At 61.4% G+C, this 56725-nt stretch carries 51 protein-coding genes, 1 other RNA gene and 1 pseudogene (1 of these 53 cut by a window edge); 13 read left to right on the top strand and 40 right to left on the bottom strand.

What is annotated here, in order from left to right; translation table 11 throughout:
• Window positions 1-879, top strand: partial view of an Ig-like domain-containing protein gene (locus AAAU26_RS06435; RefSeq protein ID WP_227619139.1) — the 3' portion only. It extends 597 nt beyond the left edge of the window; only the last 879 of its 1476 coding nucleotides appear in the window; the start codon falls outside the window, past its left edge; it ends in the stop codon at window positions 877-879.
• Between the two features lie 65 nt (window positions 880-944).
• Here the strand turns inward: AAAU26_RS06435 and glmS are convergent, their stop codons facing one another.
• From glmS to AAAU26_RS06310, 25 genes are all read right to left on the bottom strand, one after another.
• Window positions 945-2777 (bottom strand): glutamine--fructose-6-phosphate transaminase (isomerizing), encoded by a 1833-nt coding sequence (gene glmS / locus AAAU26_RS06430; RefSeq protein ID WP_207676439.1) that lies wholly within the window; start codon window positions 2775-2777, stop codon window positions 945-947.
• Window positions 2778-3171: 394 nt separating this feature from the next.
• Window positions 3172-3729 carry a hypothetical protein gene (locus tag AAAU26_RS06425; RefSeq protein ID WP_227619138.1) on the bottom strand — a complete coding sequence of 186 codons (558 nt, stop codon included), beginning with the start codon at window positions 3727-3729 and terminating at the stop codon, window positions 3172-3174.
• Entirely contained in the window at window positions 3726-4595 is an 870-nt protein-coding gene (locus AAAU26_RS06420; RefSeq protein ID WP_217211191.1) for a DUF5685 family protein, read from the bottom strand. The genes AAAU26_RS06425 and AAAU26_RS06420 overlap by 4 nt, the downstream gene beginning before the upstream one ends.
• Window positions 4596-4772: 177 nt before the next feature.
• Entirely contained in the window at window positions 4773-5990 is a 1218-nt protein-coding gene (locus AAAU26_RS06415) for a THUMP domain-containing class I SAM-dependent RNA methyltransferase (RefSeq protein ID WP_217211192.1), read from the bottom strand.
• 98 nt (window positions 5991-6088) lie between these two features.
• Window positions 6089-6625, bottom strand: coding sequence for a S1 RNA-binding domain-containing protein (locus AAAU26_RS06410; RefSeq protein ID WP_158388180.1), 537 nt, complete (start codon window positions 6623-6625; stop codon window positions 6089-6091).
• A 63-nt stretch (window positions 6626-6688) separates the two neighbouring features.
• On the bottom strand, window positions 6689-6997 hold the full coding sequence (locus tag AAAU26_RS06405; protein WP_227619137.1) for a septum formation initiator family protein: 309 nt from the start codon (window positions 6995-6997) through the stop codon (window positions 6689-6691).
• A 49-nt stretch (window positions 6998-7046) separates the two neighbouring features.
• Window positions 7047-7466: a hypothetical protein gene (locus AAAU26_RS06400; protein WP_227619136.1), complete on the bottom strand. Its 420-nt coding sequence runs from the start codon at window positions 7464-7466 to the stop codon at window positions 7047-7049.
• A gap of 38 nt (window positions 7467-7504) precedes the next feature.
• Window positions 7505-7789, bottom strand: a complete 285-nt coding sequence (locus AAAU26_RS06395; RefSeq protein WP_015564274.1) for a YabP/YqfC family sporulation protein — start codon at window positions 7787-7789, stop codon at window positions 7505-7507.
• 58 nt (window positions 7790-7847) lie between these two features.
• The gene (locus AAAU26_RS06390) at window positions 7848-8135 is read right to left on the bottom strand and encodes an RNA-binding S4 domain-containing protein (RefSeq protein WP_015564273.1); all 288 of its coding nucleotides are present in this window, start codon (window positions 8133-8135) and stop codon (window positions 7848-7850) included.
• Window positions 8136-8342: 207 nt separating this feature from the next.
• Window positions 8343-8615, bottom strand: coding sequence for an HU family DNA-binding protein (locus AAAU26_RS06385; RefSeq protein WP_472847556.1), 273 nt, complete (start codon window positions 8613-8615; stop codon window positions 8343-8345).
• Window positions 8616-8680: 65 nt separating this feature from the next.
• Window positions 8681-9370 (bottom strand): MazG family protein, encoded by a 690-nt coding sequence (locus tag AAAU26_RS06380; protein WP_158396569.1) that lies wholly within the window; start codon window positions 9368-9370, stop codon window positions 8681-8683.
• Between the two features lie 179 nt (window positions 9371-9549).
• Window positions 9550-9999 carry a zinc ribbon domain-containing protein gene (locus tag AAAU26_RS06375; protein ID WP_158402274.1) on the bottom strand — a complete coding sequence of 150 codons (450 nt, stop codon included), beginning with the start codon at window positions 9997-9999 and terminating at the stop codon, window positions 9550-9552.
• Window positions 10000-10204: 205 nt separating this feature from the next.
• Window positions 10205-11140 carry a uridine kinase family protein gene (locus AAAU26_RS06370; RefSeq protein ID WP_227619135.1) on the bottom strand — a complete coding sequence of 312 codons (936 nt, stop codon included), beginning with the start codon at window positions 11138-11140 and terminating at the stop codon, window positions 10205-10207.
• Window positions 11106-12575: a coproporphyrinogen dehydrogenase HemZ gene (hemZ, locus tag AAAU26_RS06365; RefSeq protein WP_227619134.1), complete on the bottom strand. Its 1470-nt coding sequence runs from the start codon at window positions 12573-12575 to the stop codon at window positions 11106-11108. Before hemZ ends, AAAU26_RS06370 begins: the two co-directional genes overlap by 35 nt.
• 16 nt (window positions 12576-12591) lie before the next feature.
• Complete coding sequence (locus AAAU26_RS06360) at window positions 12592-13197, bottom strand: MBL fold metallo-hydrolase (protein ID WP_158402271.1); 606 nt, start codon at window positions 13195-13197, stop codon at window positions 12592-12594.
• 3 nt (window positions 13198-13200) lie between these two features.
• A complete protein-coding gene (gene dtd / locus AAAU26_RS06355) occupies window positions 13201-13665 on the bottom strand; it encodes a D-aminoacyl-tRNA deacylase (protein ID WP_015564266.1) in 465 nt (154 codons plus the stop codon).
• Between the two features lies 1 nt (window position 13666).
• Window positions 13667-16021, bottom strand: a complete 2355-nt coding sequence (locus AAAU26_RS06350; protein ID WP_149794135.1) for a RelA/SpoT family protein — start codon at window positions 16019-16021, stop codon at window positions 13667-13669.
• 2 nt (window positions 16022-16023) lie between these two features.
• On the bottom strand, window positions 16024-18153 hold the full coding sequence (gene recJ / locus AAAU26_RS06345; protein ID WP_227619133.1) for a single-stranded-DNA-specific exonuclease RecJ: 2130 nt from the start codon (window positions 18151-18153) through the stop codon (window positions 16024-16026).
• On the bottom strand, window positions 18150-19463 hold the full coding sequence (locus tag AAAU26_RS06340) for a 5-bromo-4-chloroindolyl phosphate hydrolysis family protein (protein WP_227619132.1): 1314 nt from the start codon (window positions 19461-19463) through the stop codon (window positions 18150-18152). Before AAAU26_RS06340 ends, recJ begins: the two co-directional genes overlap by 4 nt.
• Window positions 19464-19471: 8 nt before the next feature.
• Window positions 19472-21067 (bottom strand): NAD(P)/FAD-dependent oxidoreductase, encoded by a 1596-nt coding sequence (locus tag AAAU26_RS06335; protein WP_207676430.1) that lies wholly within the window; start codon window positions 21065-21067, stop codon window positions 19472-19474.
• 4 nt (window positions 21068-21071) lie between these two features.
• Window positions 21072-22364 (bottom strand): CdaR family protein, encoded by a 1293-nt coding sequence (locus tag AAAU26_RS06330; protein WP_158396551.1) that lies wholly within the window; start codon window positions 22362-22364, stop codon window positions 21072-21074.
• Entirely contained in the window at window positions 22361-23260 is a 900-nt protein-coding gene (cdaA, locus tag AAAU26_RS06325; protein ID WP_149794140.1) for a diadenylate cyclase CdaA, read from the bottom strand. The genes AAAU26_RS06330 and cdaA overlap by 4 nt, the downstream gene beginning before the upstream one ends.
• A 17-nt stretch (window positions 23261-23277) precedes the next feature.
• Complete coding sequence (ispF, locus tag AAAU26_RS06320; RefSeq protein ID WP_227619131.1) at window positions 23278-24441, bottom strand: 2-C-methyl-D-erythritol 2,4-cyclodiphosphate synthase; 1164 nt, start codon at window positions 24439-24441, stop codon at window positions 23278-23280.
• Window positions 24442-24623: 182 nt separating this feature from the next.
• Window positions 24624-26306, bottom strand: a complete 1683-nt coding sequence (locus AAAU26_RS06315; RefSeq protein ID WP_227619143.1) for a phospho-sugar mutase — start codon at window positions 26304-26306, stop codon at window positions 24624-24626.
• A 73-nt stretch (window positions 26307-26379) separates the two neighbouring features.
• Window positions 26380-26772: a hypothetical protein gene (locus tag AAAU26_RS06310; protein ID WP_227619130.1), complete on the bottom strand. Its 393-nt coding sequence runs from the start codon at window positions 26770-26772 to the stop codon at window positions 26380-26382.
• Window positions 26773-27030: 258 nt separating this feature from the next.
• Here AAAU26_RS06310 and AAAU26_RS06305 point away from each other — a divergent pair, with 258 nt between their 5' ends.
• Window positions 27031-28575: a YifB family Mg chelatase-like AAA ATPase gene (locus tag AAAU26_RS06305; protein WP_227619129.1), complete on the top strand. Its 1545-nt coding sequence runs from the start codon at window positions 27031-27033 to the stop codon at window positions 28573-28575.
• 53 nt (window positions 28576-28628) lie between these two features.
• Here AAAU26_RS06305 and AAAU26_RS06300 read toward each other — a convergent pair whose 3' ends face one another.
• The 9 genes and pseudogenes from AAAU26_RS06300 to AAAU26_RS06260 form a co-directional block, all read right to left on the bottom strand.
• A complete protein-coding gene (locus tag AAAU26_RS06300) occupies window positions 28629-30071 on the bottom strand; it encodes a TrkH family potassium uptake protein (protein WP_227619128.1) in 1443 nt (480 codons plus the stop codon).
• Window positions 30072-30086: 15 nt separating this feature from the next.
• On the bottom strand, window positions 30087-31445 hold the full coding sequence (gene trkA, locus AAAU26_RS06295) for a Trk system potassium transporter TrkA (RefSeq protein ID WP_227619127.1): 1359 nt from the start codon (window positions 31443-31445) through the stop codon (window positions 30087-30089).
• A gap of 184 nt (window positions 31446-31629) precedes the next feature.
• A complete protein-coding gene (locus AAAU26_RS06290; RefSeq protein ID WP_227619126.1) occupies window positions 31630-32949 on the bottom strand; it encodes a thymidine phosphorylase in 1320 nt (439 codons plus the stop codon).
• A 199-nt stretch (window positions 32950-33148) separates the two neighbouring features.
• Window positions 33149-34066 (bottom strand): ABC transporter permease, encoded by a 918-nt coding sequence (locus AAAU26_RS06285; RefSeq protein WP_227619125.1) that lies wholly within the window; start codon window positions 34064-34066, stop codon window positions 33149-33151.
• A 1-nt stretch (window position 34067) separates the two neighbouring features.
• Window positions 34068-35234, bottom strand: a complete 1167-nt coding sequence (locus tag AAAU26_RS06280) for an ABC transporter permease (protein ID WP_227619124.1) — start codon at window positions 35232-35234, stop codon at window positions 34068-34070.
• Window positions 35235-36749 (bottom strand): ABC transporter ATP-binding protein, encoded by a 1515-nt coding sequence (locus tag AAAU26_RS06275; RefSeq protein ID WP_149794197.1) that lies wholly within the window; start codon window positions 36747-36749, stop codon window positions 35235-35237.
• A gap of 247 nt (window positions 36750-36996) precedes the next feature.
• Window positions 36997-38169 (bottom strand): BMP family lipoprotein, encoded by a 1173-nt coding sequence (locus AAAU26_RS06270; protein WP_217211222.1) that lies wholly within the window; start codon window positions 38167-38169, stop codon window positions 36997-36999.
• A 212-nt stretch (window positions 38170-38381) separates the two neighbouring features.
• Window positions 38382-38906 carry a cytidine deaminase gene (locus tag AAAU26_RS06265; protein WP_489705582.1) on the bottom strand — a complete coding sequence of 175 codons (525 nt, stop codon included), beginning with the start codon at window positions 38904-38906 and terminating at the stop codon, window positions 38382-38384.
• Window positions 38880-39293, bottom strand: a pseudogene (locus AAAU26_RS06260) (GNAT family N-acetyltransferase); the annotation flags it as partial. The pseudogene AAAU26_RS06260 and the gene AAAU26_RS06265, both read right to left, overlap by 27 nt.
• A gap of 189 nt (window positions 39294-39482) precedes the next feature.
• On the opposite strand from AAAU26_RS06260, the gene AAAU26_RS06255 reads away from it, so the two are divergent.
• Complete coding sequence (locus AAAU26_RS06255) at window positions 39483-39749, top strand: type II toxin-antitoxin system RelB/DinJ family antitoxin (RefSeq protein ID WP_022257594.1); 267 nt, start codon at window positions 39483-39485, stop codon at window positions 39747-39749.
• Window positions 39749-40012, top strand: a complete 264-nt coding sequence (locus AAAU26_RS06250) for a Txe/YoeB family addiction module toxin (protein ID WP_112148125.1) — start codon at window positions 39749-39751, stop codon at window positions 40010-40012. Before AAAU26_RS06255 ends, AAAU26_RS06250 begins: the two co-directional genes overlap by 1 nt.
• 53 nt (window positions 40013-40065) lie before the next feature.
• On the opposite strand, the gene deoD is transcribed toward AAAU26_RS06250, so the two are convergent.
• From deoD to AAAU26_RS06235, 3 genes are all read right to left on the bottom strand, one after another.
• A complete protein-coding gene (gene deoD, locus AAAU26_RS06245) occupies window positions 40066-40785 on the bottom strand; it encodes a purine-nucleoside phosphorylase (protein WP_158396531.1) in 720 nt (239 codons plus the stop codon).
• Between the two features lie 24 nt (window positions 40786-40809).
• Entirely contained in the window at window positions 40810-42702 is a 1893-nt protein-coding gene (locus AAAU26_RS06240) for a M23 family metallopeptidase (protein WP_227619123.1), read from the bottom strand.
• Between the two features lie 192 nt (window positions 42703-42894).
• Window positions 42895-43806: an RluA family pseudouridine synthase gene (locus tag AAAU26_RS06235; RefSeq protein ID WP_207676421.1), complete on the bottom strand. Its 912-nt coding sequence runs from the start codon at window positions 43804-43806 to the stop codon at window positions 42895-42897.
• Window positions 43807-43905: 99 nt separating this feature from the next.
• On the opposite strand from AAAU26_RS06235, the gene rnpB reads away from it, so the two are divergent.
• The 4 genes from rnpB to AAAU26_RS06215 all read left to right on the top strand — a co-directional run bounded on the left by rnpB (window position 43906) and on the right by AAAU26_RS06215 (window position 48481).
• An RNA gene (gene rnpB / locus AAAU26_RS06230) (RNase P RNA component class A) lies at window positions 43906-44243 on the top strand.
• Between the two features lie 167 nt (window positions 44244-44410).
• The gene (locus AAAU26_RS06225; RefSeq protein WP_227619122.1) at window positions 44411-46336 is read left to right on the top strand and encodes an NAD(+) synthase; all 1926 of its coding nucleotides are present in this window, start codon (window positions 44411-44413) and stop codon (window positions 46334-46336) included.
• Between the two features lie 6 nt (window positions 46337-46342).
• Window positions 46343-46699 carry a NusG domain II-containing protein gene (locus tag AAAU26_RS06220; protein ID WP_158402251.1) on the top strand — a complete coding sequence of 119 codons (357 nt, stop codon included), beginning with the start codon at window positions 46343-46345 and terminating at the stop codon, window positions 46697-46699.
• A 30-nt stretch (window positions 46700-46729) separates the two neighbouring features.
• Window positions 46730-48481 carry an LCP family glycopolymer transferase gene (locus AAAU26_RS06215; RefSeq protein ID WP_207676419.1) on the top strand — a complete coding sequence of 584 codons (1752 nt, stop codon included), beginning with the start codon at window positions 46730-46732 and terminating at the stop codon, window positions 48479-48481.
• Between the two features lie 54 nt (window positions 48482-48535).
• On the opposite strand, the gene AAAU26_RS06210 is transcribed toward AAAU26_RS06215, so the two are convergent.
• Window positions 48536-49714, bottom strand: coding sequence for a phosphopentomutase (locus tag AAAU26_RS06210; RefSeq protein WP_207676418.1), 1179 nt, complete (start codon window positions 49712-49714; stop codon window positions 48536-48538).
• Between the two features lie 317 nt (window positions 49715-50031).
• On the opposite strand from AAAU26_RS06210, the gene pyk reads away from it, so the two are divergent.
• A complete protein-coding gene (pyk, locus tag AAAU26_RS06205) occupies window positions 50032-51786 on the top strand; it encodes a pyruvate kinase (protein ID WP_158396517.1) in 1755 nt (584 codons plus the stop codon).
• A gap of 16 nt (window positions 51787-51802) precedes the next feature.
• Entirely contained in the window at window positions 51803-52273 is a 471-nt protein-coding gene (locus tag AAAU26_RS06200; protein WP_158396516.1) for an S-ribosylhomocysteine lyase, read from the top strand.
• A gap of 139 nt (window positions 52274-52412) precedes the next feature.
• Here AAAU26_RS06200 and AAAU26_RS06195 read toward each other — a convergent pair whose 3' ends face one another.
• On the bottom strand, window positions 52413-52649 hold the full coding sequence (locus tag AAAU26_RS06195; RefSeq protein WP_227619121.1) for a hypothetical protein: 237 nt from the start codon (window positions 52647-52649) through the stop codon (window positions 52413-52415).
• A gap of 346 nt (window positions 52650-52995) precedes the next feature.
• Window positions 52996-54249 carry a serine hydroxymethyltransferase gene (gene glyA / locus AAAU26_RS06190; RefSeq protein WP_207676416.1) on the bottom strand — a complete coding sequence of 418 codons (1254 nt, stop codon included), beginning with the start codon at window positions 54247-54249 and terminating at the stop codon, window positions 52996-52998.
• A gap of 278 nt (window positions 54250-54527) precedes the next feature.
• Between glyA and AAAU26_RS06185 the strand changes: the two genes are divergently transcribed.
• The 3 genes from AAAU26_RS06185 to AAAU26_RS06175 are packed head-to-tail and all read left to right on the top strand — an operon-like array spanning window position 54528 to window position 56594.
• A complete protein-coding gene (locus AAAU26_RS06185) occupies window positions 54528-55115 on the top strand; it encodes a 5-formyltetrahydrofolate cyclo-ligase (protein WP_227619120.1) in 588 nt (195 codons plus the stop codon).
• Entirely contained in the window at window positions 55090-55722 is a 633-nt protein-coding gene (locus tag AAAU26_RS06180) for a cyclodeaminase/cyclohydrolase family protein (protein WP_227619119.1), read from the top strand. Before AAAU26_RS06185 ends, AAAU26_RS06180 begins: the two co-directional genes overlap by 26 nt.
• A gap of 20 nt (window positions 55723-55742) precedes the next feature.
• The gene (locus tag AAAU26_RS06175; protein ID WP_227619118.1) at window positions 55743-56594 is read left to right on the top strand and encodes a bifunctional 5,10-methylenetetrahydrofolate dehydrogenase/5,10-methenyltetrahydrofolate cyclohydrolase; all 852 of its coding nucleotides are present in this window, start codon (window positions 55743-55745) and stop codon (window positions 56592-56594) included.
• Window positions 56595-56725: the final 131 nt, after the last annotated feature.

Below are 56725 nucleotides of genomic sequence, written 5' to 3'. Positions count from 1 at the left end.
TGCGGCGATGTGAGCGCATCGGCCACTGTCAAGGTCGTCAACAGCGGCGTAGACCGTCAGTCCATCGACCTGAACACGAGCTATGTCGTCCTCAAACCGGGTGCCAGCCGCACCATCACCGGCAAAGTGACCCCGTCTTCCGCCTCCCAGTCCCTCACCTTCAAGTCCAATGACACCAAGGTGGCCACTGTGAGCGCCAAGGGCGTCATCACTGCCGTGGGTACGGGCGCGACCTCCATCGTCGTCTCCAACGGCACGGCGTCCGCTTCGGTGACGGTCATCGTCAACCGGAATGCTTCCAGCTCCGGCAATGGCGGCGGCAGCACTGACGGCAGCAACGGTGAGGTCATCACCGACCCCGTCGTGGAGGCCATCGAGGCCGACGGCACCGACGAAGTGACCTTCGCACAGCGCGAGGTCCCCACCATCACCGGCGAGATGCTGAATGCCCTCCGTCTGAACGGCAAGACCCTCGTGGTCGAGGCCGATAACTACACCATCCGCATCGCGGGCCGCGATGTAAAGAGCACCTCCGCGCAGGTGAGCACAGCCCTGAGCTTTGCCCCCTCTGAGTATGGCGTCACCTTCACCCTCAACGGCGGCGAGGCTCTGCCGGGCGTCGTTCAGGTCGAGATGACCGGCGACAACGCCGCCTACACCCGCGTCTACCTGCACAATGCCGTCAAGGGCAAGTGGCAGTTCCTCAACAGCTACAAGGATAATGTCCTCGAGGCGGACACGGCGGGCGAATACCTGCTGACCACCCAGAATCTCCGCTTCGCCCATGTGGACATGACCTTCTTCATCGCGGGCCTTGTGGTCATCGTGGGCATCATCATTGCCTACATCGTCATCAAGAAACGCTATTGGTTCTGGTAACTCTCTGAATCTTAGATAAAAAGGAAAGCCTCCCCAGCCGGGGAGGCTTTCCTTTTTTGTTCTATTTACTCCACTGTCACGCTCTTGGCCAGATTGCGGGGCTTATCGACGTCACAGCCGCGCAGGACGGCCATATAGTAGGCGAACAGCTGCAGCGGCACGATGAGCTGCAGGGGCATCAGCAGCTCGTCATAGTCGTCCAGACGTACCACATAGTCCGCCACGCCCTCCGGGACGACAACGTCCTTCGTCGTGAAGAGGATGACCCTCGCACCGCGGCTCTTGGTCTCCTTGGCGTTGGAGATGGTCTTTTCGTACACCTGCTTCTGGGTGGCCAGCGCGATGACCGGCACACCGTCGGTGATGAGGCTGATGGTACCGTGCTTGAGCTCACCGGCAGCGTAGGCGTCCGAGTGGACGTAGCTGATCTCCTTGAGCTTCAGGCTGCCTTCCAGTGAGAGGGCGTAGTCGAAGCCGCGCCCGATGAAGAAGCAGCTCTGGGTGTTGACGAAGCGGCTGGCGAGGTACTTTATCTGCTCACAGTCGGCCAGACGAGGCTGGATGACCTCACCGGCGCGGAGCAGCTCGGCGGTCAGGCGGCGGGTCTCTGCCTCGCTCAGACGGCCTCTGGCGTAGGCCAGACGGAACGCGAAGAGGTAGAGGGTGCAGAGCTGCACCATATAGGCTTTGGTGGACGCCACGGCGATCTCCGGGCCGGCGTAGGTGTAGAGGACGTAGTCCGCTGCGCGGGCGATGGAGCTGCCTACCACATTGACGACAGCCAGCACCGGCACGCCCCTGCTCTTGGCGAGGCGGAGGGCAGCCAGCGTGTCGCTGGTCTCGCCCGACTGGCTGATGATGATGACGAGGTCGTCGGGGTCGAGGATGGGGTCACGATAGCGGAACTCGCTGGCGATGTCCACCTCGGCAGGGACCCGGGCCAGCCGCTCGATGGCAGTCTTGCCCACCATACCGGCGTGCATGGCCGTGCCGCAGGCCACGAGGTGGATGTTCTTGATGCTGCGCAGCTTCTCATCGCTCAGTTCCGGGATGCGGAGGTCGGGCATACCGTTCTCCACGCGGGGGCTGACGGTGGCCGTGATCGCGGCAGGCTGCTCATGGATCTCTTTCAGCATGAAGTGGGGGTAGCCGCCCTTCTCAGCGGCTTCTTCGTCCCAGTCGGCGGTCAGCACTTCCCGCTCCACCGGCTTGCCGAAGGCGTCGTAGAACCGGATGCCGTCGGCCTTGACCACCGCCATGTCGCCCTCCTCGAGGACGCTGTAGCGGCGGGTATACTTGAGCAGGGCCGGAATATCGGAGGCCACGAAGTTCTCGCCCTCGCCCCAGCCCACAATGAGGGGACTCTCCTTCTTGACGGCGTAGATGGTGTCCGGCTCTTCCCGGAACAGCACGCCCAGCGCATAGCTGCCCCGCACCATCGCCAGCGCCTCCCGCAGGGCTGCCAGAGGGCTCTGCTTGGGCTGGGCGCAGCAGAAGTAGTCGATGAGCTTGACCAGTACTTCGGTGTCCGTCTCGCTCTCAAAGGTGACGCCCTTGGCCATCAGGTCGGCCTTCAAAGGGCCGTAGTTCTCGATGATGCCGTTGTGGACGATGCTCACGCGGGGGGTGGAGTGGGGATGGCTGTTGACGTCGCTGGGCTCGCCGTGGGTGGCCCAGCGGGTGTGTCCGATGCCGCAGAAGCTCTCGGGCAGGTTTTCTGCCTCCAGCTTGCGGCGGAGCACTTCCAGCCGGCCCTTGCTCTTGACGACGTGGATGCCGCCTTCCAGCGCCAGCGCGACGCCGGCGGAGTCATAGCCGCGGTATTCCAGCTTTTCCAGACCGTTCAGCAGCACTTCCTGAGCGCTGCGCTTACCCGAATAACCTACGATGCCACACATACAAAACACCTCCATGCCGACAGCACGGCGCGAACGCACACGGCGGCTGTCAGCCTCTTACGATCAGTCTATGTTCTTGTATGGCTTTCTTTGAAAGGATTCTGTTGCGGTATTGCTGCCGTTTTTTGCCCTTCTCTGCGGCTGGTATAAGCCCTGGAAGCTATCGCTCCCGTTTCAACCGGAGGAACACCCGCCGAAACTTTCGATGATCCCTCTCCTCGTCACCCTCACGGCTGTCACCCGCGTGGCCCGGCGCTTTTTCGTCAACTGAAGTCGTTTATCCCCTCTTTCTGCTCTTTCCGCCGCCTTCCTGAAAACAAAAACAGCTCCTTTCGGAGCTGTCAGAAGCCGACGGAAAAGGTCAGCGGTATTGTATCACAAAGTCCCACATCCGTCAATGGACGCTCAACATTTTGTGGAGCCTCGGCTGCCAGACCACTTTATAGAGCATCAGCATATTGTGGAGCGCCCGGTCATAGAGCAGGAAGGCTGTATTGCCCATGGCCAGCGTCACCAGCGAGACGGCCAGCGCCGTAGTGCGCAGCTCTTCGGCGATGCTGCCCGCCGGGACCAGCAGCAGCACCAGCCCGTACATCGCCAGGATCCCGCCGTTGCAGAGCAGCAGCTTGCAAACAGCCCGCAGCAGGGCCGGGCGTATCCGCTCGAAATAAGGCTTTGCCAACGGATAGTACCCCAGCAGGAACACAAAGGTGAGAGCCACTTCCTTGTCCGGCACGAAGAGCAGACTCAACAGGCTCACCGCGCCATAGGCCGTCAGAGCCATGGTCTTCCCGCACTCCACGCAGACTGTGGCGATGAGAAAGCTGGCCACCGCCGGAGCGATGAACATCGCAATGGGAAACACAGCCCCCAGCAGCATCAGGACCACGCTGAGCGCTGCGGCCATGCCGCAGTAGGCCATGGCCCAGCTTTTACTTTTGCGTCCCTTCATGGCAGCTCCCATTGTACCGGCTGGCTCTCAACGTCCAGCGGCTCGATGGCGTGACGGAGGCCCAAGATCATGATGTTGTCCAGCAGGGTGCGGTTGAGCTTGACGTCCAGCATCCCGTAGGCGCGGACGAGGTCGTTGACCGCAGCGAGGGCCTGCCGCCGGGCGTTTTCCCGGGCGGCGTTCCTGTCGTTGATGCCGTTGACGAGGAAGACGTTGTAGCGGCCCTTATCTTTGTCCCGGGAAAAGCTCTCCGCTTTGTCCAGCAGATAAGCGGCCCGGCCGATGCAGCTGCCGATGTAGTGCATACTTTTGCGCTGATTGGGGTCGTCGGTGGCCAGCACCGAGTAGAGCGCGCCGTAGAGGTTGCCCTTCGGCTCTGCGGCCAGCAGATAGTTCTTGGCGTTCAGGGTCATCTGGACGTTGGCCTGGTCCCGCTCCTGTACGAAGATGCGCTCCAGTGCCGGGTTCTCAGCGGCGGCCTTCCGGTAGGCTCGCCGCAGCAGGACGGTGTCCACCACCCGCCGTGCCTTTTTATAGAAGGGCAGGTCGGCCCACTGGGCATCCTGGATGCGGTGCCAGCTCAGCAGGACTTCCACCTGTGCGGCCAGCCGGATGCCCTGGGTCTGGCACATCATCTGCCGCCAGACCAGCGTACCCGGCTCCCGCATCCGCTTACAGGTGGCCGGACGGCCCGCCAGACTGTCGGCCAGTACCGCGAACAGGACGCCGTTGTAGCGCAGACCATAGCAGGAATACAGCCCATAGGTGGTGTAGAGCTGGCGGCGGACGCCGCGCTGATACCACTGATAGGTGTTGTAATCCCGGATGGTCAGCTCCGGCAGATAGGGCCGCATACGTCCCTTCATTCTGTTCATTCCTTTCGCGGGCCGCGCCGGGCGCAGCCTTTCTTGCAGGGGAAGACCGCTTCCCCACAGCTGTAGACTAGTATAATCTATTTTTCGTCAGCGTTCAACCGTTCTTTTGTAAATTCTTATAGAAAAGGCCGCACTGGAATCGATTTCAGTGCGGCCTTCTAGTGCATCTTATTTCTTTTCGAAACGCCCCGTGTGGCCGGGCTGGGTGCGCTTGCCGTCAAAGCCGCTCTTGGGCATGGGCTTTGCGGGGCGGTTCTCGAACTTGGGGGCGTTGTAGTACATATACAGCTGGCAGGGGATCATGCCGTTGTACATCTTGCGGCGCTTGTTGGCCCGCTTGCCGTAGTGGTGTTCAAAATCCATATCGGCAGTGATGGCGTAGACACCGGCGCAGGGGTGGGCCTCCATCTGCTGGCCGAGGGTGCGGGCCAGCTTGGCAGCACCCTCGATGGTGCTCATGCGCTCACCGTACGGGGGGTTGGTCAGGACGATGGCCTCGCTCCTGGCGGCGAAATCGGCCACATCGGCCACCTCGAAGTGGCAGCGCTTCTCCACGCCGGCCAGCTTGGCGTTGGCGTTGGCCAGAGCCACGGCGGCGGGGTCGATGTCGTAGCCGAAGGCCTCAAAGCCCACGTCCAGCTTGGAGTCGGCCAGAGCCTTCTGGCGCTGCTCGGCCCAGATGGCGGCAGGCACGAAGCTGTAGCGCTCGGCGGCAAAGCGGCGCTTGAGGCCGGGGGCAATGTTCATGGCCTTCTGAGCGGCCTCGATGAGCAGGGTGCCGCTGCCGCAGAAGGGGTCTTCCACAAGGCTGTCGCGGCGGACGCGGCCCAGATCGGCGATGGTAGCGGCCAGTGTCTCACGGATGGGGGCCTCCATGGAATTGCGGCGGTAGCCGCGCTTGTGCAGGCCGTCGCCGGTGGTGTCCAGCATGATCTCGCAGACGTTCTTGCGGAGCATGAAGCGGATCTTATACTCCGCGCCGGTCTCGGGCAGGCTGGTGGTGCGGTGGCCCTGCATCAGGCGCTTGACCACAGCCTTTTTGATGATGCTCTGGCAGGCCGGCACACTGGACAGCTGGCTGTTCAGCGAAGAGCCGGTGACCGGGAAGGCCGCGTCGGCAGGCAGCAGCTCTTCCCAGTGGATGGAGTAGACGCCGTCGAACAGCTCGTCGAAGGTGGTGGCTGTGTAGGTGTTCAGGAGCAGCATCACGCGCTCCACGGTGCGGAGGTTGAGGTTGGCGGCGGCGATCATATCCGCGCCGCCCCTGAAGGTCAGACGGCCATCGCTGACCCGAATGTCCTCGGCGCCGATGCGGCGCAGCTCAAAGTTGGCCGTGGACTCGCACCCGAAAAAGCAGGGGGCGATGAGTTCAAATTTTGCAGGCATTCTGGTTTCCTTTCCTGTCGGATGCGGCATGCCGCACCAAAAAACAGGCCCGCCCCGCTGGGGGCAGGCCCAAAGCTTCTTCGTCTTGTGCGGACGGCTCAGCGGCTGCCGCGGCGTCCCCGGGGTGCGTAGCCGCCGCCCCGGCGGTTGTTGGTCTCGTGGTCGAGGTCGGCCATCTTCTCTTCGCTCTGGCTCTTGAAGCGGCTCATCATGTCCTCAAAGCTCAGGTTGTCGCTCTTGGCCGGGGCCTTGGGCTGCCAGACGCGGGGCGCTGCGTCCCGTGCCGGGCCGCGTCCGCCCTGGGGACGGCCGCCCTGACCGTTGCGGCGGAAGCCGCCTTCCCGCGGGCCGTTGTTGTTGGGGCGGGGGCCGCGGCCCTCACGCGGAGCGCGGGGTGCCGGCGGCAGCAGCCGCTTGATGGACAGCGCGATCTTGCCGTCCGGTGCCACGTTGATGACCTGCACCTTCACGGTGTCGCCGTCATGCAGCACAGCTGCAATGTCCTGCACATACTCGTTGGACACCTCAGAAATGTGGACCATGCCCACGCGGCCCTCCGGCAGCGCAACGAACGCGCCAAACGGTTTTACGCCGGTGACACGGCCTTCAAAAATATTCCCTACCTCAATCGCCAAAACTCAATACTCCTTGTTGACTAATGTGTTTCCCGCCGGCCGCAAGCCGCTCGGGGCGCGGCATCAGTTGCCCGTCACATCCACGAAGATGCGCTCGTTGGCCGCCGCATAATTGTAAGAGTCCCGCGCGACCCACTCGGTCACATCGTCCGAGTCGCCGCTGAGGATGCGCTGCATCTCCTCGTTCTGGGTCTTCTGCTGGTCGATCTGCTCCTGCAGGGTGTCCAGCTCCGCTTTCTTGGAGCTGAGCGCCACCTGATTCGCGATGTACGCCGCCAGCATACTCAGCAAAAGCAGAAGGAAGAGCAGTTTCAGCACAGCGCCCACGACGGACGCCTTTCTCTTCCGCTTTTTCCGGCCCGGATTTGCCATAACACAGTGCCTCCCGTTTTCGGACAGCAGGCCCAATGCGCCTGTACTCTCACTTTGATACGTTTGAATTATACAACATACGCCGTGGTGTTGGCAAGCTCTTTTTCTGTTTTTTTGCAAGTCTTTTTTCGTTCCGCCGTACTTTGGCGGCGGCGCGGGCAGCTTTCCACGGGGCGATGCACCGGGCGGCGAGCCGCACCGGCCCCAGCAGCAGTTTCCCCGCAAAGGCTTCGGCAGCGGCGAACAGAGGCCGCAGCGCTGCCTGCACCGCCCCGGCGGCGCAGAACGCCGCCAGCGCCATATAGCCCCGCAGCTGCCCGGCCTGACTCTGGGAGACGGCATAGCTCTGCAACGCCATCAGCACGGCTCCCACAAAAAGCATATCCGGCAGGAACGCGGCCCTGCCCCGGGTGGGCAGAACGGCCCGCGCCGCGCCCAGCACACCGCCCAGCACCGCGCAGGCCGCCATCTCCTGCCCCACCGCCCCGGGCGAAAGCGCCGGGCCCATCACCGGACGAGACGGCGCAGAAAGCCGCCCGGCGTATGCTCTGCGGTGTATTCCAGCGTGTCCACCCGGCCTGTAAGCTTGACTTCGCCTTTGTCGAGGTCGAGGCTGGTGACGCTCAGCTCGGCCCCGGTGAGTTCCAGCGTCCCTTTCGAGGTGAGCATCGCCGCCCCCTCGGCGTCGCAGCGGATGACCCGCCGCACACCGGTGACGGTCAGCTTGTTCCGCCCCTCCAGGATGAGGTCATGAGGCAGCGCCTGCTCCGGCTTTGCATCCTGTTGTTTCATGACATTCCCCTCCCCTTTTCTGCCATCTTATGCAGGGCGGGGCGGGGTCATGCCGGATTTACTCAGCTTTCGGGGCGTCGTGGGCGGCTGCCAGCACGTTGTCCTGCTCGATGATCTCGTACATCTCGCGGGCCACGTCCTTGGTGCGGGGCTCCACGTCGGAGAGGACCTTCACCTTGATGGGCCGGTTGCCGAAGGTGACCTCGATGATGTCGCCGGCCTTGACGGCCTGGCTGGCCTTGGCGGTCTTGCCGTTGATGAGGATGCGGCCCGCGTCGGCCACCTCGTTTGCCACCGTGCGGCGCTTGATGAGCCGCGAAACTTTCAGATATTTGTCTAAACGCATTTCTAAACTCCTTGTATCAACCTCTCAGTCTCGCTGTCGCTCGACAGCTCCCCTAGTAGGGGAGCCTCTGGCGAAGAGGCAAAGCTTTACGATATGCCAAAGCCTCCCCTAATAGGGGAGGTGGCACGCCGTAGGCGTGACGGAGAGGTTGTTCCTCTATTAAAAAAGCCGCCGGGCCTAAAGGTTCCGGCGGCGATGGGTTTTCTCTTACAGGGTGTCCTTCAGAGCCTTGCCCGGCTTGAACACGATGCTCTTGGAAGCAGCGATGGTGATGGCCTCGCGGGTGCGGGGGTTGATGCCCTGACGCTCAGCGCGCTCACGCACCTCGAAGGTGCCGAAGCCGGAGATGGAGATCTTCTCACCCTCGGCCATGGCCTTGCCCAGTGCCTCGAATGCAGCGTTGACAGCCATCTCGGCGCTCTTCTTGCTCATCTCAGTGTTTGCCGCAACCTGTGCGATCAGATCGGTCTTGGTCATAATAAAAGCCTCCACAATATTCTCAACATTTTCTATTCGAGCAGACGGTCTGACCGTCTGGTACCCGTTTACGTTTCGTCCGCTTCCAGCCTCTGGGTGAAGCGCTTTGCCGCAAAGGTCAGTGCCTCTTCAGCGTCCACACCGGCCAGACGCATGGCATCGGCGGCGGCCAGCAGCAGCTCACCGGCGTTCTCTGCCGTCTGCTGTGCGTCCCACGCGGCCTTGGCGCTGTCCAGAGTCCTGGCCGCACCGGCGGCATCCTCCGGCCCGCAGCCGAACCGCGCGGCCCGCTTCTGGAGCTTCTGGGCGCGCATCAGGGCGGGCAGGGTGGCCGGGACGGTGTCCAGCTCATCGGCCAGAGTCGTGCGGCCCTTTTCCTTATTTTTGAGCGCATCCCAGCTGTTTATACCAGCATTTTCCGCCGCAGAGGAAGCAAAGATGTTCGGGTGGCGGAAGACCAGCTTCTCGCACACCTCGCGGCAGACCTTTTCCATGTCGAAACGGCCCCGCTCCTCCTCGATGACGGTGTGGAACACCACCTGCATCAGGACGTCTCCCAGCTCTTCCTGCATCATGACAGGGTCGTCAGCGTCGATGGCTTCCAGCGCCTCGCACGTTTCTTCCAGAAAGTTTTTCCGGATGGAAGCATGGGTCTGGACTTTGTCCCACGGACAGCCGTTCTCCCCGTCTCTCAGGATGCGGATGATCTCCACGAGGTCTTCCGCCGTATAGTGTTCCCTCGGCGTCCAGTCCTGCATGGGGCGTCTCCTTTCCGCATTCCGAAAACATCTGCGAACAGATTCAAATTGTACCGCAGAATCTGCCGAAATGCAAGGGTACAAGCGCATTTTCCGGCTTTTTGCGGCAAAATTTTCATTTCATTCACAACAAAAGGCGGCATCCCCCGGGGGACACCGCCCTGCGTGAGCTTTTTAGCTTACAGCTGTGCGCCGCACTTGTTGCAGAACAGCGCGTCGTCCGAGACGGGCGCGCCGCACTGGGGGCAGGTCTTGGCCTCGTTGTCCTCGGGCTTTTCCTCGGCGGGCTCTGCGGCTGCGTCAGCCGTCACGTCGGCGGCGGCCTCTTCCGTATCCTCGAAAGTCGTCTCAATGACGGTATCCGGCTCGAGAGAGGCTTTCAGGTCAGAGAGCTCCTGCTCGATGTTGGCGATCATCTCGATGTATTTGTCCACAAGGGGCTGGTTCTCCTCGTTGCCCTTGGCCAGACTATACACCAGAGCGCCCAGCTGGCGCTGCGCCTTGTACAGCTTGCTCTGCGCGTTCACGATCTTTGCCTGGGTGCGGCCCTTTTCGGCCAGATCCAGCGCGGCATTCTTGCCTTTCTCGGCATACTCGAGGCCCATTTCCTTAATCTTATTGAAGTCCATAAAAGACACCTCACTTGTCTATGCCCGGGGTGGGCAGCACTCCTCTGCGTTTTCTGCTCAGGCTGTCCCTGTGCCGCCGGAGATTATTTTCATTATAGCGCACTCCCGAGGGGAATGCAACGAATCCCACCCAAGTTTTACAGAATCGTGTGGATTTGGAAACAGTTTTTTCGCAATTTGCACACTTTCCGCGTTCTGACGTTTTTTACACTTCACCTGCGTAGAACTCGCGCAGCATACTGTCGGCGGGCAGAAGCTCCAGCTCCACCGGGGCCACATGCTCGAAGCGGCGGGCCGTCTCGTCCCAGAGCTCTGCGTTGTGGCCTTCCAGCGTGAAGCGCTGGCTCACCGGGCGCAGGAGCTTTGCGATGAGGCCCAGCTCGTAGGTGAAGGAAGTGTCCAGCAAAAAGTCTGCCGTAGTCTTGAAGCCCTTGATATACCGGGTCTCGCCGTCGAGGACTCTGTCCCACATGGCGAGGGTCTTGGCGGGGCTGCGGCCCCGGGCTGCGGCATCCCGCAGGGTGCGGCGGCAGAGGCGGATGTCCTGGGTGTTGATGACACGGCGGCCATCAATGCAGTATTCCTCCCGCAGGCCGGCGTAGATGCGGTAGACGTCGTCGCCTTTCACAAGGCCCGTCAGCTCAGGGTTCAGGGCGTGGATGCCCTCCACGATGCAGACGCCGCCCTTGAGGTCCAGCGTCTCCGTCTCGGAAGAGCGGGACTCGGTGGTGAAGTCGTAGATGGGCAGCACGGTCTTTCCGGTGGTGCTCAAATCGCTGAGGCACTGGCGGATGAGGGGCATATCCAGCGTGTCGGGGTTCTCGTAGTCCAGCGTACCGTCGGGCAGGCGGGGGTAATACTGAGCGCCTTTGAAGAAGTTATCCAGACTGATGACATGGGCCGGGGTGCCGGAGGCTTCCAGAGCCTCGGCCACCTTATGAGCTGAAGTCGTCTTGCCGCTGGCCGACGGGCCGGTGAGCATGACGATCTTGGCGCGGGAGTCCCTGATCTTCTGGGCAGCATAGGCCACCCGCTGGCGGTAGCTCTTCTCGCTCATCTCCGCCAGCGCCGCCGGGTTCTGGGCGGCGACGTTGTACAGGTCTATCTCAACCAGACGTTTCGGTACCCAAATCGTGATCATAAAAAACAGCCACTCCTTTTTTCCGTTCCAGCACTTCGTCGAAACGCTGGATGTATTCTGTCGGATACTTGAAATTGAAGATGCGCTGCATCCGCTTGCCGCCGTCGGCCACCAGCTTGGTGCTGCCGCCTGCGCCGGCCGAGAGGATGGTCTGGACTTCTTCCATGATATAGATATTATAATACCCCTCGTGGCCCGGCTTGCACCAGCCCACGTTTTCCAGGTTTTGGAGGGTATTTTTCTGACGATAGAGGTAGTAGGGCCGATAGCCCGCCTCGGCCAGCAGATGGCACTTTTCCAGCATAGCGGCCACATCGGCGTAGTCGTTCTCCTTCTGGTCCTCGATGACGATGCGGGAGGCCCGCTTGAGGGTCAGGGTGTGGACTGTGATGTTCTCAGGGTCGAGGGCGATGGCCTGACGCAGGCTCTTCTCGAACCCTTCCACCGTGTCGCCGGGCAGACCCGCGATGAGGTCCATATTGATGTCGTCGTGGCCTGCGGCCCGGGCCTCGGCATAGCAGTCGAGGATGTCCTGAGCCGAGTGCTTGCGGCCAATGTTCTCCAATACTTCATCCGAGAAGGTCTGCGGATTGATGGAGATGCGGGTCGCGCCGTATTCCTTGATGACGGCCAGCTTTTCGGCGTTGGTGCAGTCGGGGCGTCCGGCTTCCACCGTGTATTCCACGATGGTGGAAAGGTCGAAGCAGTCCCGCACCGTCCCCATGAGCTGGCGCAGCTGCGCTGCCGAGAGGCTGGTGGGGGTGCCGCCGCCGATGTAGATGCTGCAGAGCATCAGCCCGGCCTTGTCAGCCTCGTCCCGGATGGCCTCGACCTCTCTGCACAGGCAGTCCACATAGGGCTGCACCAGCTTGCGGTCACGGTCGAGGTTGCAGCTGACGAAGCTGCAATAGCTGCACCGGGAGGGGCAGAACGGGATGCCGATATAGAGGCTGTAGGTCTTGGGCGCACTGCCTACTTTCAGGATAGGCTCCTGCAAGTCCGCGATGGCCTTGGCCATGCCGTATTTTTCGGGCGAGCAGTCGAAGCGCTTGAGGAAGAAATCGTCGATTTCCTCTTCCGTCCAGCCTGCGGCCCGCTTGTCGTGGACAAGGCGCACCGGGCGGACGCCGGTCATCTTGCCCCAGGGCGGGCGGATACCCGTCCAGCTGCGCAGCAGGTCATAGGTCAGGCTGGCCAGCGCAAATTCCGGCGTCTCGCCGCCCTCTTCCACGGGAATGGGCAGAGGTGCTTCGGCGGTCTGGCTCTTGCCGCCCTGCCGCACCATGGCCCAGAGCTTGTCAGGCCGCTCCTCGGCCCAGACGCAGTCTGCGCCGTCCTCGGGCGGGGTGAGGGTGAGCGGGGCCATTGGGTAGAACAGGCGGACGAGGTGCTCCACCTCGTAGCCCGAGCCGAGGCCCGTGATATAGATATTCATGTGAAATCCCGCCTTTTTATGCGTTTCTCAGCGCATTTTTGATATAGAAGTTGGTGGCGGCCTCCTGCCCGAAGGTGGAGAAATCGCCGTGGCCGGGCAGCACCTGCGCCTCGGCCGGGACGGGCAGGGCCGCGAACTTGCGCAGGCTCTCGTCCATCTTCCGGCTGTCGCCGCCCTCGAGGTCGGTGCGGCCGATGCTGCCCTGAAAGACCGTGTCGCCCACGAAGAGATAGCTCCCGCACAGCAGCACCACGCTGCCCTCAGTGTGACCGGGGGTGTGCCAGACAGTGAAGCTCAGCTCGTCGAGGGGGATGACCTCGCCCTCTTCGTAGCCGCTGTCCGAACCCTTGAGGGGCAGCAGCTGGGTCCCCCGACAGTCGGCGGGCTCACAGTAGAGCTTTGCGCCCCACTCGCGGCTCAGGACCCCCGCACTGCCCACATGGTCGTAGTGGCCGTGGGTGCAGAGGATGAGGCTCAGCTTGCCGCCGTGCTCCTTTAAGATCTTATCGTACTCCTGCACCTCGGCGGCGGGGTCGATGACCACCGCGTTGCCTGCGTCCGAGATGAGCAGGAAGCTGTTGGTGTAAAACGGCGCAGGGCCGACCAGATGAAATGCCTTCATGGTTTATTTTTCTCCTTTATGCCACTCGTCGGTGTCGATGACGATGGTGCAGGGGCCTTCGTTGACCAGAGACACCTGCATATCTGCGCCGAACTCTCCGTGCTGGACATCCTTGAGGCCCTGCCTGTTCATCTCGGCGAGGAACAGCTCGTAGGCGTCCACAGCCAGCGGCGGTCTTGCCGCCTTGATGAAGCTGGGACGGAAGCCCTTCTTCGTGTCGCCGTAGAGGGTGAACTGACTCACCACCAGTGCAGAGTACCCGAGGTCCTTTGCGCTGAGGTTCAGCTTGTCGTTTTCGTCCTTGAAAATGCGCAGGCCCGCGCATTTTTCAGCCAGTTTCGGCACGATGTCGAGAGTATCGGTGTCCTTGACGCCCAGCAGGATAACGAGGCCGGGACCGATGGGGCGCGGCTCGCCGCCGTTGACCCGGACGCTGGCCGAGGATACGGCCTGAATGACTGCACGCATATTAGCTCCTTGTTACCTTGAGCACATCCTTGACTTTGGACAGACGGGCCACGACCCGGTTGAGGTGCTCTGTATTGTTGATGCCGATGGTCAGGCTGATGACGGCACAGTTGTTCTCCACCTGACGGGCGTTCATGGCGTAGATGGGGACGCGGATGTCAGCCAGCGCGGCCAGCACATCGGACAGCAGCTCGTTGCGGTTGAGGGCGATGATCTCCAGACCGGCCTTGTAGCTGTCCTTGACGCTGTCGGCCCAGTAAGCCTTGACCCAGCGGGGGGCGTTGGAGGGGTCTTTCATGCTGGACACCGCGTTGGCGCAGCTCTGCTTGTGGATGGAAACGCCGAAGCCCCGGGTGATGAAGCCCACGATGGGGTCGCCGGGCAGGGGCGAGCAGCACTTTGCAAACTTGATGGGGGTGTTATCGAAGCCCTCCACCACTACGCCGTCAGTGGCGTGGACGCGGCTCAAATCGACCTTCGGCAGATCCTCCACCGACTTGTTCTCAGCAGCCTCGGCGGCCTTGAGCTTCTGCCACTCCTCTTTGAGCTTGGGCAGGCAGTTGGCGATGGTCATGCCGCCGTAGCCGATGGCAGCGTAAATTTCCTCCGCGTTGTTCTGGCGCAGACGACGGCTGCAGCTGCCCACGAACTCATCCAGCTGGTCGTCGGGGATGAATATCATCTCCCGGCGCAGCTCTTTGGCCAGCGCGTCGCGGCCCTGCTGGATGTTCTCTTCGCGGCGCATCTTCTTGAACCAGTTGCGTATCTTGCTCTTGGCCTCGCTGGTGCGCACGATCTTGAGCCAGTCGCGGCTGGGGCCTTTGTCCGCCGGTCCGAGGATGACTTCAATGATCTCGCCCGTCGCCACAACGTGGTCGATGGGGACGATGCGGTTGTTGACCTTACAGCCCACCATCCGGTTGCCGACGGCAGAGTGGATGGCGTAGGCAAAGTCGATGCAGTTTGCGCCCGCAGGCAGATTGATGACGTCGCCCTTCGGGGTGAAGGCAAAGACCTCCTCCGGCAGCAGGTCGCTCTTCAAATCGTGGAGCAGGTTGCCGGAATCCTCGCTGACGCGCTGGTTTTCCAGCAGCTGGCTGACCCATGCCAGCCGCTCATCCAGTTTATCGTGGCCCTCGAGGCCCTCTTTATACTTCCAGTGGGCGGCAACGCCGTACTCGGCCTGCTCGTCCATGGTGCGGGTGCGTATCTGCACCTCAAAGGGGATGCCCTCGTGGCCGATGACGGTGGTGTGGAGGCTCTGGTAGCCGTTGGGCTTGGGGGTGGAGATATAGTCCTTGAAGCGGTTGGGCAGCGGGTGGTACATATCGTGGATGAGGCCCAGGGTGCTGTAGCACTCAGCCAGAGTGTCCAGGATGATGCGCACCGCGTAGATGTCGTAAATTTCATCAAAGGACTTGTTCTGCATGATGGTCTTGCGGTAGATGCCGTAGATGCTCTTGACTCTCCGCTTGATGGTCGCGCCCTCGATGCCGCTCTCCTCGAGGCGGCTCTTGATGACGCCCGACACGCTGGCCAGAAACTCGTCGCCCGCGCGCTCGCTGAGCATCTTGTTGATTTCCTCGTAGCCCACGGGGTCGAGGTAGTGGAGGCTGCGGTCTTCCAGCTCCTCCTTGACGTTCAGGATGCCCAGACGGTTGGCGATGGGAGCGTAGACCTCCATGGTCTCCCGGGCCTTGTCGCGGCGCTTCTGCTCCGGCCATGCGTCGCCGGTGCGCATATTGTGCAGGCGGTCACAGAGCTTGATGATCATGACGCGGACGTCACGGCTCATGGCCAGCAGCATCTTGCGCAGGTTCTCGGCCTGCAGCTCTTCGATATTGGAAAATTGGATCTTGGTCAGCTTGGTGACGCCGTCCACCAGCGCAGCCACCTCTTCGCCGAAAGCGGCGGTCAGGTCGGTCAGCGTGGTGGGGGTGTCCTCCACCACATCATGGAGCAGGGCGGCGGCGATGCTCTCGCTGTCCATGCCGAGGTCCAGCACGAGGCGGGCCACAGCCAGCGGGTGGCAGATATAGGGCTCACCGCTGCGGCGGCAGACCCCCTTGTGGGCGTCGTTGGCCAGGTCGTAAGCCTTTTCTATCATGGCCATATTGTAGGCTTTGCCACTGGCTTTGATGGCCTCCACCAGCTTCTCCCAGGTCACGATCTCGGGCCGCACCTCCGAGGGAAGGGTCCCCTCAGGGGCGTTGGCCGGCAGGGCCGTTGCGGCCACGGTAGCCATCTCCGTCACCGGCACGGGCTGGTGGAGATGGGTCTTTGCAGAGTAGCTGTCCTCTTTCGCCGCAGCCGGTGCTGCGGGCGAGGGGGCGACAGGTTTCTTTCCCTCAGGCATCTTTATCGTTCCTCCAGACATTTCAGGATGGGCGCATCGGCAAGGTTCTTCTTTCCGGTGGCAGGCACGAGTTCCCAGAACTTTGCCCCGGCCCGGTCAGCCGCTGTGATGAGGCCGACCTGTTCCAGCGCGGCGACGGCCACCAGCGTCCGGCCGGTGTTCTCCTCGCCGAGTTTTGCAAACAGGGGCTGCAGGTCTTCGGCGTGCCAGCGCCGCGCCTGCAGCTCCCGATAAACGGTGATGATATGGCTGCGCTCCGGGGCGATGCTCTCCTTCTGCTCCGGCGTCAGGGGCGTACCCCGGCGCAGCGCCTGCACCAGCGCGGCCTGCTCTGCAGCTGTGTTGCCGAGGCCCGCCGGGTGCAGCTCGATGATGCGGCCCGACAGCTGTGCGCCCCGGGGCGAATCGTAGACCGAAAGGCTGATGGCTGCGTCCACGACGTCGCCCGTCGAGTAAGGCACCTGTTCCGGGTGCATCCCGAACCAGACGGCGTAGATGCTGGAATTGCCCTGCCGCAGACGCAGGCGGCAGTGCTTGCCCTCCGAGACGGCGTAGACGCCCTCCACGACAGCCATTTCCAGCACGAAGACCGGGCTGGGGTTGTCGGCACCGTAGGGTGCCAGCTGGTCGAGGCGGCGGACGCTCTCCACCGTCAGACGGTCGAGGTGGACGGACAGATCGCATTCCAGCGGCGGGGTGCGCAGCACGGGACACTCCCGGGCCGCCCAGTCGTTGAGCCGCTGGCGGAGCGTCTGCAGATCCTCTTCCCGCACCGAGAGGCCCGCTGCCATGGCGTGGCCGCCGAAGCGAAGCAGGATGTCGGCGCAGGAGGCGATGCACTCGTGCAGGTTGAAGCCCTGCACGCTGCGGCCGCTGCCCTTGCCCTCGCCGTGCTCATCTACCGACACCACGATGACCGGGCGTCCGGTCTTTTCCACAAGGCGGGAGGCCACGATGCCGATGACGCCGGGGTGCCAGTCTTTGCCCCAGAGCAGGATGACCCGATCTTCGAGGCGTTCCGGCTCAGCGTCCAGCAGCTCCTGCGCAGCTTTGACGATCTCCATCTCCGTCTCCTGCCGCTGGATGTTGATGTCACTCAGCTTATGAGCCAATTCTTCAGCCCGGTCTTCGTCTTCACAGAGCACCAGTTGCAAAGCGGTCACGGCGCTGTCCATCCGGCCCGCCGCATTAAGGCGGGGCGCGATGGCGTAGCTGATGTTCTCTGCCGTCACCGGCTTGCCTGCAAGGCCCACTTCTTCCAAAAGGGCGCAGAAGCCGGGTCTGTCCGTATTTTGCAACTGGCGCAGACCTGCTTTGACGATGGTGCGGTTCTCCCCTGTCAGGGGCATGACGTCGGCCACGGTGCCAACAGCGGCGAGGTCGCCGCAGTATTCCAGCATCTCTTCCGGCGGGCAGCCATCCAGCGCGGCGCAGAGCTTGAAGGCCACGCCCGCGCCGCACAGGCCCTTGAAGGGGCTGTGGTCATCGGCACGGCGGGGGTCCACGATGGCCACTGCCTGGGGCAGGGTGTCGTGGGGCAGATGGTGGTCTGTGATGATGAGGTCGATGCCGAGGCTGGCCGCAAATGCGGCTTCCTCTACGGCAGAGATGCCGTTGTCCACCGTGACGATGAGGCGGCAGCCCTTATCATAAATCGACTGGATCGCGTTCTTCGAGAGGCCGTAGCCGTCGCCCTCCCGGCTGGGCAGCATACACTTGACGGCGGCGCCCATCCCTTTCAGGTGCTGATAGAGCAGGGCCGTGGCGGTCACACCGTCCACGTCGTAGTCGCCGAAGACGACGATCGTCTCCCCCTCGTCGATGGCCCGCAGGATGCGCTCACAGGCTTTATCCATGTCGGTCAGGAGCATGGGGTCGCTCAGCTCTTCTTCGCCCGCCAGAAGGGTCAGCGCCTCGGCGGGGTCGGTGATGCCCCGGGCAGCGAGGATGCCGGCCAGCAGGCCGACTTCTTTCTGCTGGACCGCGAGGACAGAGCGGTACTTTTCCTCGCTCCATTCTTCGTCCATGTTCTGGTATTCCAGCTCTTCGGTGTTCTGCTGGGCGATGGCCGCTGTCAGCTCTTTCAGCGCGGCGCGGTCAACGGTCTTGGTGTTCCAGGCCCGGTAGGTCATCGCAATCCCTCCCCGGCCAGACCATCGTTCGCCAGCATCCCCTGCAGCGCAGCGATCTCGCTGGAAACGTCCAGTGCCATGTCCGACAAAAGCTTATCGTAGAGGTTATCATAAGCCTGATTCAGGGTGTGCAGGATGCCCGCAATATCCCGGCGGATGGCCTCCGCGTTCTCGCCCTGCTGGCTCTGCACGTCGTTGTAGGTGTGCAGGAGCTTGAGGGTGGTGGGGATATAGTATTCCGCAAAGCGGCGGGCCTTAGGCAGGCTCTCAGGGTGGGCTTCCAGCCAGGCACAGATGGACTCGGTGGTCTTCTGCATATGCTGCAACTCCTCCACAGCCCGCTCATCCTCCATGAGTCCCTGCTCCTTCTCGAGCACCTGCGCAAAGCGGCGGGTCGTCTCGAGGTTCAGGGGGACTTCTCCGGCCTGTTCCGGCGCTTTTTCCGGTTCGGGCTGGGGCTGATTTTCCTGTGCAGCGCGGTAGTCCTCTGCCGTCAGGTAGAGCTTGTCGTTTTTCTCGTCCAGCCAGGCACTGAGCCAGCCCTTGTGGATGAATTTCCGCAGCATCTTGAGTGCCTTGGTCTTCTTTTTATGCGTCAGGTCGGCCAGCATGGAGAGGGACAGGCCCTTGTGCCAGTCGAAGCCCTCGGCGGTATCGGCATACAGCTCCAGGGTCTTGGCGGCCTTCATACGGGACGCGCCCGCCGCGGTCAGCCAGCCGAACACAGCGGTCACCGCGGCAGAGAACCACCCCGTCACCGCGATAGCACCCAGTGCGAGATCGCCGATGGCACTGAGGAACGTATCCGCGGTTTCGACGATCACGCCGCCGGACGTGAACGCCCCCGCCGTGCCAAAGCAGGCGATGGCCGTGATGCCGAAGATGACGGCGAAGGTGATGCCGGTCGCCAGCATGGCGACGCCTGCGCTGTGGCGCTTTTTCGCGCTGGTGCGGATATTCTCGATGGCCGTCGGTTCCGGCTTCTTCGCAAAGAAATTACGCGCCCAGTCGGTCATCCCGCTGGCGCTGGCACTGCTTCTGGCCTCCTCAGCCCGCTTCTGGTACTCCTGTTTTCCGGCCTGAAAGGCCCGGCCTGCCTCCGAGATGCCATAACCGGCAGCGTTCACCGCGGCGCGGCCCACATCCCACACACGGTCGCCGATCTCCTCGCCCCGGCCCTCAAAGCCGTGGCGGAAGGAGTCGGACATGGTGTCGCCCAGCTCGCGGAGCTGGCGTTCCAGCTCCTGCTGCACCTGACGGCCCTCGCCGTCCTGCGCCGTGCGGTTAAAATCGTTTTCACGATCAGTCATTCAACTTCTCACCCTTCTGCCGGGCTGTACCGGCTGATGATGGCGCGGGCCACCCGCAGGCCATCGACGGCGGCACTCATGATGCCGCCCGCATATCCGGCACCCTCGCCGCAGGGATACAATCCTGCCAGCTGGGCGCATTCAAAATTTTCTTCCCGTTTCAGCCGCACCGGGCTGCTGGTACGAGTCTCGAGGCCGGTCAGAATGGCCTCGGGGGCGGTGTAACCCGCAATTTTCCGCTCGTAAGCCCGCAGACCGGCCCGCAGGGTGTCGGCCAGTTCGGTCGGCAGCAACGCGCCGAGGTCCGCAGCGACGACGCCCCGGTCATAGGTGGGCTGGACGCGGCCAATGTTCAGCCGGCCCCTGCCCTCCAAAAAGCTCTGGATGTTCTCCGCCGGGGCAGCATACTCTCCGCCGGGACGGCCTGCCGCATAGGCCCGGGCTTCCAGCTCCCGCTGGAAGGCGATGGCCTTCCGGGGATCGTTGCCGAAGTCTTCACCGCCCACGCTGACCACCACGGCCGCGTTGGCATTCCTGCCGCTGCGGGCGTGGTAGCTCATGCCGTTGGTCACGACGCGTCCCTTTTCGCTGGCCGAAGCCACCACCTGGCCGCCCGGACACATACAGAACGTATAAACGCACCGTTTTTCAACGTGCTGCGAAAGCTGATATTCGCCGCGCGGCAGGGCCGGATGGCCCGCCGCCTCGTGGTAGAGGCTCTTTTCGATTTCCGATTGGAGATGCTCTGCCCGGAAGCCGACGCTGAAGGGCTTGCACTCCAGCACGAGGCCGCTGTCCATCAGCATCCCGAAGGTGTCGCGGGCCGAGTGGCCCACCGCGAACACCAGCGCCTCACAGGGGAACGCACCGTCCGTGGTCTGGATGCCGACGAGCTGGCCGTCCCGCCGCTCGAAGCCGGTGAGGGCTGTGTTGAAGTGGACTTCGCCGCCCAGCGACTCGATCTCTTTTCGGATCGAAGTGATGACGCCCCGCAGCAGGTCGGTGCCGACATGGGGCTTCTGCTGCCAGGCAATTTCCTTCGGCGCGCCGTGCTCGAGGAACACTTCGGTCACGAAGCCGCAGAGCTCGTCGCCGATGCGGGTGGTGAGCTTACCGTCCGAGAAGGTTCCGGCGCCGCCCTCGCCGAACTGGATGTTGGCGTTTTCGTCCAGCTCACCGGTGGTGGAGAAATGCTCCACGGCCTTGACGCGCTCGTCCAGCGCCGGGCCGCGTTCCAGCACGATGGGCCGATAGCCCTGACGGGCCAGCAGCAGCGCCGCAAAGAGGCCCGCCGGGCCGAGGCCGCAGACCACAGGCCGGTGCGTCAGCGGCAGAGTGCCGTTCTGCACCGAGAGATCGGTCTTGCCCCGGACGGTAACGCTGCGGGAAGCACCCGCACAGGCGGCCTCTTCCCTCTCCTCTTTCAGGGTCACGGCCACAGTGTACACCAGCTTGGGCTGGCCGTGGCGGGCGTCCACCGAGAGCCGGGCGATGCCCAGATGGCTCACCTTTCCCCGGGGGATGCGGGCGAGGCGGAGGGCTTTTTCGTAGGCCTGCGGCTCCCCGGCGGAGAGGGGCAGGCGAATATCATGGATCAGGATCATATACTCAGTTACTTTCTATCTTGCACTGCACCACATAGCTGCCCAGCGCAAAAATTTTGTCGTTGGCCGGCACATAGAGGCGGCAGGCGATGTTTTGCTGGCCGATGGCGACATAGAAGTCGTCGGCGTCGATCTCAATGACCACCTGTTCCGGATTCAGTGCTTCCAGCGAACCGGCCGGGCCGCAGAGGGTGACGTTCATCAGCCGCTCCGTCTCCACGGTCAGGGTGTAGGTGGAGGGCAGGTTGATGACCTGCACACAGCTGGCGGGCAGGTTCATGGTCTTGGTTTCCAGACGGGAGCTGTCGAAGCTGACCGTGATGCTGGAGATGTTGTCCAGCAGACGGATGCCGCTGGGCAGTTCGATGGGCATTTCGTACACCTTATCCAGTGCAAAGGTGGAAAGGTCGATGGTACCCACCGACAGGGTGGACAGACGGTCGATCTGGGACTCCGGGCCGGCCACATTGAGGGTCTTTTTGCTCAGGGAGTAGACCAGCACCGAGGGGTCAAAGTCGCGGGGCGCGTTGATAAAGCTGACTTCCACCGGCAGGGTGGCCAGCTTATACACCTGCAGCGTGACCTCGACGCTGTCCGTTTCCAGAGTAGTATACTCAAATTCCACCTCCCTGCCGCTGCGGGTGTAAAAACGCAGGCTGGTATCCAGAGTGACGGGGCTGGTCAGCTCGCCGTTGTAGGTCACCTCGGCGGTGCAGGTCTCCACCTGGCTCAGCTCGGTGCTGGGTCCGGAGAGAGTCACCGTCTCCTTCGAGATGTCGGTGCCGTAGAGGATATAACCGTCTGCTATCTTCAGGTAATTCGTCGTCACCTGGATGGGCAGGGTCTTTTCTTCCACCACATCGAACACCACGTCCACGGTGTTGTCGCCGTCGATGGAGACGGACACACCGGTGAGCAGGGTGCTCTGGCTCCGCACCTGAAGGCGCAGGCTCTTTTCGCCGCTGTCGCGGACGCTGGACCAGTCGGGGTAGACGACAAAGTCGTTGGCCGACAGGCTGCCGATGGTGTAGCCGTCGCCGGAAAGCTTCAGGTTGACCGTTTTTTCCTCTGCATTGACGATGCTCAGGCCCCGGGAAGTGTAGGCAGCCGAATCATAGGTAAAGTCCACCGGAACATTATAGATGGTGGTGGTGGTGCCGGGCTGCACGACGATGGTGACAGCCATCCACGCGATGACTGCACCCAGCAAAGAAAGCAGGAGCCGGATGCGGCGGTCGTTCAGCAGATTGCGCTTGGGGGGTACGGCAGGCTTGCCGTTGTTCTGCTCAGTGCTCATTGCTGCTCATCCTCCTCCTTGTTGTTCACCCAGTTCAGCAGGCGCTTGCCCCGGGCCTTCCAGCCCTCGGCAGCGCTCTTCTCGCTGGCGGTCTCCTTGGGTATCATCTCATCCACCAGCCGGGTGTAAAGGGTCTGACGGTCAAAGTGGCGCATGAGCACACCGTTTTTCGCCATCGAGATGATGCCTGTCTCCTCGCTGACCACGATGGCGATGGCGTCGGAGTTCTCGGCGATGCCGAGGCAGGCGCGGTGGCGGGTACCCATGTCCTTGCCCAGGTCCAGGTTGTTGGAAAGGGGCAGCACGCAGCCTGCGGCCTTGATGCGGCCATCCTCGATGATGGCTGCACCGTCGTGGAGGGGGGTACCCTCGTAGAAGATGGTACCCAGCACCTCGAGGTTGACTGCGCTGTTCACGGGCGTGCCGGTGCGAACGATCTCAGAAAGGTTGGTGTTCCGTTCCAGCACGATGAGCGCGCCGGTCTTGGTCTCCGAAAAGCGCTCTGCCGCGTCGCAGATGGCGATGATGGCGCTGCGCCACGCGCCCTTGAGGCTGGTGTCGTTGTAGCGGTTTTTATTGAAGAAGCGATAGGCCCACTGGTCGGTCTGGCCCATCCGCTCCAGCGCACGCCGTATCTCGGGCTGGAACAGCACCACCAGCGTCAGCAGACCGACTTGCAGCAGCGAATTGAGCAGCCAGGTGACGGTGCGCATATTCAGGATGTTCGCCACCAGATAGACCGCCATGACGATGAGCGCGCCCTTGGCCAGCTGGCCGGCGCGGGTGCGGTTGACGAAGCCCAGCAGCTGGTAGATGAGGAACGCGATGATGAGGATGTCCAGCAGGTCTACCAGCTTGAAGGTCTGGAAGTTTGCTACGATAGAGTTCAGAGTCATGGGTCACATTCTCCCGTTCACACTGCTTCGATGAGGGCGACGGCGTGGGCCGCGATGCCCAGCCCCTCGCCGGTAAAGCCCAGATGCTCCTCGGTGGTGGCTTTGACGCTCACGGCGTCCACCGGCATCCCGAAAGCCTCGGCCAGCTTTGCCCGCATGGCCGGGATGTGGGGGGCCAGCTTCGGGCGCTGGCAGAGGATGGTGGCGTCGATGTTCTCGATGCGCCAGCCGTGCTCGGTCATGATTTCTGCCACACGGCGGGCCAGCATGAGACTGTCGGCACCGGCGTACTCTTCCGCCGTATCGGGGAAGTGCTGGCCGATGTCGCCCAGCGCCGCTGCGCCCAGCACGGCGTCCATGACCGCGTGGGCCAGCACGTCGGCGTCTGAGTGGCCCAGCAGGCCCTTTTCATACGGCACTTCCACGCCGCCCAGGATGAGCTTGCGGCCCTCCACCAGACGGTGAACGTCGTAACCATGACCAATGCGCATTTTCTTTCCTCCGTTCTCGGTCCGGGGCAGATCCTCCCGGGTGGTTATCTTGATGTTTGCGTAGTCGCCCTGTACCAGCTCCACCGGACGGCCCGTCAGCTCGAACAGGCTGCAGTCGTCGGTGACGAGGCGGGCGCTGGCCTCGTCCAGTTCATCCAGCGCCGCCAGATAGGCTGCGCGGTCGAAGCACTGGGGCGTCTGCACCGCATAAAGGGTGCTGCGGTCGGGGGTGTTCTCCACCATGCAGCCTTCCGGCACAGTCTTGCCGTTTCCGCCCTTCGCCTGCTTGATGGTGTCCTTCACCGGCACTGCCGGGGCGGCGGCACCGCAGCGGGCAGCGGCCGCTATCGTGTCGGCGATAACGCTCTGGCTTACGAAGGGCCGGGCCGCGTCGTGGACGGCCACCAGTTTGCCGTGGGCAGCGGCCACGCCGCTGCGGGCGCTCTCGGCGCGGGTCGAGCCGCCCTTCACCAACCGCACCGGCTTTTTGCAGCGGGCAGCGGCCCGCTGGGCATTCTCACTGGACGCGCCGGTCACGATCACCAGCTCGTCCACCTCCGGACACTCGTCAAAGGCCCGGACGCTCCGCTCCAAGACGGTCTCACCGCCCAGATCGAAGCTCAGTTTATCAAATCCCATCCGGGTGGAAGAACCCGCCGCCACCAGGACTGCCGTTACACGATGTTCCAATTTCTTACACCTGCCCCATTTTATTCCTGCCCCGTGCCGCACTGCACAGAGCATATTATTATTCATTGAATATTATAGCGTATCCACCCACAAACTGCAACTGCCCACCCCCCATCAAAAATGCCCCCGTGCAGCACTTTTGGCGCTGTACGGGGGCATAAATTTTCTATGAAATTTCTGCGTTATGCGAGGATGGGCTCGATGGCAGCTGCCAGAGCATCCTTCTGAGCCTGAGCCTCGGCCAGGTCCTTGCCCAGAGTGGTGAAGTAGGTCTTGATCTTCGGCTCAGTGCCGGAGGGACGGACGACCACGGTAGCGCCGTTGTCCAGAGAGTAGATAAGGACGTTTGCGGCGGGCAGGCCGGTCTCTTCGGGCTTCTTGTAGTCGGTGATTTTGACCACCTTGTGGCCGGCCAGCTCGGTGAGGGGCTTGTCACGCAGCTTCTGCATGATGGAGGCCATCTTCTCCATGCCGGTCAGGCCGGGGAACTCGAAGCTGTCCACCTTGTTCAGGTAGCGGCCATATTCCTTGTAGATCTCTTCCAGACGCTCCTTGATGGAGGAACCGATGCTGCGGTAGTAAGCGGCCATCTCGCAGATGAGCATGGAGCCGATGACGGCATCCTTGTCACGGACATAAGGACCGGCCAGATAGCCGTAGCTCTCCTCGAAGCCGAAGATGAAGCGGTCCACTTCACCGGCAGCTTCCAGATTTGCGATCTGGTCGCCGATCCACTTGAAGCCGGTCAGCACGCTGCGCATCTCAACGCCGTAGTGGGCGGCGATGGCATCGGCCAGCGGGGTGGAGACGATGGACTTGACGGCGACGGGGTCCTTGGGCATGGTACCCTTCTCGATGCGGCCAGCGCAGATGTAATCCAGCAGCAAAGCGCCCATCTCGTTGCCGGAGACCAGCTCATAGCTGCCGTCCGGACACTTCATGGCGATACCCACGCGGTCGGCGTCGGGGTCGGTGGCCAGCATCAGGTCGGCGCCGGTCTTGGTGGCGAGGTCGAGGCCCAGCTTCAGAGCCTCGAAGATCTCAGGGTTGGGGTAGGAGCAGGTGGTGAAGTAGCCGTTGGGGTACTCCTGCTCCGGCACGATGGTGATATCGGTGATGCCCATGTCGTTCAGAACGTGGGTGACCGGCACCAGACCAGAACCGTTCAGCGGGCTGTAGACCAGCTTCAGGCCGGCGGTCTTGCACAGGCCCGGGCGCACCTGACGTGCCTCGATGGCGGCGTAGAGGGCGTTCTTGCAGTCGTCGCCCACAAAGCGGATGAGGCCCTGCTCGACGCCTTCGGCAAAGGAGATGTACTTTGCGCCGGTCAGGACATCGGTCTTCTGGATCTCGTCATAGACGATGGCGGCGGCGTCATCGGTCATCTGGCAGCCGTCGGGGCCGTAGGCCTTGTAGCCGTTGTACTTGGCGGGGTTATGAGAAGCGGTGACCATGATGCCCGCATTACACTCATAGTAACGGGTGGCAAAGCTCAGGGCCGGGACAGGCATCAGAGCATCATAAATGCGCACCTTGATGCCGTTTGCGGCCAGAACACCGGCGGCAGTCTTGGCAAAGACGTCGCTCTTCAGGCGGCTGTCATAGCTGATGGCCACGGTCTGGTTGCCGCCCTGGGTCTTGACCCAGTTTGCCAGGCCCTGGGTGGCCTGACGCACGACGTAGATGTTCATGCGGTTGGTGCCAGCGCCCAGCACGCCGCGCAGGCCGGCGGTGCCGAATTTCAGTGCAACGGCAAAGCGGTCCTTGATCTCGTCGTCATTTCCCTCGACCTTGGCCAGCTCCGGCTTCAGATCTGCGTCCTCCAGATCCGCTGCCAGCCAGCGCTTATACTCATCCTGATACATATTGCACACCTTACCTTTGTAATTTTTGACCATAATGGACAAATTCATCCAAGTCTACTTATAATATAAGCTTTTATACGCTTTGTGTCAATTCAGGATTATGTACCAAGTTTTCCCCCTCAAAACCAGCAAATGCCACAAATCGTGCAGGCTTTCCGCTCTCCTGCTGCCCATTTGCAGCCGTGCAGGTCCAGTACACCTGCCCTGCGTCGTCCAGTACATCCAGCCAGTGGCCCAGCCCTACTCCATTTTCGCACAGATACCGCATCAGGGACATCAGCCGCCCGAAGTCGCCCACCGGGCAGATGACCTGCTCCGTGACACACTCTTCTCCCTGCTGCCGCCGCACTGCCAATACAACTCCCTCTTCCTCTACGCTTGCGCTGTAGTACAGCGTGTGTGCAAGCTGAAAGCCTTCGATACTGGAATAGGGCCTGGTGTAACAGCAGTACTCTTTCGCAACCATAAGATTCTTCCTCCAATCGCAGATAGCCCGCGTTTCGTTGACATCTCACATGCCCTCTAATATAATAGATTCAAACAGAAAATTGTGTCGAACTTGGGCATCTGCGCCCTATCTTTACCATTTCTTAGTCAGTTTTTAGTCAACCATTTCATTCATTTTGTCTGTTATCTTGGAATAAATTTCGAAGCACCGTAAAAAGTTCTATTGTCCCCTTTTATGGATGGTTTCTGCCGCCCCATCGGGCAGAAAGGAGCGCCCATGTACGCAGTCCTCAAGAGCTTCGGCCTCAAGGGCCTCAACGGCTTCCCCGTGGAAGTCGAGGCCGACATCTCGGGCGGGATGCCCGCCCTCTCCATCGTCGGCCTGCCGGACTCCGCCGTCCGGGAGAGCGGCGACCGCGTCCACGCAGCCCTGAAAAATCTGGGCTTCAAGTGGCCTGACCGCCGCATCACCATCAACCTCGCTCCCGCCGACGTCCGCAAGACCGGCCCGGTGTATGACCTGCCCCTGCTGCTGGCGGTGCTGGCCGCTTCCGGGCAGTTGGAGCCGCCGCCGAAGGACACGGCCTTTCTGGGGGAGCTGGCGCTGGACGGCAGTCTCCGCCCGGTGTCCGGCGTCCTGCCCATGGCGCTGGAGGCTGCCGCCGGCGGTGTGCGGGCGCTCTATGTCCCCGCCGAGAACGCTGCCGAAGCCGCTGAGGCCTGCGGAAGCGAAATGCAGGTCTACCCTGCAGCAACGGCCCGTCAGGTCGTGGACGCACTGCGGGGCATCCAGCCCATTTCTCCCACGGCTCCGGTTCCCTTCGACCCTGCCGATGCGTGGAGCCACGTTCCCGATTTCGCTGACGTCTGCGGCCAGCCGCTGGCCCGCCGGGCGATGGTCATCGCGGCTGCGGGTGGACACAACGTCCTGCTCGTCGGTGCGCCCGGCACCGGCAAATCCATGCTGGCCCGCCGCCTGCCCGGCATCCTGCCGCCCCTGACCCGGGAAGAAGCCGTGGAGACGACGAAAATTTATTCCATCGCCGGGCAGATGCCCGCAGGCCGGGGCCTCGTGACGGCACGGCCTTTCCGCAGCCCCCACCACTCGGCCAGTTCGGCTGCGCTGGCGGGCGGCGGGGCGCAGTTCCGCCCCGGCGAGTGCAGTCTGGCCAACTGCGGCGTCCTCTTCCTCGACGAACTGCCCGAGTTCTCCCGCGAGAGCCTCGAAGTGCTGCGCCAGCCCCTCGAGGACGGCTGCATCACGGTCAGCCGAGCCGCCGGAAGCGCCACTTATCCCAGTCGCTTCCAGCTCGTCGCCGCCATGAACCCCTGCAAATGCGGCTACTACGGCCACCCTACCCGGGCCTGCACCTGTTCGCCCAGCGCGGTGCGGCAGTACCGCAGCCGGGTGTCCGGCCCGCTGCTGGACCGCATCGACCTCTGCGTCGAGATGGACCCGGTGGCCTTCGATGAACTGCATGGCGCTGCCCCTTCCGAGAGCAGCGCCGAGCTGCGGAAACAGGTCCTTTCTGCCCGGGCCATCCAGGCCCAGCGGTACGCTGCTCCCGGCTACGAGGATGTGCGCTGCAACGCCCAGCTCACCGCCGGGCAGGTGCGGCGCATCTGCCGGATGACCCCCGCTGCTGAACAGCTCCTGCGGGCCTCCTACGAGACGCTGGGCCTTTCGGCCCGCGCCCACGACCGCATCCTCCGGGTGGCCCGCACCATTGCCGACCTCTCCGGCAAGCGCCTCCTCGACGAGGATTCGCTGCTCGAGGCTCTGCAATACCGTGCGCAGGAAAAGGTCGATCTGACGTTCTGATACAGACAAAAATCCCCCGGCTGGACCGGGGGATTTTTTGCGTTATAAAACTTTTAGAATCTTCTCCACGCATCGGGCAGGAAGAGCACCAACATCGGGAAAATTTCCAGACGACCGGCCAGCATATCGAAGATGAGCACCAGCTTTGCAAAGTTGGAGTAGGCCCCGAAGTTCATCATGGGACCCACCTGATTGAGGCCGGGGCCGATGTTGTTCAGGGTGGCGGCGACGGAGGTGAAGTTCGTCACCATGTCAAAGCCGTCCAGACTGACAAGCATGAAACTCGCCGCAAAGATGAAGATGTAGGCCGCCAGAAAGACGTTGGTGGTGCGGATGGTCTCATGATTGACCAGCTTGCCGTCCATCCGGACGGGGGCCACCACCTGCGGGTGGAGAGCCTGCTTCAGCTCCTTGCCCAGCGTCTTTCCCATCAGGAGGAAGCGGCTCACCTTGATGCCGCCGCCAGTGCTGCCCGCGCAGGCGCCCACGAACATCAGCAGCACCAGCACCTCTTTTGCCAGCGTGGGCCAGAGGTCGAAATCACAGCTGGAAAAGCCGGTGGTGGTAATGATGGAGCCGACCTGGAAGGCCGCATGGCGCAGCGCCTCGCCGAAGGTGCCGTAGAGGCTGCGGATGTTCACCGTGATGACGGCCACCGCCGCCAGAATGATGGCAAAATAGGCGCGGACTTCCTCGCTGGACGCTGCGCGGCGGAACCGGCGCAGCAGCAGCAGGAAATACACGTTGAAGTTGACGCCGAAGAGGATCATAAAGACGGTCACGACCCACTGGATGTAGGGCGAGAAGCTGGCAAAGCTGTCGTTTTTGAAACCGAAGCCGCCAGTACCCGCCGTGCCAAAGGCCGTGAGCAGAGAGTTGAACACATTCATTCCGCCCGCCAGCAGGAAGCAGAACTCCACCACCGTGAGCGCGAAATAGATGCCGTACAGGATCTTGGCCGTAGACTGCACCTTCGGCACCAGCTTGTCCACCTGCGGGCCGGGGCTTTCCGCCTTCATCAGGTTGACGTGGGAGCCGCCGGTCAGGGGCAGCAGGGAGAGCAGGAACACCAGAACGCCCATGCCGCCGATCCAATGGGTGAAGCTGCGCCAGAACAGGATGCCGTTGGGCAGGCCCTCCACACCGGGCAGGATGCTGGCACCGGTGGTGGTGAAGCCCGAAACGGTCTCAAACATGGCGTCCACGGGATTCGGGATGCAGCCGGTGAGGACGAACGGCACTGCACCCATGATACTGATGGTGATCCAGCTCAGGGCGGTGGCCGCAAAGCCCTCCCGCATATAGAACACCTTGCTGCGGGGCTTGATGGTCCGCAGGGCAAAACCCAGCGCCGCACTGATGGCCGCCGTCAGCAGGAACACGCCCATGACGGCCCACTCGGCGTAGATGAGGCTCGTCACCGCCGGGAGCAGCAGCAGTGTACCCTCTATCATCAGGATGTAGCCCAGCAGACGAAAGACGATCGCATAATTCATACGTCCTGTCCCCCGTTACTCTTCCACGATGTCCCGCAGGTCGTGCAGGCCGTGTTCCAGCGTGACGACGATGACGTTGTCGCCCACCTGGATCTGGTCGCCGCCGCGGGGGATGAGGATGTTGTCGCCGCGGGTGATGCAGCAGAGCAGCAGATTCTTTTTCAGATGCAGCTGGCTCAGCGGCACGCCGGTGGCCCGGCTCTCCTCATGGACAGTGAATTCCAGCGCTTCCACGCGGTCGTCGAGGATGCGGTAAAGGGTCTTGATGTTGTTGCCAGCCTCGTTCTGCAGGGCGCGGACGTACTGCACGATGTAGTCGCAGGTCATGTACTTGGGGTAGACGATACTGCCCAAATCGAGCCCGGCCAGAATATCGTCGAACTCGAGGCGGTTGATCTTCGTGACCAGCTTGCCCTTGGAGTGCTTTTTCGCAAACAGGGTCAGCAGCACGTTTTCTTCGTCGATGTTGGTCAGAGCCACGAAGGCTTCGGTGGATTCCAGACCTTCCGAGAGCAGGAAGTCGCGGTTGGAGCCGTCCTCGTTCAAAATTTGTGCCTCAGGCAGGGACTCGGCCAGAACATTGCAGCGGGCCGGGTCCCGCTCGACGATGCGGACGCGGACGTGATTTTCCAGCAGCTCCTGGCTCAGGTAATAGGCGATGGCACCGCCGCCCACGATGAGGGCGTTGCGCACCGGCCGCACCGGCATATTGATACGCTGGAAGAACTCGTGGGCCTTTTCCTGCGTGGCGAGGAAGGTGACCTGGTCGCCGTTCTGCAGCACAAAGTTACCGTTGGGGATGATGACCCCGCCGTCACGCTCCACCGCGCAGACCAGAATGTCGCTCTTGAGGCGGGTGGGGATCTCATGAATGGCCACGCCGTCCAGCCCCTGCCGCTCGGTCAGCGCAAACTTGATGAGCCGCACGCGTCCGCCCGCGAAGGTATCGATCTTGCTTGCGCCCGGGAAGCGCAGCAGGTGAGAGATTTCCTTGGCCGCTGCCATTTCGGGGTTGATGATGGCCGAGATGCCGATCTGCTTCTTGATAAAGTCCAGCTCATGGCTGTAAGACGGGTTGCGCACGCGGGCGATGGCGTGGCAGTGGCCCGCCTTTTTGGCGAACATGCAGCACAGCAGGTTCAGCTCGTCCGATCCGGTGACTGCGATGAACACGTCCGCTTCCTCCACGCCCGCCTCAGACAGGGTGATGATGGACGAGCCGTTGCCGAGAATGCTCATCACATCGTAGGACTCCCCGATATGCTCCACACGGGCCTTGTTCGTATCGATAACGGTCACGTTGTGACCCTCTTCACTGAGCTGCCGCGCCAGCGCTGTGCCGACTTTGCCGCCGCCCACCAAAACGATCTTCATAGAATAACCCTTTCTCTTCTCCTGCGCCGTCTGGGCGCTATTGAGTAGATTATACCACATCCCGGGCAAAACATCTACAAAATCAGCCCTTCTGTCGGCTTTATCCACTACAAAGCGCAGTTTTGGCGGAAAAACGGCCCCGGAACACACAGATCCCGGGGCCGTTCTCAGCGATTCAGGTATTTCAGTACCGCTCCACGCCGTCCTTGGTGACGAGGGCGTAGACCAGCGGGGCTTCCTCGGGCTTTTCGGGGCCGTAGACGAGGCCGCTGCGGTACTCGGCGGCGGCAGCGTCGAACTTATCCGCCGCGCCGTAGAAGGTGGCGAGGCTCTCGCCCTTGTGGACGTAGTCGCCGCGCTTCTTGTGGAGGGTGATGCCGGCGGCAAAGTCCAGCGGGTCGCCCTTCTTCTGACGGCCTGCGCCCAGCAGAACGCTGGCAGAGCCGATCTTCTCGGCGTCGTTGGCGACGATGTAGCCGTCCTCTTCGGCCAGCAGCTCATAGCTGGCGGCGGGCTTCTCGAAGAGGCTGTAGTCATCCAGAACACGGGTATCGCCGCCCTGAGCCGCGAACATCTCCTTGCACTTTGCAAAGGCAGAGCCGTCTGCGATAACTGCTTCGGCCATGGCGCGGCACTCGGCGGGAGATCCCTTATCGGCCAGCACCAGCATATTCGCAGCCAGCTGCAGGCAGACCTCGGTCAGGTCGGCGGGGCCGTGGCCCTTGAGCACGTCCATGCTCTCCATGACCTCGAGGCTGTTGCCAATGTTGTGGCCCAGCGGGGTGTCCATATCAGTGATCATAGCAGCGACGCGGCGGCCATGATGGGTGCCGATGGAGACCATCAGCTTGGCCAGCTCGATGCTCTGCTCCACGGTCTTCATAAACGCACCGGTACCGGTGGTGACGTCCAGCAGGATAGCGTCCGAGCCGGAGGCCAGCTTCTTGGACATGATGCTGGACGCGATGAGGGGGATGCAGCTGACGGTTGCGGTGACGTCGCGGAGGGCGTACATCTTCTTATCTGCCACGGCGATGCCCTCGCTCTGGCCAATGACCGACAGGCCGATCTTGTTCACCTGTGCAAAGAACTCTTCCTGCGAGAGGGCGGTCTTTGTGCCGGGGACGCTCTCCATCTTGTCGATGGTGCCGCCGGTATGGCCGAGGCCGCGGCCGCTCATCTTGGCAATTTTGACGCCGCAGGCCGCCACGATGGGCGCGATGACCAGCGTGGTCTTGTCGCCCACGCCGCCGGTGGAGTGCTTGTCCACCTTGATGCCCGGGATGGGCGAAAGGTCTACCATGACGCCGCTGTGGGCCATCACGTCGGTCAGCTCAGCAGTCTCCTCGTCGGTCATGCCGCGCAGGTAGACAGCCATCATCCAGGCCGCCATCTGGTAATCAGCCACCTCGCCGCTGACGAAGCCGTTGACGATGGCTTCCAGCTCTTTGCGGCTGTGGGTGCCGCCGTCCCGCTTCTTGGCGATCAAATCGTAAATGCGCATAAGGTCACGCTCCTAAATAATATTCTCCGCCGACGGCCCGGGCCGCGCTGCCCCGCCTCCGGCAATAGTATGACATTGTAATCCAAGTATAGCAAATTTTCCCGCAAAAGCAAGCGCTGTTTTGTGGAATCTGTTGAAAAAGAAGCAAAAAGGGCGCAGCCGCCCGGAAAAGCAGCTGCGCCCGGAAAATACGCTCGAATCAGCGAGAACCCTTGTCGTAGGGGATACCCTCGGCCTTGGGGGCCATGCTGTTTTTGGAGGTGAAGGCCAGAATGACCATGGATGCCACAAAGGGCATCATGTTGTAGATGTTGCTGGACCAGTGGAGCTGTGCGAGGAAGGTGGAGTCGGCGATGTTGGCCAGACTCTTGAACACGGCAAAGAACATGGCTGCGCCGCAGATGTTGAAGGGCTTCCACTGGCCAAAGATCATAACGGCCATGGCAAGGAAGCCTGCACCGGCCACGCCGACCTCAAAGTTCCAGGTCTGGACGGGAGGCACGATATAGGCCAGACCGCCGATGGCACCCAGAGCGCCCGAGATGACGACACCGGCATAACGCATCTTGTAGACGTTGATGCCCACAGAGTCCGCAGCCTGAGGATGCTCGCCGCAGGCGCGCAGACGCAGGCCGAAGCGGGTCTTGTACAGCACGATGTAGCTGATGATGAGCAGTGCGATGCCCAACGGGACAAAGATGCTCAGCTCCAGGCCGCCGATGCTGAACAGGAAAGGCTTGTTGGAGTAGTTCAGCTTGGCGCTGCCGCTGTCGCTGAAGTTCTTGGAGATGACCACAGCCACCGCCGTCGCCAGCAGGTTCAGGGCCGTGCCGCCGATGGTCTGGTCCGCTTTCAGGTTGATGGACGCGAAGGCCAGCAGCAGGCTGTAGACCATGCCGGCGATAGCCGCCGCCAGCACCGCGATGAGCACGGTGGCGAAAGCCGGCAGGCTCTCGGGCAGCATGGTGAGGGTGAGGACACCCGCCACACCGCCGATGACCATGATGCCTTCCAGTGCGATGTTGATGATGCCGGAGTGCTCACTGAACATACCGCCCAGAGCGACCAGCATCAGCACGATGCCATACAGCAGAGTATACTTGATGAGAAGCAGCATATCACTTGCCCTCCTTCTTGGTTTCGGTCTTAGCAGGGGCAGGCTCTGCATTCACGTTGGTCTTGTCCGCATTCTTGAACAGCATGGAGTGGATCTTGCCACGGAACAGCATGGAGAATGCGCACAGGTAGATGATGATACCGCTGATCAGGTCGGAGATCTCGGTGGGGTAATACTTGGTGGACAGGAAAGAGCCGCCGACCGAGATGTGGGAGATGAAGATTGCGGAGAAGATGGTGCCGATGGGGTTGGAGCTTGCCAGCAGGGCCACAGAGATGCCGTTGAAGCCCATGGCCGGCAGGCTGGTGGAGTTCAGCGGGTTCCACTGAGAGACGTTGGACAGGTAGTAGAGGCCGGCGCCGAAGCCTGCCAGAGCGCCTGCAATGGCCATGGAGAGGATGATGTTCTTCTTCTCGTTGATGCCGGCGTAGCGGGCGGCGCTCTTGTTCAGGCCGACGGCCTTCAGCTCATAGCCAAAGGTGGTCTTGTTCAGGATGACCCAGATCAGAATGGCGACTGCCGCAGCGAGGAAGATCGCAATGGTGGTGCTATTGGTCTGGAACATCTTGTTCAGGCCGAAGTCCGGGATGATGGACTGGGCGTACTCAGCGTTCTTGCTCAGGTTCAGGGTACGGGTGTTGCGCACGTCGTACATGGGGCCGGTGCCGTTCTGGTAGATAAGCTCATTGACCAGATACAGGCCGATCCAGTTGAACATAATAGAGGTGATGACCTCGTTGATGTTGAAGTAAGCCTTGAAGAAGCCGGGGATAGCGCCCCAGATGCCGCCGAGGATGGTGGCGACGATCAGGCAGACATACCAGGGCATCTTGAGCATGATGGCACAGTAGAGTGCGCCGTAAGCGCCCAGCGTGTACTGACCGGCAGCACCGATGTTGAACAGGCCGGTCTTGAAGGCGAAGGCCACGGACAGACCGGTCATGATGAGGGGTGCTGCGTTGGCCAGCTCCTTGCCGACGCCGTAGGGGGCGTCATGGAAGCCGCCCTTAATGATGCGGACAAAGCCGTCGCCCCATGCATGGGCCGGGTTGATGGCCAGCAGCACGAGGAAGCCCACAGCCATGCCGATGACGATGCACAGCAGCGCGGCCAGCACACTGGTGATGGAGCTGTTGAGGTTGCTGTGGGAAAGTTTTTTCTTGTTCATTTATTTGCTCTCCTTTCCCTGCTTGCGTGCGCCGGCCATGTAGAGGCCCAGCTCCTGCACAGTGGTGGTCTTGGGGTCGAACTCGCCCACGATCTCGCCCTCGTACATGACGAGGATGCGGTCGGACAGGTTCATGACCTCATCCAGCTCGAGGCTGACCAGCAGGACAGCTTTGCCCTTGTCGCGCTGGGCGACGATCTGGCGGTGGATGTATTCGATAGCGCCGACATCCAGGCCGCGGGTGGGCTGAACAGCCACCAGCAGCTTGGGGTCTTTGTCGATCTCGCGGGCGATGATGGCCTTCTGCTGGTTGCCGCCGGACATGCTGCGCACGATGGTGGAGCTGCCCTGACCGCTGCGGACGTCGTACTGAGCGATCAGCTTATCGGAGTACTCGCGGACTTTATCGGACTGGATGAAGCCGCCCTTCTGGAACTCGGGCTGCCAGTAGCGCTGGAGCACCATGTTGTTCTCGAGGCTGTAATCCAGCACCAGACCGTGCTTGTGGCGGTCTTCGGGGATGTGGCTCATGCCGTCCTTCGAGCGCTGACGGATGCTCTCGCGGGTGATGTCCTTGCCGTCCAGTGTGATCTTGCCGCCCGACAGTTTTTCGAGGCCGGTGAGGCCATAGACAAGCTCGGTCTGGCCGTTGCCCTCGATGCCCGCCAGACAGACGATCTCGCCTGCGTGGACCTGGAAGGTGACGTCCTTGACGGAGTCCTTCTTGCGCTGGTCGTTATGGATGGTGACGCCCTCCACGTCCAGCACGACATCGCCCGGGTGAGCGGGCTTTTTATCGACCTGAAGCTGGACATCACGGCCGACCATCATGCGGGAAAGCTCTTCCTTGGTGGTGTCCTTGATGTCCACGGTACCCATATACTTGCCCTTGCGCAGGACGGTGCAGCGGTCGGCGACCGCCATGATCTCGTTGAGCTTGTGGGTAATAAAGAGGATGGACTTGCCCTCCTTCTTGAACCCGCGCATGATCTCCATCAGCTCGTCGATCTCCTGCGGGGTCAGCACAGCGGTGGGTTCGTCGAAGATGAGGATCTCATTGTCGCGGTAGAGCATCTTCAAAATCTCCACGCGCTGCTGCATACCGACCGAAATATCACTGATGAGCGCATCGGGGTCAACACGCAGACCGTACTTCTCGCTCAGGGCCACGACCTTCTTGCGGGCCTCGGCCTTCTGCAAAAAGCCCAGCTTGTTGGGCTCCACGCCCAGAATGATGTTGTCCAGCACGCTGAAGCACTCCACCAGCTTGAAGTGCTGGTGGACCATGCCGATGCCCAGTGCATTTGCATCGTTGGGGTTGCGGATGGCGACCTCCTTGCCGTTTTTGAGGATCTTACCCTCCTCCGGCTGATACAGGCCGAACAGCACGCTCATCAGGGTACTTTTGCCTGCGCCGTTCTCGCCCAGCAGGGCATGGACCTCACCTTTGCGCAGCTGCAGGGTAATGTCGTCGTTTGCCTTGATGCCCGGGAACTCCTTGGTGATATGGAGCATCTCGATCACAAAATCCTCTGCCAATCTGCTCACTCTCCTTTCGTGTCCAAACGACACTTATACTATTGTAATGCCCATTATACCGTATTTTTGCTGTTTTGCACACTTCTTTTTGAAAATTTAGTGTTTTGCTGTATCATAAGTATTACTTTTGTACATTTCGACGAACATTCCTTCATCGTCTTGAAAAAGCATACAAAAAAGGCGGGACGCCCTTTGCAAAGCGTCCCGCCCGGGAAGTTTCTGATTACTGGATGTAGTTGACGGTGGTGAACTCGCTGACGGTGGGCTTGGTGCTATCGTCAGAGCTGTTGTCCACAGTGATCTCGCCGCTCTTGATCTTCTCCTTCAGAGCCTCGTACTCGTCGGTGGTGAAGGTCTCGAAGTTCCAGCTGTCAGCATCAGTGGGCAGACCGACGTAGTCGCCGTCCTCCAGACCGAAGTTGCCGTTGGAAGCAGCGATGTCGCCCCAATCGCCTGCATCGATGTCGGACAGAGCGGTGTTGACAGCCTCGGTCAGGCCCTTCATAGCGGAGGTGATGAAGGGGTTGTAAGCGAAGGAGCCGTCTGCCACGCCGTTGACACCGATGTAGTTCTGGTCAACGTCAACGCCGACGACATAGCCGTTGCTCTTCAGAGCAGCCTCAACAGCGGAGGTGTAGATGCCGCCGCCGCAGGCGAAGACGACCTGCGTGCCGTTGGAGTACCAGCCCTCCATACGGGAGGTGATGTTAGCATCGCCGTAGAACTGGCCGCCGTAGAAGTAGTTGATGTCGATGTTGGTACCCAGCTCCTGAGCAGCAGCATCAGCGCCCTGCACATAGCCGTAGCCGTAACGGATGACAGCGGGGACAGCCATGCCGCCGAGGAAGCCCAGCTTGGTCTTGCCGTCCTTAACGACAGCGTAGCCAGCCATATAACCTGCCTGCTCCTCCTTGAAGGTGATGCAGTAGCAGTTTGCGGGGATGGCGTCGGTGCCGATGTCGCCCTGGGTGACATCGATAGCGATGAACTTGACATCGGGGTACTGGTCAGCAGCCCATGCCAGGGAAGCGCCGTACAGGTAGCCGACGCAGACGATGACGTCAGCGCCGTCGTTGACAGCCTGACGGATCATGGTCTCGCGGTCCTCATCGGAAGCGTCAGCCTCGGGGATGTAGTACTGGCAGTCATCGCCCATGTAGCCGGAAACAGCGGTCCAGCAGGCCTGGTTGAAGCTCTCATCGTCGATGGTGCCGGTGTCGCAGGTCAGAGCGACCTTCACGATCTTCTCGCCGCCCTCAGCGGTGGAAGCGGCTGCGCTGGTGGAGGCAGCTGCAGAGGAAGCAGTGGAAGAGGAAGAACCGCCGCAGGCAGTCAGAGCAGCGGCAGCAGCAGCGGCGCCAGCCACTGCCAGGAAGTTACGACGAGAAATCATCATAATGAAAACTCTCCTTTTATTTTAATATAATCGCGTTTTGTTGACGAAATGTGCGCACTTGCACATTTACTGGCTCAAGTATAGCGGGAAGAAGTGACAGATGCAAGCCTTTTCCGATTACAAAACATTTACAATTATTTTATCAAAATTGTATAAAAAACATACTTATCCCGGAAAATCCGCTCCACCCAGCCTTTTTCGCGCAGCTGTGTTCAATCTTCCACGGCCTTGTTGCCCGCCACGTTGGAGGGACCGAAGCCGAAGGGCAGCAGCTCGTCCATGCTGCGCTCGATGAAATCGTCCGGGCTTTTTGCCATGATGACATTCAGCTCCGGGCCGCCGAATTCGAACAGCGCCTGACGGCAGACGCCGCAGGGCGAGGTGATCTGCTTGTTGACTTCGCCCCGGCGCGCACCCACCACGGCGATGTCGGTGAACCTGGTCACGCCCTCGGCCACAGCCTTGAACAGGGCCGTCCGCTCGGCGCAGCTGGTGGGGGTAAAGGCGGCATTCTCCACGTTGCAGCCGGTGAAGATGCGGCCATCCTCGGCGCGCAGGGCAGCGCCCACCATAAAGTCGCTGTAAGGCGCGTAAGCCCTCTCCCTGGCCGCAAGGGCCATCCGGATGAGCTCCTGCTTTTCTTCCAGAGTCAGTTTTGTCATGGTCGGTTCTCCTTTTTGCAATTTGTAGATATGGCGTTCCTCGTCCTGTGGGACGAAGCCAATGGATTCAAACATTTTCTGCGACTGGGTATTGAAGGAATAGATGTGCGCGAAGCACTCCGCCAAACCCCTTTCCCGAGCCAGCTCCAGCATTTTTTCGATGACCTTCCGCCCGATGTGTTTATTCTGGTACTCCTTGCAGATGACGATGGCAAGCTCGCCGGTCGTCCGCAGGCTGACGTCACCACAAAGCACACCCCGATACTCGATATAAAACAGTTCCCCGTGTGTGTCCAGATAATGATACATCCGCTTCAGCAGTGGCAAATCATAAACGAAGTCCCTGTTATCTACCTGTTTGCAGAGCTGTGCATCCTGATACCACGCAAGTGCTGTATCGTAGGCCGGATAATACGGAACAAGCCGGATGTTCCCCTCCACAGAAATCGGACTGCGCACCATGTTCACCGTTTCTCTGTTCATCGGCCTCATTCCCTTCTGTGTCGTACATTCTTCTGTGTCGTGTATTTAAGTATAAATCATTCTTTTAAGAAGTGCAAGCGGCGATAATTACGCAGCATTATGCAATGACAGCTCTTGCATTTGTCATTACAAATGAATATAATAGAATTATAAAGGAGGCGCATCAGAATGGCAAACGCAGTCAATGTGAATTTTCGGATGGACCCCGACCTCAAGCGGAGCATGGAGGAGGTCTGTGCCGAGATGGGGCTTTCGATGACGACAGCCTTCACGATTTTTGCAAAGAAAGTGTCGCGCGAGCATCGGATCCCCTTTGAAGTCTCCGCTGACCCCTTCTATTCTGAAAGCAACATCAACCATCTCCGTCAAATCGTCCATGATATTGACACCGGCAAAGCCAAGCTCACCGAACATGAACTGATCGAGGTGGACTGATGAGGCTGCTGTGGGAAGAGGAAGCGTGGGAAGATTATTGTCTTTGGCAGACGCGGGACAAAAAGCTGCTGAAGCGAATCAACTCCCTCATAAAAGACATTCAGCGGAACACCTATGAGGGCATCGGCAAGCCCGAGCCTTTGAAGGGAGATTTGAGCGGATGGTGGAGTCGGCGTATCGACGACACCCACCGCATCGTCTACCGGGAGCAGGATGGAAACATCATCATTGCGTCCTGTTACGGTCATTACACGGATACCTGAGAAGCAAAAAGACTGCTGTCGGCCGACAGCAGTCTTTTTGTATTATGGTTAAATCAATACTCCGCGCCCAGTGCGACCTTCATCATATCGGTGAAGCTCTTCTGGCGCTGCTCTGCGGTGGTGATCTCCGGGGAGACAAAGCTGTCGGAGATGGTCAGCAGGCAGGCAGCGTTCTTGCCCAGCACCTCGGCGTTGGCGAACAGAGCAAAGCTCTCCATCTCCACGCAGAGGCAGCCGCGCTCGTCGCGCAGCAGCTCCCAGTAGGTGGGCTTTGCATCGGAAGGCTGACGGTAGAAAACGTCGGAGGAGTGGATGTTGCCCTCGATGAGCTTGATGCCCTGCTTCTTGGCGGAGGCGCGCAGCTTGTCATTCAGAGTCTCGCTGGGGAAGGTGATGTCGTGGTCGTTGCCGCTCTGGACGCGGGCATAGTTGGACTCACTGACCGCACCGGTAGCCAGAACGGTGTCGAACAGCTTGGCGTCGGCAGTGTAGCTGCCAGCGGAGCCGATGCGGATGATGTTGTCCACATCGTAGAACTTGAACAGCTCGTAGGAATAGATGCCGATGGAGGGCATACCCATGCCGCTGCCCATCACGCTGATGGGACGGCCCTCATAGGTGCCGGTAAAGCCCAGCATCCCGCGGACATCCGTCACCTGACGGACATCCTTCAGGAAGGTGTCAGCAATGAACTTTGCGCGCAGGGGGTCGCCCGGCATCAGGACAGTCTTTGCGAAATCGCCCTTTTCGGCGCTGATGTGAGGAGTAGCCATAAGAATTATCTCCTTTTTATAAAATTATTTCTTCCCCGGGAATACGTTCTGCGGGGGAATGTACGAACCATTGAGACGTATCTCGAAGTGGCAGTGGTTGCCGGTGGAACGGCCCGTGCTGCCCAGATAGCCGATGAGCTGGCCCTGCCGGACGGTCTGGCCCGCACTGACAGTCAGGGACAGGCAGTGTGCATACACAGAGCTGTATCCGCCGCCGTGGTTGATGATGACCGAGTAGCCATAGCCCGTACCTGCACCGGCCTTGTTGTAACCCGCCTTGGTGACGGTACCGCCTGCGGAGGCGTAGATGGGCGTACCGGCCGGGGCGCAGATGTCCACGCCCTTGTGGCGTCCGCCGTACCAGCGCGAGCAGTAGCGGTAGTTCGGCACAGGCCAGATGAACTGGCCGCTGCCGGTGATGTACTTGGTGCTGGAAGTCACCTTCTTGGTGCCTTCGACCACCTTCTTGTTCACCGGCTCCTTGATGACCTCGGTGGAAAGCACGCTCTGGTCCACAAGGATATTCTTGGTGTCGTAGACGTTCTGGAGGGTCACACGGCGCAGACCGTTCTCGCCCTCCTGGAGCACCTTGGTGGTTCCCTTCGTATATTCGTTGGATTTTGTCGTCTCCGTGGAGAATGCGATTTCTTCCTCACGGGTCTCGATGCGGGTGATGCGCACCTCAAGGCCAGCCTCTTCTTTGGTGATGACGAGGTGGTCGCCCTCAAGGATGCTGGACGTCTCGCTCAGCGGCTCACCCTTGAACGCCGGGTTGAGGGCGCACAGCTCACGGAAGGTCAGGTCATTGTTATGTGCGATGGACCAGAGAGTGTCGCCCGCCTTGACGGTGTAGACCTTCTGGGCCTGCTTCACGCCCACCAGCTCCTGTCGGACGGTCTCAAAATCCTGCAAGCCTTCCTTGAAGTAGAGGCCGTCTTCCAGCGTGACCTGCTTGTTGAAGCCCACGCTCACATTGGGGTCGTCCTCTTCTTCCTCGTAGGGGTCGAGCATGGCGGCGAGGTAATCCCGCAGCGCGTTGCCGTCACTGCACACTGCCGTCAACTCGCCGTCCAGATAAAGAGCCGTGCCTTCGCTGATCTGGTCGCCAGCGCTCTGGATGATGGCGTTTGCCATCTCGTTTTCGTCCATCATGTGGTGGGCGATGGCGAGGGTGTAGCTCGGCTCGATGGTCCACTCGGTCTTGTCGGTGCCGGCGTAGCTGATACGCTCCATCACGTCCTCGCGGGCCGTGTTGAAGACGTCCTCATTCGCCACATAGCCCACGGTTTCGCCGTTGACCCGGACGGCCAGTGCATAAGGCTGGTGGATGACATATTGGAACACTGCTGCGCCCAGCGCCAGTGCGCAGATGGGCAGGGCATACATCGCCATGCGGGGCAGCAGACTGAGGTTGCGGCGGACGCCGTTTTTGAAGTAGTGGACGCTGGCCTCAAATGCTGCACCGAAGCCCTGCTCCCTGCGGATGCGGTGGGCATGGATGAGAAGGGACACGATGCCCTTTGCAAACAGCACGATGGGGCCAAACAGGTCTTTAACCACCTGTGCTGCGCCGGGGAACGCCGTCTCCGCCAGAGCCTTTGCAAAGCGGCGGATGCCTCCAGCAACCCAGAGAGCGGCGTACTTGACGGCACGCCCCACCCGCACGGCAGCATACTCCGCGCCAAAGCCCAGCGCGTAGAGCGCTGCGCCAATGCGCAATACCAGCTTCGACGAGCGCAGCTTCCGGGAGGCATTGTCCAGCCGGTGTCTGCGGCGGCGATACCGCCGGTGGCGGCGCAGCAGATGGACGCACTGGAGCTGCGCCCAAAGCGAGCGCAGCTTTGCGCGGAAGCCGGTGTGCCGCGGCGCACCGGCTGGCTCGTCCTGCCGCGTTTCAGTTGTTTTATCTTCCAGCAAAAAGGATGCTCCTTCCTGTATTTTCAGGAGATTCTGATTTGTCTCTTTTCTCTGTTATCGACATGCTGCCGCATCAGGACAGCTTTTTTGACAAGAATAACTCTATTTATTATACACCCTGCCAGCGCCGAAACAAGCATTGACACAAAATTTGGGCTTAGCTTTCACTTACTTTTCACGAAATACACAAATTTAGACAAAAAGCTTTGTCATATCCTCCGGCAGCGGGCTTTCCACTGTCACCGGCCTCAGGGTCGTCTCGTCCACCGGTACTTCGATGCCGATGCCGTCCGGCATCCGCTCGCAGCGCGGCACCCAGAACGTCTGTTTTGCGCAGTGGAGCGCCTGCCGCCCGATGCGCGCCCGGCTCCCGCCGTAGAGGTCATCTCCGGCCAGCGGGTGGCCGATGGATGCAAAATGTACCCGTATCTGGTGGGTCCGGCCCGTCACCGGGACGCAGGCCGCGAGGCTCAGGCCGTTTTGGGCTTTCAATATGGTATATTCCGTCCGGCTGGGTTTGCCATCGGGGGTGACGCACCGCCCGATGATACTCTCCCCCTGCCGCCCGATGGGGGCGTCGATGACGCCCGGCCCGAGGGGAAGTTCTCCTTCTGCAACGGCGTAGTAGAGCTTTTCCACCCGCTGAGCCAGCAGCGGGGCGGCGTAGCCATTCTGGGCCGCCAGCACGAGGCCGCTGGTGTCCTTGTCGATGCGGTTCACCGGGCGGAAGACGGGGCTTCTACCCTGACGCAGCGCCCAGGCGGCATAGCCGTTCGCCAGCGTATCCAGCGGGTAATTCAGGGTTGGATGCACTGCGAGATGGGGCGGCTTTTCCACCACGAGGGCAAAAGCGTCCTCGTAGACCACATCCACCGGGATGTCGTTCTGCGGCACAACGCTCTCCCCCTCCGGCGGCAGTTCAAAGGAGATGACCTGCCCGGCCTCCACCCGGCGGTTGGCCAGGATGGGGGCACCGTCGGCAAAAAAGCCGTTGCCCCGGAATTTCACGGCCCGGGACAGGTCGGTGGAGACACTGCACTTGCGCAGAAAACCACGCAGCAGCATCCCATCCGCCTCGGGCGGGACTTTGAAATAAAGCTTCATCTTCCCACCTCCAGCGCGGGCAACATATAAGATAAGTATAGCAAAATTCTCTTTCTCTTGCAAATCTTGTTTTTTTATGGTATCATGAGGAGCGGAAAACGAGTGGAACATACGGCGGCGGGGCGGCTTTGACCGCTCTGAGGAAAGTCCGGGCCTCACAGAGCACGGTAACTGCTAACGGCAGCCGAGGGTGACCTCAGGGAAAGTGCAACAGAAAGGAAACCGCCGCAGCAATGCGGTAAGGATGAAAGGGCGAGGTAAGAGCTCACCAGCGCATGGGTGACTATGCGGCTTTGTAAACCCTACCGGAAGCAACGCCTATATGGGACGTACAGCGCTGCTCGCGTGTCCCGAAGGCGGCACGAACCTGTCAGCAATGGCAGGTCTAGACAGATCGTCGTTTAATACAGAACCCGGCTTACGGTCTATCTCGTTTTCCATCTTTTGTTTTCAGCGCTGTCTGCGGTGTGCAGGCAGCGTTTTTTGTTTCTTTAACCACACTGTCACTTTTCGTTTGGGCCGGTTTGTGGTATACTGAACAAAACCCCGCAGAGCACGTCTCCGCCGGGACCTTAATTCAATAGACAGGATGTGAAATCCTCCGATGAAAGATGGTTTTTTGAAAGCAGCTGCCCTCTCGCCCTCACTGCGGGTGGCCGACTGCAACTATAACGCTTCCCAAATCGTATCTCAGTTACAGGACGCTGCCGCCCGCGGCGTCAGGCTGGCGGTGTTCCCCGAGTTCTGCCTCACCGGCTACACCTGCGGCGATCTGTTCTTGCAGCGCACGTTGCAGCAGGGCGCGCTGGACGCCCTGCAGACCGTGCTGGACGCCAGCCGGGAGCTGGATGTCGTGGTCCTCGTGGGCCTGCCGCTGCTGGTGCGTGGCAAGCTGTACAACTGCGCCGCCGTCCTCTGCGGCGGGCGTCTGCTGGGCCTTGTCCCCAAGACCTACCTGCCCAACTACGGCGAGTTCTACGAAAAGCGCCAGTTCACCCCGGGCAGCACTGAGGTAGAGACGGTAACAGTCTGCGGGCAGGAGGTGCCTTTCGGTACGTCCCTGCTCTTCCGCTGCCGCCAGATGCCCAGCTTCGTTCTGGGCGTGGAGATCTGCGAAGACCTGTGGAGCGCTCTGCCCCCCTCCACCTTCCACACGCTGGCCGGTGCCACCGTCATTGCGAACCTTTCGGCCAGCGATGAGACGGTCGGCAAGGCCGAGTACCGCCGGGCGCTGGTGTCGAACCAGTCCGCCCGCCTGCTCTGCGGCTACCTGTACGCTTCTGCCGGCCACGGCGAGAGCACCCAGGACATGGTCTTCGCCGGCCACGACCTCATCGCCGAGAACGGCGCCCTCCTCGCCGAGACGTCTCCCTTCGAGGGCGGCTGGGCTGAGACGGAGCTGGACTGCCAGCGGATGGAGTCGGAGCGGGCGCGCAACACCAGCTTCGAGCCCAGCTCTGAGGGGTATCTGACCGTCGATTTCGACCTTGCCCTCACCGAGACAAAGCTCTCCCGCTGGGTAGACCCCACGCCTTTCATCCCCCACGACGAGCGCCGCCGGGCCGAGCGCTGTGAGTTGATCTTGAAAATGCAGGCCGACGGCCTCGCCAAGCGCCTCGAGCATGCCCACGCCAAGACGGCGGTCATCGGCATCTCGGGCGGTCTGGACAGCTGCCTCGCTCTGCTGGTGGCCGTCCGCGCCATGAAACAGCTGGGCCGCTCCACCAGCGATGTGCTGGCCGTGACCATGCCCTGCTTCGGCACCACCCACCGCACCCGCAGCAATGCAGAGATCTTATGCGACGAGCTGGCCGTCAGCTTTACCGAGATCGACATCGCCAACACCGTCCACAGCCACTTCAAGGACATCGGCCAGGACGAGAGCGTGCTGGACGTCACCTTCGAGAACGGACAGGCTCGTGTGCGCACCCTCGAGCTGATGGACACTGCCAACCGCACCGGCGGCCTCGTTGTCGGCACCGGCGACCTCTCCGAGCTGGCGCTGGGCTGGGCCACCTACAACGGCGACCACATGAGCATGTACGGCGTCAACGCCGGTGTCCCCAAGACGCTGGTGCGCCACCTCGTCCAGTATGAGGCCGACATTGCCGCCTCCGCCGAGCTGCGCCGGGTGCTGCTGGACATCCTCGACACCCCCGTCTCCCCGGAGCTGCTGCCCGCCAAGGACGGCGAGATCTCTCAGAAGACGGAAGACCTCGTGGGTCCCTATGAGCTGCACGACTTCTACCTTTATTATGTTCTCCGCTTCGGCTTCGGCCCGTCGAAGATATTCCGGCTGGCGAAAGCGGCCTTCGCAGGCCGGGCCGAGTACCCGGACGAAGTGCTCTACAAGTGGCTGCGCAACTTCTACTGGCGGTTCTTCGCCCAGCAGTTCAAACGCAGCTGCCTGCCCGACGGTCCCAAGGTGGGCAGCGTCACCCTCTCGCCCCGGGGCGACTGGCGGATGCCCAGCGACGCAGCCGCCGCGCTCTGGCTGGCCGAGCTGGAACAGATCCCGCTCAAAGGATAATTTTTTATGAAACAACACAAAAAACTGCTGATAAATCTGGTCTTTGCCGCCGTCATTCTGGCTGCAGCCGCCGTGCTGCTGCTGGTGCGGAAAGCAAACCAGACCGGTGCGCCTCTCTGCGCAGAGCTCATCTACGGCGACAGTAACACCAGGCTGACCTTTCCCCTCGAAAAAGACGCCGATTACGATGTGGACACCGGCTATCTCACCGTCCACATCAAGATCCAGGACGGCGCGGCCCGCTTTGTAGATTCGCCCTGCCCTGACCACATCTGCGAGTCCTTCGGCTGGCTCAGCGAGGAAGACCAGACGGCCACCTGCCTGCCCGCCCGGGCTGTGCTGAGCATCATCCCCACCACATGATGGCATACACATCCAAAGGAGTGAACGCCTATGTTTGACGAAAACAAGCATACCCATCCCCAGAATAACGACGAAGGCCCCCGGCACATCCACCGGGGCATCAAGCGCAGCGAGCCCGACGAAGTGGAGGTAGACAGCGCCGATTTCTTCTCGCCGGAGCCTCCCCGCCCCAAAGCACCGCCGAAACCGGCACCGACGCCTCCGTCTGAGCCGCCGAAACCTCCGGTGCCGCCCCGCAGACAGTGGGAGCCGCTGCACCCCAGCGAGCCCGCCCCCGCTGACGACAAACTTCCGAAAGGAGGAATGGTCTTGCTGGTACTGCAGGCCATCCTGAGCCTTGCCGCGCTGGTGCAGCTCTGGCGCACCCAGATGCTGCCGGTGCTCTACCTCGTTATCATCACTGCGCTTCTGGTGCTGCTCTGGCTGCTGGTGCGCAAGTGCCTCGCCTCCCGCAGCGGTGCCGTCGTGGCCCGGGTGCTGTCCGTCCTGCTCTGCGCCGCGCTGGCCGTGGGCTGTGTCTGGGCGCAGCAGGGTCTGACCGCACTGGACAGCATGACTTCCGGCCTGCTCACCGGCGCAGAGGCGAATAAGATCACGAAAGAGCCGTTCGTCGTCTACCTCAGCGGTGTAGACAACCGCGGCGAGCTGACCGAAAAAGCCCGCAGCGACGTGAACATCCTCGCTGTGGTCAACCCCACCACCAAGCAGGCGGCCCTCATCAACACCCCGCGCGACTACTATGTTGACCTCGCAGGCACCGACAGCAAGGACAAGCTGACCCACGCCGGCCTCTACGGCGTCGAGACCAGCATGGCCACGCTGGGCAACCTTTACGGCGTGAATGTGGAGCACTACCTCCGCATCAACTTTGCGGGCTTCATCAACATCATCGACGCCATCGGCGGCGTGGACGTCTACTCCGACCAGGCCTTCACCTCGGTGGGCAGCCCCGGCTACTACGACCCCACCACCTTCGCCGAGGGCTGGAACCATCTGGACGGCAAGTCCGCTCTGGCTTTTGCCCGTGAGCGCCACGCCTTCAAGACCGGCGACATCCAGCGCGGCATCAACCAGATGAAAGTCATCGACGCGATGGTCAACAAGCTCAAGTCTCCCGCCCTGCTCATGGGCTTCTCCAAGCTGATGGACGCCGCCGCCGACTGCTTCGTCACCAGCCTCTCGCAGGAACAGATCTCTGCGCTGGTCCGGATGCAGCTGGGCGACCTTGCCAACTGGGACATCCAGAGCTACACCGTCACCGGCTCGGGCGCGAAGAGCACCAAGTGCTACTCCGCCAAGGGCCAGAGCCTCTACGTCATGAAGCCGGATGAGAACTCGGTCAACGAAGCCAAGGCCCTCATCGCAGCGGTTCTGGGCGGCGAGGACAAGCTCACCAGCACCAGCCAGACCCCCGAGAAGACCGATGTCTTCACGCCGACCGCCGACCCCAACGCCGGTGCATCCATCCCGGAGGAATCTCCCGACAGCGTTATCGCAGAAGAGCCCGCCGAGAGCGAAGTCCCGGCGGAAGAGGCCCCCGCTGACAGCCAGCCCACCGAGGGTGACGCCTCCGGTGAGCCCAGCGCTTCCACCGAGGTTCCTGCAGACGGCAGCGAAGAAGCCCCGGCAGACTCCACCGAGTCGCCGTCCTTCAGTATGCCGACTCAGGAGCAGGTGGAGCAGGCGGCTTCCTCCCTGCATCAGGCCGCTTCCACCGTGCTGGACGCCCTGTTCGGCTCCGGCAGCGGCGACGCTTCCAGCGCTGAAAATGATGCAGCGTAAATAGAATTGCAAAAGAAAAAGGACTGCTCACGCAGTCCTTTTTCTTTTGCCTGTTTAAGCTAAAATGTCGCTCAGCACGCTCTGGCCGTCCAGCGTGGAAGCATCCACACCCAGATAGTCGCAGATGGTCTGTGCAATGGTTCCGAAGCAGAGCCTGGTGCCGAGGTCAACGCCCGGCTTGACGCCCTTGCCGCAGATGAGATACGGCACATACTCGCGGGTATGATCGGTGGTCTTGGTGTAGGAGGGGTCACAGCCGTGGTCGGCCGTGACCATCAGAATGTCGCCCTCCCGCATCCCGGGGATGAAGTCGGCAACGAACTTGTCGAACTCGGTGGCGGCGGCGGCGTAGCCTGCCACGTCGCGGCGGTGGCCGTAGAGCATATCGAAATCGACGAGGTTCACGAAGGCCAGACCCTCGAAGTCGCGGGTCTGCAGGGCCTTGGTGAAAGCGATGCCGTTGGTGTTGCCGGTGGTCTTGATCTTCTCCGTCACGCCCTCGCCGTCGAAGATGTCGAAGATCTTACCGACCGCGATGACGTCCTTACCGGCGTCCTTGAGCAGATCCAGCATGGTCTTGCGGGGCGGCTTGAGGCTCAGGTCGTGGCGGTTGGTGGTGCGGTAGAAGGTGTCGGCGGTGCGGCCGAGGAAGGGACGGGCGATGACGCGGCCCACGCCGTACTCGCCCTTCAGCATCTCGCGGGCGATCTCGCAGTAACGGTACAGCTCATGCACCGGCACAAGCTCCTCGTTGGCGGCGACCTGAAACACGCTGTCGGCGCTGGTGTAGACGATGAGGGCATCCTCCTTCATGGCCTGCTCGCCGTAGTCCTTCAGCACCTGTGTGCCGGAGTAGGGCTTGTTGCAGAGGACTTTGTGGCCGGTCTTTTCCTCGAACTCGTGGATGAGGCTGTCCGGGAAGCCGTCCGGGAAGGTGGGCAGCGGCTTGGGGCTGACGACACCGGCGATCTCCCAGTGGCCGATGGTGGTATCCTTGCCCATGCTCTGCTCCTGCAGGCGGGCGAAGGAGCCGATGGGGGCGGCATCCTTCTCGCCGACGGTCACACCGTCGATGTTGAACAGTCCGAGTTTTTTCAGGTTGGGGCAGTTGAAGTTGGGGTGGTTGGCGATGGCGCCGAGGGTGTTGGTCCCCTCATCGCCAAAGGCTGCGGCGTCCGGCTCTGCGCCGATGCCGAAGCTGTCCAGAACGATCAGAAAAACGCGCTTTTCCATTACGCTTTCACTCCGTTTCTATCATTTTGCGCTCACCTCTGTCCCTTCGGGGCAGAAGTGAGACTTTTGCTTAGCCCTATTATAGGCGATGGACGCACTTTTCGCAAGCGTTTTATCTCTCCGGCATCTATCACGAAAATTTAAGGTTTTCTTTGCCGAATTTTTTCTTGCTCTCTTGTACACAAGCGGTTATAATATAGAATGGTAAGGTTTTCAAACACCCCTGACCGGGCCGATGTCCGGCCAGCGGCCGCAGGGCATATCTGGCACCTGTGCGCCCATCATAGAGGAAAAAAGAGACTGTTAGAGGTATATTTATGAGAAAAACGAAGATCATCTGCACCCTTGGCCCTTCTACCGATAAGGACGGCGTCCTGCGCGAGCTGGTCGCCAACGGCATGAACGTGGCCCGCTTCAACTTTTCCCACGGCTCCTACGAGGAGCACAAGGGCCGTCTGGACATGCTGAAGGCTATCCGCGCTGAGCTGAACAAGCCCGTTGCTGCCCTGCTGGACACCAAAGGCCCCGAGATCCGCCTGAAGGAGTTCAAGAACGGCGTTGAGATGCTGGAAGCCGGTCAGACCTTCACCCTGACCACCCGCGAGGTGGAGGGCACCAAGGAGATCTGCTCCATCACCTACAAGGACCTGCCCCAGGACGTCCACGAGGGCGGCACCATCATGCTGGACGACGGCCTCATCAAGCTGGCCATCAAGAGCGTCACGGACACCGACATCGTCTGCGAAGTGCTCAACAGCGGCAAGATCAAGACCAAGAAGGGCGTCAATGTCCCCGGCGTCCACCTGTCCATGCCCTACCTGAGCCAGCGCGACCGCGATGACATCATCTTCGGTGTCCAGCAGGGCTTCGACTTCATCGCTGCTTCCTTCGTGCGCACCGCACAGGACGTCTACGACATCCGCAACCTGCTGAACGAGTACGACTCCAACATCCGCATCATCGCCAAGATCGAGAACCGCGAGGGCGTCAATAACATCGACAGCATCCTGTCCGCTGCCGACGCCGTCATGGTCGCCCGCGGCGACCTGGGCGTCGAGATCGACTTCACTGAGCTGCCCGGCATCCAGAAGAGCGTCATCGACCGTTCCTTCTCCTTCGGCAAGCCCATCGTCACTGCTACCCAGATGCTGGACAGCATGATGGTCAACCCCCGCCCCACCCGCGCCGAGATCTCCGACGTGGCAAACGCCATCTACGACGGCACTTCCGCTATCATGCTCTCCGGCGAGACCGCTGCGGGCGCATACCCTGTTGAGGCCCTCAAGACCATGTCCGCCATTGCAGAGCGCACCGAGAACGAGGTCCACTACCGCGACAACCGCCTGACCGATGCCGCCGGCCAGATCAGCGTCAGCGACGCTACCGCACACGCTGCCTGCCTGACCGCAAAGGACGTCAACGCTTCTGCCATCGTCACCGTGTCCGAGTCCGGCAACACTGCCCGCCTGCTGAGCAAGTACCGCCCCTCTCAGCCCATCATCGCCTGCGTCATGGACGAGCAGGTCCAGCGCCAGCTGTCCATCTCCTGGGGCATCACCCCGCTCATGATGGACCTCGCCACCAGCACCGATGAGCTCATCGAGAAGTCCACCACCCTGGCCAAAGAGCACGGCTATCTGCACGACGGTGAGCTGGCTGTCGTGACTGCCGGCGTCCCCGTGGGCGTCTCCGGCACCACAAACATGATCAAGATCCACATGATCGGCAACTGCCTGGCTACCGGCGTCGGCGTCGGCCCCGAGGGCGCTGCTCTGGCCAACGCCACCGGCAAGGCCTGCGTCTGCCGCACCATCGAGGAGATCCGTGCAAAGTTCAAGCCTGGCATGGTCCTGGTCGTCCCCTCCACCTCCAACGAGATGCTGAGCTACGTCCGTGACGCCGCCGCTCTGGTGGTCGAGGAAGCCGGCCTGAACAGCCACGCCGCCATCGCCGGCAAGGCCCTGCTCAAGCCCACCATCGTGGGTGCCGTCGGCGCTACCGCCCACATCCGCGACGGTCTGATGGTCGCTGTGGACTGCGCACACGGCAGCGTCCAGCGTCTGCAGGCCTGATCTCGGGAGGCACAGCATGGAGCGCATTGCAAGTTTCTGCGTAGACCACACCAAGCTCGACCGCGGCATGTACCTGAGCCGTCAGGACGGCGATGTTCTGACCTGGGACATCCGGATGAAGAAGCCAAACCACGGCGATTATCTCTCCACCGGTTCGGCCCACACGCTGGAGCACCTCTTCGCCACCTACGCCCGCAACAGCCAGTATAAGGACGGCGTCATTTACGTCGGCCCCATGGGCTGCCGCACCGGCTTTTACCTGCTGACCCGGGGCCTGACCCCCGCCGAGGCGCTGAGCCTGACGGTGGAGTCCTTCCGCTTCATGGCTGCGTTTGAGGGCGATGTCCCCGGCGCAAGCGAGGTGGAGTGCGGTAACTACCGCGACATGGACCTGCCCGCCGCAAAGGCTGAGGCTGCTGCCATGCTGCCCGTGCTCGAGGCACTGACCGCTGACAAGCTGCACTACTATCGCAATTTTCAAAAATAGTGCCTATCGAAACGGCATATTTGCGATATGCAGTTTGCGGATGTTGCTTGTGCATTAAAAACGCAAACTGCTATAAGCTATAACACACAAAGAGGCTGTTGCACTGCAACAGCCCCTTTTCTTTTATCGCGTCCGCGCCTCACACTTCCCCGATGACCGGGAGCAGGTCTTCGAGCTTATTGAAATAATTGACGATGGTGACCACATTGTTGACGATGGAGCTGCCCGCCGAGAAAATGCGCGCCACATAGTTCAGCACACGGCCAATGTCCTGGAACGTCTGCCATGCCGTGGTCTCGCCGCCGCAGAGCAGCACCATTTCGTCGTCCCCGATGGATGTATACTGGGCGGGCATCCGCATCTGATAATTACTCATAGTATTCTTTCCTTTCCGCTGATGAGAAGTTTTTTCCCTCGTTCAGAGTCAGCGCCCTCGGGGCCTGTCCTCTATTCCATCCTACCAGATACGAAAGGCAAAGCATGTCAGACCCTGCGGCTGAGGAAATGATTTCCTTTTCAGGCTCTCCCCTTGGGAGAGCTGGCGCGCAGCGCCTGAGAGGGCAGGGACGCTGCAGAGAAATAAAAAACACAGCGACAGCATCACTCTTACAAAAGCTAATGCTTATCGCTGTGCAGATATTCTTTGGAACCGAGCTTGCCCTCTCCGTCACCTTCGGTGACACCTCTTCCAGAGGGAGAGGCTTAGACACGTCAAAAATCCATTATTCGTACAGGGGGAAAGCCTTGGTCAGGGCCAGCACACGGGCGGAGATGTCGTCCTTCTTCTCGTCGTAGTGCCAGATGCAGTCGGCGATGCAGTCCGCAATGACTTTCATCTCGGCCTCGCCCATGCCCCGGGTGGTGACAGCCGGAGTACCCAGACGGACGCCGGAAGTCACGAAGGGGCTGCGGGTCTCGCCGGGGACGGTGTTCTTGTTGGCGGTGATGTGGACGCTGTCGAGGCGGGCTTCCAGCTCCTTGCCGGTGCATTCCTCGTCCCGCAGGTCGAGGAGCATCAGGTGGTTGTCGGTGCCGCCGGACACCAGCTTGACACCGCGAGCCTGCAGTTCAGCGGCCATGGCCTGTGCGTTCTCCACGATCTTGCGGGCGTAGTCCTTGAACTCGGGCTTGAGTGCCTCGCCAAAGCAGACGGCCTTGGCCGCGATGACGTGCTCCAGCGGGCCGCCCTGGGTGCCGGGGAAGACGGCAGAGTTGATGCGCTTGGCCAGCACAGCATTATTGGTCAGGATGAGGCCGCCGCGGGGGCCGCGCAGGGTCTTGTGGGTGGTGGTGGTCACGACGTCGGCATAAGGCACCGGGCTCTGGTGCATCCCGCCGGCCACGAGACCCGCGATGTGGGCCATATCCACCATCAGGAAGGCCCCGTATCCGTGGGCGATCTCAGCCAGCTTTTCGAAGTCGATGGCACGGGGGTAGGCCGAAGCGCCTGCCACGATCATCTTGGGACGGACCTTTTTGACCTGCTTTTCCAGCTCAGCATAGTCGATGCGGCCATCTTCGCCGACGCCGTAGGATACGAAGTGATAGTTCTTGCCGGACATATTCACCGGAGAGCCGTGGGTCAGATGACCGCCCTGAGACAGGTCCATGCCCATAACGGTATCGCCCAGATCGAGCAGGGCGAAGTAGACGGCCAGATTGGCCTGTGCGCCGGAGTGGGGCTGGACGTTGGCGTACTTTGCGCCGAACAGCTTGCAGGCGCGCTGGATGGCGATGTTCTCCACCTCATCCACATAGGCACAGCCGCCGTAGTAGCGTTTGCCGGGCAGGCCCTCGGCGTACTTGTTGGTGAGGATGCTGCCCATGGCGGCCATGACGGCGGGCGAGACGATGTTCTCGCTGGCGATGAGCTCGATATTTTCCCGCTGGCGGGTCAGCTCACGGTTCATAGCCGCAGCCAGCTCCGGGTCGGCCTTTTCCACGAGGCCGATGGTATCCATCATATCGTTGTACATACTATTTACCCCTCTCTCTGATGCAAAAAATCAGTTCGCGCGGGCGTCCGCTCATTCCGGCCCGTCTGTTTCCATGATACCAGACATCGTGGATTTCTTCAACAGCATTTCGCACAAACCGATACGGTTTGATTCGTTTCTTTTCGGTTAAATGAAGATATTTCACCCATCCTGCCAAAGCCTTGCTTTTTCTGCGCTCAGCGCTTATTATTATAACAAAAATCCGTCCCGGTTTTTGTGCAGATTTGCCCACCGGGTGCAGAAAGGAGCGCATTGCCATGACCATCACGGAGCAAAAAGCCGCACAGCGCAAAGCGGGCATTGCGGCCCGCCGGGCGTTGTCGGACACCGAGCGCACCCATTCCAACGCCGCTCTCTGCGCCCGCATCATGGCTCTGGACTGCTTCAAAAAGGCAGAAAACATCCTGCTTTATGCGGCCTTCGGCGGTGAAGCCGATCTCTCGGCGCTGGCTGTGGAAGCGGCCCGGCAGGGCAAAACGCTGGCCTACCCCGTCTGCGGCGAGAGCTTTTCGCTGACAGCCGCCGTGCCGGGGCCGGACGGCTGGGAAGTGGGTACTTACGGCATCCGCACGCCCATTTTGAGCCGGTCTGCAATTTTGCCACCGGACAAGCTCGACCTCGTGCTGGTCCCCTGCACGGCTTTTGATGCAGTCTGCCACCGGGTGGGGATGGGGAAAGGCTATTATGACCGCTACCTCCCCCGCTGCACCCGGGCTGTGAAAATAGGTGTGGCCTTTGAGGCCCAGCGGGTGGATAAAGCGGCAGTGGACGCCTATGACGAAAAACTGGACGGATTCGTGACAGAGGGAGGACTTTACTTTGGATTTGACACAACTGAGCTGTGAGGACTTTCTGAGCCGGCTTGCCAGCAAAGCCCCCGCCCCGGGCGGCGGCGGCGCAGCGGCCCTCGTGGGCGCGGCAGGCGTCGCGCTGGGCAATATGGTGGGGAATCTCACCACCGGCAAAAAGAAATACTCCGCCGTGGAAAAAGAGATCCTGGCGCTGAATGCCCGTGCTGAAACACTGCGCAAACGGCTGGAAGCCCTCGTGCAGGCTGACGCCGACGCATTCACGCCTCTGGCGGCGGCCTACGGCCTGCCCAGAGAGACGCCTGAACAGCAGGCCCGCAAGGCCGCTGTGCTGGCCGAGGCGTTGGACGGGGCCTGCGCCGTGCCGCTGGACATCATGGATGCCTGCTGTGAGGGCATCCGTCTTGCGGCCGATTACGCCGAAAAGGGCAGCGTGCTGGCTGTCTCAGACGCAGGCTGTGCGGCGCTGTTCTGCAAGGCCGCACTTCAGGCGTCGGCTCTGAATGTCGCCATCAACACAAAGCTCATGACTGACCGCGCCCATGCCGCCGCGCTGGACGAAAAAGCGGCCCGGATGCTGGCGGAATATGTGCCGCTGGCCGACGAAGTCTACCAGTCCGTAGCAAGCCGCCTGCGGGCCTGATGCATAGAAAGGGAACGTATATGTCTACCATTTTGAAGGGTGCGCCCGTCGTGGCCGCCATGAACGAAGCAAATGCCGCCCGCTGCGCCGCACTGCGGGAAAAGGGCGTTGTCCCCACGCTGGCCGTCGTCCGGGTGGGCGAACGCCCCGATGACCTCTCCTACGAGAAAGGCGTCATGGCCCGCTGTGCAAAAGTGGGCGTCGAGGTGAAGCAGTTCCTTCTGCCCGCCGACGCTTCGCAGGAAGAGTTGCTGCGCGTCATTGCCGGCATCAACGCAGACGCCGCCATCCACGGCTGTCTGCTCTTCCGCCCCCTGCCCAAACAGTTTGATGACAGGACCATCCGCGCCGCGCTCTCGCCCGAAAAGGACATTGACGGCATCACCGACGGCTCGCTGGCCGGCGTCTTCACCAACACTGCCGTCGGCTACCCGCCCTGCACGGCGCAGGCCTGTCTTGAGATCCTGAAATTCTACAGCATTCCCCTCTCTGGCAAGCGGGCCGTCGTCGTGGGACGCAGCCTCGTGGTGGGCAAGCCCGCAGCCATGATGCTGGACCGGGAAAACGCCACCGTCACCCTCTGCAACTCCCGCACCCAGAACCTGCCCGATGTCTGCCGTGAGGCCGATGTTGTGGTGGTGGCCATGGGCAAGATGGGCTTTATCGGCGCAGAGCATCTGCGGGCCGGTCAGGTCGTCGTGGATGTGGGCATCCATGTCAATGAGGAAGGCAAACTCTGCGGTGACGTCCGCTTTGGCGAGGCAGAGCCGGTGGTGGAGGCCATCACTCCCGTCCCCGGCGGCGTCGGCACCGTGACGACTTCCGTGCTCGTGAGCCATGTGGTGGAGGCGGCAGCGAAAGCTGCATCATAATAACCTCTCCGTCACGCCTGCGGCGTGCCACTGCCCGGGTTGCGGCTCCCAGCGTCTGCTTCGGCCCTTGGTGCGGGCCTCGCATCCTGCTGGCCGCGGCCCCAACAGCGACTCCCTGTTTCCGCCGCTGG

The organism is Faecalibacterium longum (genome assembly GCF_040094125.1).
GTDB classification, from domain to species: domain Bacteria; phylum Bacillota; class Clostridia; order Oscillospirales; family Ruminococcaceae; genus Faecalibacterium; species Faecalibacterium longum.
Note: the sequence above shows the minus strand (reverse complement) of the source record. Positions and strands in the feature narration are given on the sequence as shown.

Excerpts from the sequence above, each read along its gene's own strand:
- AAAU26_RS06215 (WP_207676419.1), top strand. The coding sequence starts at position 46,730 with ATGTTTGACGAAAACAAGCATACCCATCCCCAGAATAACGACGAAGGC.
- AAAU26_RS06255 (WP_022257594.1), top strand. The coding sequence starts at position 39,483 with ATGGCAAACGCAGTCAATGTGAATTTTCGGATGGACCCCGACCTCAAG.
- AAAU26_RS06270 (WP_217211222.1), bottom strand. The coding sequence starts at position 38,169 with ATGATGATTTCTCGTCGTAACTTCCTGGCAGTGGCTGGCGCCGCTGCT.
- AAAU26_RS06300 (WP_227619128.1), bottom strand. The coding sequence starts at position 30,071 with ATGAATTATGCGATCGTCTTTCGTCTGCTGGGCTACATCCTGATGATA.
- glyA (WP_207676416.1), bottom strand. The coding sequence starts at position 54,249 with ATGTACAACGATATGATGGATACCATCGGCCTCGTGGAAAAGGCCGAC.
- AAAU26_RS06250 (WP_112148125.1), top strand. The coding sequence starts at position 39,749 with ATGAGGCTGCTGTGGGAAGAGGAAGCGTGGGAAGATTATTGTCTTTGG.
- deoD (WP_158396531.1), bottom strand. The coding sequence starts at position 40,785 with ATGGCTACTCCTCACATCAGCGCCGAAAAGGGCGATTTCGCAAAGACT.
- hemZ (WP_227619134.1), bottom strand. The coding sequence starts at position 12,575 with ATGAATATCTATATCACGGGCCTCGGCTCGGGCTACGAGGTGGAGCAC.
- AAAU26_RS06305 (WP_227619129.1), top strand. The coding sequence starts at position 27,031 with ATGTACGCAGTCCTCAAGAGCTTCGGCCTCAAGGGCCTCAACGGCTTC.
- AAAU26_RS06340 (WP_227619132.1), bottom strand. The coding sequence starts at position 19,463 with ATGACTGATCGTGAAAACGATTTTAACCGCACGGCGCAGGACGGCGAG.
- AAAU26_RS06350 (WP_149794135.1), bottom strand. The coding sequence starts at position 16,021 with ATGCCTGAGGGAAAGAAACCTGTCGCCCCCTCGCCCGCAGCACCGGCT.
- AAAU26_RS06195 (WP_227619121.1), bottom strand. The coding sequence starts at position 52,649 with ATGAGTAATTATCAGATGCGGATGCCCGCCCAGTATACATCCATCGGG.
- AAAU26_RS06310 (WP_227619130.1), bottom strand. The coding sequence starts at position 26,772 with ATGGTTGCGAAAGAGTACTGCTGTTACACCAGGCCCTATTCCAGTATC.
- AAAU26_RS06415 (WP_217211192.1), bottom strand. The coding sequence starts at position 5,990 with ATGCCTGCAAAATTTGAACTCATCGCCCCCTGCTTTTTCGGGTGCGAG.
- AAAU26_RS06375 (WP_158402274.1), bottom strand. The coding sequence starts at position 9,999 with ATGGACTTCAATAAGATTAAGGAAATGGGCCTCGAGTATGCCGAGAAA.
- AAAU26_RS06330 (WP_158396551.1), bottom strand. The coding sequence starts at position 22,364 with ATGAGCACTGAGCAGAACAACGGCAAGCCTGCCGTACCCCCCAAGCGC.
- AAAU26_RS06265 (WP_489705582.1), bottom strand. The coding sequence starts at position 38,906 with ATGTTTGAATCCATTGGCTTCGTCCCACAGGACGAGGAACGCCATATC.
- AAAU26_RS06405 (WP_227619137.1), bottom strand. The coding sequence starts at position 6,997 with ATGGCAAATCCGGGCCGGAAAAAGCGGAAGAGAAAGGCGTCCGTCGTG.
- recJ (WP_227619133.1), bottom strand. The coding sequence starts at position 18,153 with ATGACCTACCGGGCCTGGAACACCAAGACCGTTGACCGCGCCGCGCTG.
- AAAU26_RS06185 (WP_227619120.1), top strand. The coding sequence starts at position 54,528 with ATGACCATCACGGAGCAAAAAGCCGCACAGCGCAAAGCGGGCATTGCG.
- AAAU26_RS06400 (WP_227619136.1), bottom strand. The coding sequence starts at position 7,466 with ATGGCGGCCTGCGCGGTGCTGGGCGGTGTGCTGGGCGCGGCGCGGGCC.
- AAAU26_RS06370 (WP_227619135.1), bottom strand. The coding sequence starts at position 11,140 with ATGATCACGATTTGGGTACCGAAACGTCTGGTTGAGATAGACCTGTAC.
- AAAU26_RS06210 (WP_207676418.1), bottom strand. The coding sequence starts at position 49,714 with ATGGAAAAGCGCGTTTTTCTGATCGTTCTGGACAGCTTCGGCATCGGC.
- AAAU26_RS06390 (WP_015564273.1), bottom strand. The coding sequence starts at position 8,135 with ATGCGTTTAGACAAATATCTGAAAGTTTCGCGGCTCATCAAGCGCCGC.
- AAAU26_RS06360 (WP_158402271.1), bottom strand. The coding sequence starts at position 13,197 with ATGAAGGCATTTCATCTGGTCGGCCCTGCGCCGTTTTACACCAACAGC.
- trkA (WP_227619127.1), bottom strand. The coding sequence starts at position 31,445 with ATGAAGATCGTTTTGGTGGGCGGCGGCAAAGTCGGCACAGCGCTGGCG.
- AAAU26_RS06275 (WP_149794197.1), bottom strand. The coding sequence starts at position 36,749 with ATGCTCCATATCACCAAGGAGTTCCCGGGCATCAAGGCAAACGACGAC.
- AAAU26_RS06395 (WP_015564274.1), bottom strand. The coding sequence starts at position 7,789 with ATGAAACAACAGGATGCAAAGCCGGAGCAGGCGCTGCCTCATGACCTC.
- AAAU26_RS06285 (WP_227619125.1), bottom strand. The coding sequence starts at position 34,066 with ATGCTGCTTCTCATCAAGTATACTCTGCTGTATGGCATCGTGCTGATG.
- AAAU26_RS06420 (WP_217211191.1), bottom strand. The coding sequence starts at position 4,595 with ATGAAGGGACGTATGCGGCCCTATCTGCCGGAGCTGACCATCCGGGAT.
- AAAU26_RS06280 (WP_227619124.1), bottom strand. The coding sequence starts at position 35,234 with ATGAACAAGAAAAAACTTTCCCACAGCAACCTCAACAGCTCCATCACC.
- AAAU26_RS06335 (WP_207676430.1), bottom strand. The coding sequence starts at position 21,067 with ATGATCCTGATCCATGATATTCGCCTGCCCCTCTCCGCCGGGGAGCCG.
- AAAU26_RS06200 (WP_158396516.1), top strand. The coding sequence starts at position 51,803 with ATGGAGCGCATTGCAAGTTTCTGCGTAGACCACACCAAGCTCGACCGC.
- AAAU26_RS06315 (WP_227619143.1), bottom strand. The coding sequence starts at position 26,306 with ATGTATCAGGATGAGTATAAGCGCTGGCTGGCAGCGGATCTGGAGGAC.
- AAAU26_RS06290 (WP_227619126.1), bottom strand. The coding sequence starts at position 32,949 with ATGCGCATTTACGATTTGATCGCCAAGAAGCGGGACGGCGGCACCCAC.
- AAAU26_RS06380 (WP_158396569.1), bottom strand. The coding sequence starts at position 9,370 with ATGCAGGACTGGACGCCGAGGGAACACTATACGGCGGAAGACCTCGTG.
- pyk (WP_158396517.1), top strand. The coding sequence starts at position 50,032 with ATGAGAAAAACGAAGATCATCTGCACCCTTGGCCCTTCTACCGATAAG.
- AAAU26_RS06235 (WP_207676421.1), bottom strand. The coding sequence starts at position 43,806 with ATGAAGCTTTATTTCAAAGTCCCGCCCGAGGCGGATGGGATGCTGCTG.
- AAAU26_RS06175 (WP_227619118.1), top strand. The coding sequence starts at position 55,743 with ATGTCTACCATTTTGAAGGGTGCGCCCGTCGTGGCCGCCATGAACGAA.
- AAAU26_RS06225 (WP_227619122.1), top strand. The coding sequence starts at position 44,411 with ATGAAAGATGGTTTTTTGAAAGCAGCTGCCCTCTCGCCCTCACTGCGG.
- cdaA (WP_149794140.1), bottom strand. The coding sequence starts at position 23,260 with ATGACTCTGAACTCTATCGTAGCAAACTTCCAGACCTTCAAGCTGGTA.
- dtd (WP_015564266.1), bottom strand. The coding sequence starts at position 13,665 with ATGCGTGCAGTCATTCAGGCCGTATCCTCGGCCAGCGTCCGGGTCAAC.
- AAAU26_RS06425 (WP_227619138.1), bottom strand. The coding sequence starts at position 3,729 with ATGAAGGGACGCAAAAGTAAAAGCTGGGCCATGGCCTACTGCGGCATG.
- glmS (WP_207676439.1), bottom strand. The coding sequence starts at position 2,777 with ATGTGTGGCATCGTAGGTTATTCGGGTAAGCGCAGCGCTCAGGAAGTG.
- AAAU26_RS06220 (WP_158402251.1), top strand. The coding sequence starts at position 46,343 with ATGAAACAACACAAAAAACTGCTGATAAATCTGGTCTTTGCCGCCGTC.